The sequence below is a fragment of the Paracoccus nototheniae genome, assembly GCF_004335005.1.
In the GTDB taxonomy this organism is placed as follows: Bacteria; Pseudomonadota; Alphaproteobacteria; order Rhodobacterales; family Rhodobacteraceae; genus Paracoccus; species Paracoccus nototheniae.
Genome location: NZ_RQRT01000031.1, coordinates 1 through 47,177, shown reverse-complemented (window position 1 = coordinate 47,177; position 47,177 = coordinate 1). Strand labels below are relative to the sequence as shown.

Genomic DNA, 47,177 nt, shown 5'->3' with positions numbered 1-47,177 from the left:
GGTGCCAACGCCAGAGGCCGGGCCAACGCCAGAGGCCGGGGGTGTCCCGCCCTGCATTGCCATCAGCCGGGCGATGCGTTCCTCGGTCGGGGGATGGGTGGTGAACAGGCGGTCGGCGCGCAGGGCATGCAGCGGGTTGATGATGAACATCGCCGCCGCCGCCGGATTTTTTTCGGCGGGCAGATTGACGGTGCGGCCCGCCACCTCGGCGATCCGTTGCAGCGCCTCGGCCAGCGCGCGGGGCTGGCCGCTGATCGCGGCACCAGTGGCATCGGCCTCGTATTCGCGAGCCCGCGAAATCGCCATCTGCACCATCGCCGCCGCCAGAGGCGCCAGAATCATCGCCAGAATGCTGCCGATCATGCCGCCCCGCCCCTCGCGGTTGCCCGCAAACAGCATCATGTTGCCCATCATCGCGATGGCGCCCGCCATGGTTGCGGTGATGGTCATGGTCAGCGTGTCGCGATGCTTGATATGGGCCAGCTCATGCGCGATCACGCCCGCGATCTGATCCGCGTTCAGCGTCCGGACCAGCCCCTGGGTCACCGCCACGGCCGAGTTTTCAGGATTGCGGCCGGTGGCGAAGGCATTGGGTTGTTCGGTGGGCAGCAGATAGAGCCGCGGCATGGGCAGTTGCGCCCGTTCGGCCAGACGCGCGGTCATCGCATACAGATCGCCGCCCTGTTCGGGCGACAATTCGACCGCGCCCTGCTGGCGCAGCATCATCTTGTCGCTGTTCCAGTAGCTGAAGAAATTCATGCCCCCCGCGATCAGCAGCGCGATCATCGCGCCGCCCGCGCCACCCAGCATCCAGCCAAGCGCCATGACCAACGCGGTCATCGCGGCCATCAGCATGAAGACCTTGACGTTTCCTGCCATGTTCAGACCCCTTGCATCAGTCCTTGGGCGCCAGCAGACGCAGCGCCGCGCGGATCAACGCGGGCATGGGCGCGGACGGTTCCCGCGCCTGCGCCTCGGCCACCGCGCCTGCCGCCTCGGACGAACCATAGCCCAGATTGGTCAGGGCCGACAACGCATCGGCCATCGCCTGCCCCGACAGGGCGGCGGCGCTGGCCGGGCGGGCATCGGTGGCTTGCGCCGGGGCCGTGGAAGGACCGGAAGGTTCCTCTGCTCCTCCGCTCGCGGCAACGTCCCCCGCGCCGATCAGATCACCCGCATCGATGGTCAGCGCGCCGCCCAGCGCCATGACCGAGGGCGCCTTGTCCTTCAGCTCCAGCACGATGCGCTGCGCGAGCTTTGGCCCCACGCCATTGGCCTTGCGGACCGAGGCCCAGTCCGCCAGCGCGATCGCCCGCCCCAGCCCCTCGGGGCCGAGCGTGCTGAGAATCGCCAGCGAGACCTTGGCCCCCACCCCTTGCACGGATGTCAGCAGCCGGTGCCATTCCTTTTCCAGCATGGTAGGAAAGCCGAACAGCTGCAGCAGATCCTCGCGCACCAGAAGTTCGGTATAAAGCGCCGCCGCCTGCCCCACTGGCGGCAGGCCCGCTGCGGTGCGCTCGCTGACATGGACGATATAGCCCACGCCCCGCACGTCGATCAGCACCTGATCGCGCGCCCGGTGCAGGATCACGCCCGCAATGCGCCCGATCATGCGGCACCGCGCTTGGGCTGGGCCACCCGCAGGGTCCGGCTTTGCAGATGCCGGGCATGGCAGATGGCGATGGCCAGCGCATCCGCCGCATCGGGGCTGTCGAAGATGACGCCGGGCAGCTGGATGCGCACCATGTGCTGAACCTGTTCCTTGGCCGCATGGCCCACGCCGACGACGGTCTTCTTGACCGCGTTCGGGGCATATTCGCCGACCGTGATTCCCGCCTCGGCCGGGGCCAGCAGGGCCACGCCCCGCGCCTGACCCAGCTTCAGCGTGCCTGTGGCGTCCTTGTTCACGAAGGTCTGCTCCACCGCCGCCTCGTCCGGGGCATGGGTCGCGATGACGGCGCAAAGGCCGCGAAACAGGACCGACAGCCGCGCCCCCAGATCCTGCGCGCCATCCGAATGGATCACGCCGTTGGCAATATGACGGATGCGCGAGCCATCGACCTCGATCACCCCCCAGCCCATGTTCCGCAAACCCGGATCGATGCCCAAGACCTTCATGCTGCCCTCTTTTTTTTCGGTGTTAGCACGAAAGGCGAACATCTGGCTAGGGTGGATGAGGCCGAGCCGGGGGCGCTTCGCCCCCCGGACCCCCCGAGGGTATTTTCATGAAGAAGAAAGGCCCGGGGTTGGGGCTTCATTCCTCGATCACGTCGAGAACGCCCGGCACGGCGCGCAGGGCCTGACGGGCGGGGGTGGTCAGCGGGGCATCATTCGCAACCTCGATCTCGATCACATCGTCGCCGTCGCGCAGGCGCAGGCGGATCGGGCCGCGCGACCGGGCGGGAACGACGATATCGGTGCGGATGCGGGTCAGCACCTCGACCAGACGGGGGATGGTGTCGGCGCCCTGCATTTCCACCGCCAGACAGCCGGCGCCGGCATCGGCCACGGCATCTTCCAGCGCCATCACCGAATTGGCCAGCATCTTGACCTGATCGCCCGAAGGTTCGACCTTGACCTGCAACACCACGTTCTGGCCCGGTTCCAGCTTGTCGCGCGAGGCGTTCAGCAGGTCGGAAAACACCGTCACCTCGTAAAGGCCGGTGGGATCGGACAGGCTGACAAAGGCATATTGCGTGCCCTTGGCCGATTTGCGTTCCATCCGCGCCGCGACCGTGCCCGCGATCTGGGCGACCAGCGGGCCTTGCAGCGCGTCCTGACTGATCTGGGCCAGCGTCTGGACCTTTTTCCGGCGCAGCGCGGGCAGGTAGTCGTCCAGCGGATGGCCCGAGAGGTAGAAGCCCACGGCCTTGTGTTCCTCGCCCAGCTTTTCGGTGGGCAGCCAGATGCCCGCCAGCGCCGGGCGGGGGGGCGGCAGATCCTCGCCCCCGCCGAACAGAGAGGTCTGGCTGGAGGCGGCCTGATCCTGCACCGCTGCCGACCATGCGACCAGCCCGTCCAGCGATTTCATCACCCGGGCGCGATTGTCGTCCAAGCCGTCGAAGGCGCCCGCGCAGGCCAGCATTTCCAAGGGCCGCTTGCCGACGCGCTTCATGTCGACGCGGCGGGCGAAATCATGCATGTCGCGGAACGGGCGATCGCCGCCCTCGCCACCGCAGCGCGCATCATGGATCAGGCGCATCGCCTCGATCCCGACGCCTTTCAAGGCGCCAAGCGCATAATGGATGCGCCCCGGCCCCACGGTAAAGGTGGGGGCCGAGCGGTTCACGCAGGGCGGCACCGTCTCGATCCCCATCCGGTCGCATTCGCGTTTATAGATCGCCAGCTTGTCGGTCAGGTGGATGTCGCAATTCATCACCGCCGCCATGAATTCGACCGGGTGGTTCGCCTTGAGCCATGCGGTCTGATAGCTGACCACCGCATAGGCCGCCGCGTGGGATTTGTTGAACCCGTAATTGGCGAATTTTTCCAGAAGGTCGAAGACCTCGCCCGCCTTCTTGTCGGGCACGCCATTGGCGACGGCACCGGTCACGAATTTGGGCCGTTCCTTGGCCATTTCGGCGGCGATCTTCTTGCCCATGGCGCGGCGCAACAGGTCGGCGCCGCCGAGCGAATAGCCCGCCATGACCTGCGCGATCTGCATCACCTGTTCCTGATAGACGATGATGCCCTGGGTTTCGGCCAGAATGTCGTCGATGCTGGGATGGATGGATTCCAGATCGCGCAGGCCGTTCTTGACCTCGCAATAGGTCGGGATGTTCTCCATGGGGCCGGGACGATAGAGGGCCACCAGCGCCACGATATCCTCGATGCAGGTGGGCTTCATGCGGCGCAGCGCGTCCATCATACCGCTGGATTCCACCTGAAACACCGCGACTGTGCGGGCGCTGGCGAACAGATCATAGCTGGGCTTGTCCTCCAGCGGGATCAGGTTGATCTGGTTTTCCGTGCCGGGCGTGGGGTCATACAGCTGGCGGCCATCGGCGGCGATGTGCAGGGGGCGCCCTGCCCCGTTGATCAGATCGACGGCGTTCTGGATCACCGTCAGCGTCTTGAGGCCCAGAAAGTCGAATTTCACCAGACCGGCCTGTTCGACCCATTTCATGTTGAACTGGGTCGCGGGCATGTCCGAGGCAGGATCGCGATAGAGCGGCACCAGCTGATCCAGCGGCCGGTCGCCGATCACCACGCCCGCCGCATGGGTCGAGGCGTTGCGATAAAGCCCCTCCAACTGTTCGGCGTAATCCAGCAGGCGGGCCACGACCTCTTCGCGCGCCGCTTCGCGCAGGCGCGGCTCGTCGGCGCGGGCCTTGGCGATGCTGACGGGTTTCACACCCTCGACCGGGATCATCTTGGACAGCCGGTCCACCTGACCGAAGGGCAGTTGCAGCACCCGGCCCACGTCGCGCACGGCGGCCTTGGACAAAAGCGCGCCAAAGGTGATGATCTGGCCCACCTTGTCGGCGCCGTATTTCTTCTGAACGTATCGGATCACCTCTTCCCGGCGATCCATGCAGAAATCGATGTCGAAATCGGGCATCGACACCCGTTCGGGGTTCAGGAAGCGTTCGAACAGCAGGTTATAGCGCAGGGGGTCCAGATCGGTGATGGTCAGCGCATAGGCGACCAGCGACCCCGCCCCGGACCCGCGCCCCGGACCCACCGGAATGCCCTGTTCCTTGGCCCAATGGATGAAATCGGCCACGATGAGGAAATAGCCCGGGAAACCCATCTGTTCGATGATGCCCAGCTCGAAATCCAGCCTTGCGGTGTAATCCTCGACGCTGACGGCATGGGGGATGACCTTCAGCCGTTCGGTCAGACCGGCATGGGCCTGACGGCGCAGCTCGGCCACCTCGTCATCGGCGAATTTGGGCAGGATGGGGGCGTGGCGGGCGACCGCAAAGGCGCAGCGGCGGGCGATTTCCACGGTATTCTCGATCGCCTCGGGCAGGTCGGCGAACAGCACGGCCATTTCCTCGGCCGATTTGAAATAATGCGCGGGCGTCAGGCGGCGGCGGGGCTGGGACTGATCGACATAGGCCTTTTCGGCGATGCAGATCAGCGCGTCATGCGCCTCGTACATGGTGGTTTTCGGGAAATAGACATCATTGGTGGCCACCAGCGGCAGGTCGCGGTCATAGGCCAACGCGATCAGCCCGGCCTCGGACGCGGCCTCGGCGGTCATCAGCTGGCCGTTCGCGCCGGGATGGCGTTGCAATTCGACGTAGAGCCGGGTCGGGAAAGCCGCCGCCAGACGGTCGGCCAGCGCCTGCGCGCGTGGCATCTGGCCCTGCGCGATCAGCTGCCCCAACGGGCCGGTCGCGCCGCCGGTCAGGCAGATCAGCCCCTCAGCCCGGTCGCACAGCTCATCGACGGTGACATGGGGCAGCGCGCCACCCTCGCGCAGATAGAGGCAGGTCGACAGCGACATCAGGTTCAGCCAGCCCGCCTGATTCTGGGCCAGAAGGACAACCGGACCGGTCGCATCCGCCGCCAGCGTCACCTGACAGCCGACGATCGGCTGGACGCCCTTGTCGCGGGCCTTGATGCTGAATTCCAGCGCCGCAAACATGTTGTTGCTGTCGGTCAGGGCGACGGCGGGCATGCCCGCTTCTGCGGCAATACTTGCAAGTTTGCCTACGGGAATGGCACCTTCCAGCAAAGAATGCTCGGAATGTGTGCGAAGGTGGATGAATCGGGGGGATTTTGCGGCCATGATCGGGACAGTATCGCAGCCAGGATGCACAGCGCAATTGCCGTGCCCGCGAAATGCAGGCTAAGCAGGGAAAGTTCTGAACAAGGGGCCGGATTTGACCGACACGACCGTTTTTCGCGCCGAAGGGATCGGCAAGTCCTATCCCGGCGTGCGCGCCAATGACGACGTGTCGTTTTCGGTCCGCCAAGGCGAGATCCACGCCCTTCTGGGCGAGAACGGCGCGGGCAAATCCACGCTGGTCAAGATGATCTATGGCCTCGTGCGCCCCGATGACGGGCAGATGTGGCTGGGGGACGCGGTGCATGCGCCATCCGACCCGCGGGCGGCGCGCGCCTCGGGCGTGGCGATGGTGTTTCAGCATTTCTCGCTGTTCGACGCGCTGACGGTGGCGGAAAACATCGCCCTTGGGATGGAAAACCCGCCCCCCCGGCGGGAATTGTCGGCCCGCATCACCAGGGTCAGCCATGAGTTCGGCCTGCCCCTGAACCCGGCGCGGCGCATCGTCACCCTGTCGGCGGGCGAACGCCAGCGGGTCGAGATCATCCGCTGTCTGCTGCAGGATCCGCGCCTGCTGATCATGGACGAACCGACCAGCGTGCTGACCCCGCAAGAGGCCGAGGTGCTGTTCGCCACCCTGCGCAAGCTGGCGGCGGGCGGCACCGCGATCCTGTATATCAGCCACAAGCTGGACGAGATCCGCGCCCATTGCGACCGTGCCACGATCCTGCGCCATGGCAAGGTGGTGGACAGCTGCGATCCCCGCGCCCATTCGGCCCGCGATCTGGCGGCGATGATGGTCGGCGGGCAGATGCGGGTCATCGACCGCTCGGGCCGTCAGGCGGGCGAGGTTCTGTTGCAGGTGACAGACCTGTCCCAGCCCGCCCCCAATGCCGAAGGCACGGCGCTGAAGGAGATCAGCCTGACCCTGCGCGCGGGCGAGATTCTGGGCATCGGCGGTGTCGCGGGCAACGGGCAAGAGGAATTGCTGGCCGCCCTGTCGGGCGAAATTCGCAGCGCAGCGGGCAGCGTCACGCTGGACGGCGCCGATCTGTCCGCCCAAGGCCCCGAGCCGCGCCGCATCGCGGGCCTTTTGACCGCGCCCGAGGACCGGCTTGGCCATGCCGCCGTGCCCGATTTCAGCCTGACCGAAAACACCCTGCTGACGGCGGGCGCCCGCAAGGGGCTGGTCCGGCGCGGGCTGATCGACCATGCGGCGGCGCGCGATTATGCGCTGGCCGTCATCAAGGACTTCGACGTGCGCACCCCCGGCCCGCATGTCCCGGCCCGCGCCCTGTCGGGCGGCAATCTGCAGAAATTCGTCATCGGGCGCGAGGTGATGCAGAACCCCCGCGTTCTGGTCGTCAACCAGCCCACATGGGGCGTCGATGCGGGGGCTGCGGCGTCGGTCCGCCAGTCGCTGCTGGATCTGGCGCGCAAGGGCGCGGGCGTCATCGTCATCAGTCAGGACCTGGACGAGCTGCTGGAGCTGTCGGACCGCTTCTGCGCGCTGAACGAAGGGCGCCTGTCGCCCCCCGTCCCCACCGAAGGGCTGACGCTGGACCGCATCGGCCTGATGCTGGGCGGCGCGCATGGCATGGAAGAGGCCCGCATATGATCCTGCTTGTTCCCCGGCAATCGGCCTCGAACGGCTGGCAGATCGCGACGCCGGTCATGGCCGTGCTGGCCACGATGGTCACTGGCGGGCTGCTGTTCGCGATCATGGGGTATGACCCGATTGCGGCGATCCGCACGATCTTCTGGGATCCGCTGTTCGGGCCCGCCGCGTCCTATTCGCGCCCGCAATTGCTGATCAAGGCGGCGCCGCTGATCCTGATCGCCTCGGGGCTGGCCATCGGCTTTCGCGCGGGCATCTGGAACATCGGGGCCGAGGGGCAGTACATCATCGGCGGCATCACCGGCGCCGCCGTCGCGCTGGCCGCCTATCCGTCCGAGGGGATGTGGATCTTTCCGGCGATGGTCCTGGCCGGGTTGGCCGGGGGCTGGGCCTGGGGCATGATCCCGGCGCTGCTTCGGAACTGGTTCGGCGCGTCCGAGATCCTTGTGTCGCTGATGCTGGTCTATGTCGCGCAGCGGGTGGCGGCGTGGATGTCCTTCGGCCCGATGAGAAACCCCGAAGGCATGGGCTTTCCCGGATCGCGCAATCTGCAGCAATACCCCGCCGCCGCGAACCCGGAACTGATCCCCGGCACAGGCGCGCATTGGGGCGTCGTCGCGGCTGCCGTCGCGGTGCTGGCGACATGGTTTCTGATGAGCCGCCATATCCGCGGCTTTCACATCCGCGCCGCAGGCACCGCGCCCCGCGCCGCCCGGTTCGCGGGCGTCAGCCCGACCACGCTGGTGGCCTTTTGCCTTGGCCTGTCGGGCGCGCTGGCAGGCGCTGCGGGTCTGTTCGAGGTTGCGGGCCCCGCCGGCCAGATCACCGACAAGCTGGGCACCGGATACGGCTTTACCGCGATCATCGTGGCCTTTCTGGGCCGGTTGCACCCGGTGGGCATTCTGCTGGCGGGCCTGCTGCTGGCCCTGACCTATATCGGCGGGGAACTGGCGCAGCTGACCATGTCGCTGCCCGCCGCCACCGTGCAGGTGTTCCAGGGGATGCTGCTGTTCTTTCTGCTGGGCTTTGATCTGCTGACCCGGTTCCAGATCCGCCGGAGGGTCACCGCATGATGATCGATCCGCTGTCCGTCTTTCTGCTGCTGATCTCGGCCTCGACCCCGATCCTGTTCGCCGCCCTTGGCGAATTGGTGGCCGAGCGGGCGGGCGTGCTGAACCTTGGGGTCGAGGGGATGATGATCACCGGCGCCCTGGCCGGTTTCGCCGCCGCCTATGGCACCGGCAACCCGTTTCTGGGCTTTCTGGTGGCCGCCGTCGCCGGGGCCGTCATCTCGATGCTGTTCGCGTCGCTGACGCAGCTGTTTCTGGCCAATCAGGTCGCCTCCGGCCTGGCGCTGACCCTGTTCGGGCTGGGACTGGCGGCGATGTTCGGCAAACCGTTCGAAGGCGTCAAGGCGCCCCCCATGCCCGCAGGCCCGTTGCGCATCAACTGGATCGTCTGGCTGGGGCTGATCATGGTGCCGGTGATCTGGTGGTTCCTGAACCGGTCCCGCGCGGGGCTGATCCTGCGCGGGGTCGGCGAAAATCACGAGGCCGCGCATGCGCTTGGCTATAACGTGCGGCTGACGCGGACCGCCGCGATCGGTTTCGGCGGCGCCATGGCGGGGGTCGGCGGGGCCTTCATCTCGATCGCGACGGTGCTGCAATGGACCGAAGGCATGACGGCGGGCGCGGGCTGGATCGCGCTTGCTATCGTGGTCTTTTCCAAATGGACCGCGCCGGGCGTGCTGGCGGGGGCGTGGCTGTTCGGCGGCGTGACCGTGCTGCAGCTGCGCCTGCAGGCGGCGGGGGTCGCGGTGCCGGTCCAGCTGTTGTCGATGGCGCCCTATCTGGCGACGATCGTCGTTCTGGTCGTCATCTCGGCCCGGCAGAAATACAGCAAGCGCGCGGGCGGCGGGTCGCCCGGATCGCTTGGGACGAATTTCCACGCGCTGCGCTAAGCCGCAGCCGATTATTGAGAGAGGGATACGATGCAACGCAGAACACTTCTGGCCACCGCCTCGGCGCTGATCATGGCGCTGGCCGCCCCGGCCATGGCGCAGGACGAGCCGCTGAAGGTGGGCTTCATCTATGTCGGTCCGGTGGGCGATGGCGGCTGGACCTATCAGCACGATCTGGGCCGTCAGGCGATCGAGGCCGAGTACGGCGACCGCGTCGAAACCACCTTCATCGAAAGCGTCCCCGAAGGCGCGGATGCCGAACGCGCCCTGACCCAGCTGGCGCTGGCCGGAAATGACATTATCTTTGCGACCAGCTTCGGCTTCATGGATCCGGTGATGAATGTCGCGGCGAAATTTCCCGACATCAGGTTCGAACATGCCACCGGCTACAAGCGGGCCGACAACGTCGCCACCTATGACGCGCGGTTCTACGAAGGCCGCGCGGTGATCGGCACCATCGCGGGCCGGATGACGGAATCCGACATCATCGGCTATATCGGGTCTTTCCCGATCCCCGAGGTCATCCAGGGCATCAATTCCAGCTTCATCCATGCCCGCAAGGTCAATCCCGACGTGCAGATGCGGGTGGTCTGGGCCTATAGCTGGTTCGATCCCGCCAAAGAGGCCGAGGCCGCATCCGCCCTGCTGGCCGAAGGCGCCGACGTGATCCTGCAGCATACCGATTCGACCGCACCGCTGGCGCAGGCCCAGCAGGCCGGGGCCATCGGCTTTGGTCAGGCCAGCGACATGGCGGCGTTCAAGCCCAGCCCCCGCGTCGCCTCGATCATCGACGAATGGTCGCCCTATTACATCAAGCGGGTCGGCGCGATGCTGGACGGCACCTGGGAAAGCGGTGCCAGCTGGGCCGGGATCGGTGACGGAGAGGTCGTGATCGGAGAGATCACCGACGCCGTCCCGCCCGAGGTCAAGGCCGAGGCCGAGGCCCTGCGCGACGCCATCGGCGCGGGCGAATATCACCCCTTTACCGGCCCCCTGAACAAGGCCGACGGTTCGGTCTGGCTGGCCGAGGGCGAGGTTGCGGCCGATGAGGATCTGCAATCGATGAACTTCTATGTCGAAGGCATCACCGCCCAGATCCCGCAATAGTGCGATGACCATGGGGATGGGGGCACGGCCCCCGTCCCGACCAACCGGCATACCGGTTTCCAACGGGATACGGCGTGTCTTGACGAACCCAAAGGGGCCTGCGCAGGATGCGCGTGCTGCCGGTCCCGCCGCTGCCGCGTCCTTATCATCGGTTCCCGGCCCCATGAGCCTGTCCCCCTTTTCGTCGCTGGCCAAACGGGTCTATCGCCGCATACCCCGGGGTTGGAGCGCATGCCTCGACCTGTACCAGACGCGCCGCCATGGCGGTGCGCGTCTGCCCGCGCGGCTGGATGTGATGACCTCGGTCGGGGGCCATGATGCGGATGTCCTGCAGGTGATGCTGCTGTCTTTGTCGGACAGCCACCCAGAGGATCGGATCGAATTCTGGCTGTTTCACCTGCATCTTGACTCAAGGACGCTGGCGACGCTGTCGGCCTTCTGCGACGGGCTGAAAAACCTGACCCTGAACATCGTCCATATCACCGGAACGCAGGATTTCGCCCTGCTGAGCAAGCTGGGCGGCAGGCCCTTTGGCGCGCGATTCCTGTGGCTGGTGGCGCATGACTATCTGCCAGCCGAGGTGACGCGGATCATCTATCTGGACCCGCTGGACACGCTTGTCATGGGCGATCTGCTGCCGTTCCTGAACCAGCCCTTTCTGGGCGGCTCTCTGGTCGCCTGCCGCGAGTTTCCCGGTCTTCCGCCGATGATCCAAGGCCCCGCCCGCTTGGCCCGTGGACGTGCCGCGTCGCCGGACAGGATCCTGCGCATCTCTCGGGGGATCATCAACAGCGGGTCGATCGTCCTCAACCTGGACAGGCTGCGTCGCAAGGGGATCACGATCGCCGCCTATCTGGACGTCGCGCAATGGGCGCATGACCCGATGGGTCTGCCCTTCGGCGATCAGGGCCTGTTCTCGCTGACCCATGGCAGCGATTATGTGCAGGCCCATGACCGCTATAATTTCCGCTTTCATGATGTCAGCCGCCATGATCGTCGGATGCGGGCGGCGGTCATCCATTTCGCGGGTCGCATCCCCAAGCCCTATCACTGGCGACTGACGCCGGATCAGGAACAGCAGGTGCTGACCCATCTGGCCCGCAAGGGCATGACTGCGCTGCCTCTGAACCCGCATCAGTCGGTCACGGCCTATGATCTGGGCTTCTACCGGCTGTGGTGGGGCATCTGCGCCCGCACCCCGGTCTACGACCGCATCGCGCCCTTGGCGGCAGATTATACCGCCGGGGTTCTGGCTGAACAGCAGGTTGGTGCGTAACGGGGGGCCTCAGCCCATCCGCTCGCTGGCATAGCTGCCCGGCGACGGCGGAAAGACCACCGTCTTGGCCGCATTCAGGAAGACGCGCCCGTGGATATGGGCATGAACCGCACGGGCCAGCACCTGCGCCTCGACGTCGCGGCCAAGGCTGACGTAATCGCCGGGGCTTTGCGCATGGGTCACCCGGACGGTATCCTGTTCGATGATCGGGCCTTCGTCCAGATCGGCGGTCACATAATGGCTGGTCGCGCCGATCAGCTTGACGCCCCGTTCATAGGCCTGCTTGTAGGGGTTCGCGCCCTTGAAGCTGGGCAGGAAGGAATGGTGGATGTTGATGATCCGCCCCGACATCTGCTGGCACATCCGGTCCGACAGCACCTGCATGTAACGCGCCAGCACCACCAATTCAGCCCCGGTCTGGTCGATGATGTCCATCTGCCGGGCCTCGGCTTCGGCCTTGTTGTCGGGGGTGACGCGGATCATGTGGAACGGAATGTCGTGATTGACGACAACCTTCTGATATTCATGATGATTCGAGATGACGCCCACGATCTCGATCGGCAGGGCGCCGATGCGCCAGCGATACAGCAGATCGTTCAGGCAATGGCCAAAGCGGCTGACCATGATCAGCACCTTTTTCTTGACCGCATCGTCGGACAGTTCGGCCTCCATGCCGAAACGCTTGGCGATGGGGACAAAGCCCGCCCGCAGGTCGTCCAGCGTCGCCGCCCCTTCGGACCGGAAACTGACGCGCATGAAGAAACGCCCCGTTTCGGTATCGTCGAACTGCGCGCTGTCGGTGATGTTGCAATCCGCCTCGGCCAGATAGCCCGAGATCGCCGCGACGATTCCCCGGGTCGAGGCGCAGGTGACGCGCAGGGTAAAGGTTTTCATGGCTTGGCGGTCCCCTTATGTGTCGATGGCGCGAACGCCACCGACATTTCAACCCTTTGCGGGGCAAGGGCAATCATGTTTGCGACGGGGCGCAGGCCCGCTGCGACATCACACGCGGGCGACATCACACGCGGGCAATGTCAGGCGGGCGATGTCAGGCGGCGGGCAGCCGCGCCTCGACCATGCCCGCATACCAGCTGGAACCCGCCGGGATCGCCTCGTCGCTGAAATTATAGGCGGGGTGATGGACCATCGCCGTATCGCCATTGCCGACCCAGATATAGGCGCCGGGACGTTCGTTCAGCATATAGCTGAAATCCTCGCCGCCCATCATCGGCTGCATGTCCATGTTCACGTCGCCCGAAATGTCGCGCGCCACGTCGGCGGCCCAATCGGTTGCCCGTTCGTCGTTCATGGTGACCGGATAGCCGCGATGATAATCGACCGATGCCGTGGCCCCCATCGCGGCGGCGATGTTGGTGGACACGCGGGTGATCGCCTCTTCCAACTGGTCGCGGACCTCGGGGGCCAGACTGCGGGCGGTGCCCTTCAGCTGCACGACCTGCGGGATCACGTTATAGGCCGTCGAATCCGTCGACACGACGCAGACCGAGATGACGGCGTTCTTCAGCGGGTCGATATTGCGCGCCACCACCGATTGCAGGGCGACGACGATCTGCGCCGCCGTCAGCGTGGTGTCGATGCATTCATGCGGCTTGGCGGCATGGCCGCCCTTGCCGGTGACGGTGATGTCGAACTGATCCGCCGCCGCCATCATCGCGCCGGGCCGGATCGAAAAGCTGCCCACCGGCATGCCGGGCATATTGTGCATGCCATAGAACTCATCGATCTTCCAACGATCGACGAGACCGTCCTTGACCATCGCCTCGCCACCGGCGCCGCCCTCTTCGGCGGGCTGGAAGATGACCACCGCGGTGCCGTCGAAATTGCGGGTCTCGGCCAGATATTTGGCGGCGCCCAGCAGCATGGCGGTGTGACCGTCATGGCCGCAGGCATGCATCTTGCCGGGCGTCTTGGAGGCATATTCCACGCCCGTCTGCTCCACGATCGGCAGCGCGTCCATATCGGCGCGCAGACCCACCACGCGACCCTTGGTGTCGCTGCGCCCCTTGATGACGCCGACCACGCCGGTCTGGCCGACGCCCTCGGTCACCTCGTCACAGCCGAATTCGCGCAGCAGATCGGCGACGCGGCCTGCGGTGCGGTGGACATCGTACAAAAGCTCGGGGTGTTCGTGGAAATCGCGGCGCCAGGCGGTGATTTCGGGCAGCAGTTCGGCAAAGCGGTTCTTGACGGGCATGGGTGTCTCCTTCGGGCGCAGGGTGGCGATTTCCTGCACGATCTGCAAGAGGGCGCGCCGGGCTTTGCGGCCCGGCCCGCCCTGGGGACGGCAAAACCGTCCGCAAACTGGGCAACCCTGTTACGAGTGGGTCACCGGATCGACCAGCACCCGATGGCCCGGCGCGACCTCTCGATAGATCGAGGGTTTGGCCAGATAATCCACCGGATGGATGGGCGAGGGGATGGGCCGGAAACTCAGATCCTCGCTGATCTTCTTCTGGCGCGGATCGGCCACCGGCACGGCCAGCATCAGCTGGCGGGTATAGCTGTGCTGCGGGTTCTCGAACACCTGGGCGCGGGTGCCCATTTCGACGATGCGGCCCAGATACATGACTCCGACATGGTGGCTGACGCGTTCCACCACCGCCATGTCATGGCTGATGAACAGCATGGAAATGCCCAGATCCTGCTGCAGCTCCATCAGCAGGTTCAGCACCTGCGCCTGAACCGACACGTCCAGCGCCGACACGGCCTCGTCGGCGACGATCAGCTTGGGGTTCAGCGCCAGCGCGCGGGCGATGGCGATGCGCTGGCGCTGGCCGCCCGACATCTCGTGCGGATAGCGGCGCATATAGCTGCGCGGCAGTTCGACCCGGTCGAACAGCGCGGCGATGCGATCCTGACGTTCGGATTTGCTGCCGATGCCATAGTTCTCCATCGGCTCGGCGACCTGATCATACAGCTTCATATGCGGATCGAGGCTGGCAAAGGGGTCCTGAAAGATCATCTGCATGTCGCGCCGCGCCCGGCGCAGATCGCGCTGCGACAGACCGATGATATCGGTGCCGCCCAGATCGACCGTGCCCGATTCCGGTTCCACCAGCCGCAGCAGCGACCGCCCGCAGGTCGATTTCCCGCAACCCGATTCGCCGACCAGCGACAAGGTCTCGCCGGCATTGATGGTAAAGCTGACATCCTCGACCGCGTGGACGCGCGCCACGGTTCGGCGCAGAATGCCGCCTTTGACGGCAAAGCGCGTGGTCAGGTTCTTGACCGTCAACAGCGGCTTGGGATCCTTGACGATGATCGGCTCGGGCGCGCCGTGGCTGCCATCGCTCATCAGGCGCAGGCGTTCGGGGGCGGCTTTTCCGGTCATTTCCCCAAGGCGCGGCACGGCGGCCAGCAGCATCTTGGTGTAATCCTGCTGCGGGTTCTCAAAGATCTCGATGGCCGAGCCTTCCTCGACCTTGTCGCCGCGATACATGACCACGACACGATCTGCCATTTGCGCGACCACTGCCATGTCATGAGTGATGAAAAGAACGGCAATCTGCTTTTCCCGCTTGAGCCGGTCGATCAAAGCCAGAATTTCGGCCTGAATCGTCACGTCCAGCGCGGTGGTGGGTTCGTCGCAGATCAGCAGGCGCGGTTCGCAGGCCATGGCGATCGCGATCACGACGCGCTGGCGCATGCCGCCCGACAATTCATGCGGATACTGGTCCAGACGACGTTCGGGTTCGGGGATGCGGACCTGGCGCAGGATCTCCAGCGCGCGGGCGCGGGCCTCGTGTTTCTTCAGCCCGCGATGGGCGATCAGCCCCTCGACCAGTTGATCCCCCACGGTAAAGACCGGGTTCAGCGCGGTCATCGGTTCCTGAAAGATCATGCCGATCTGGTTGCCGCGGATGTCGCGCATCGCGGCGCTGGATTGGGTGGCCAGATCGACCACCTGCCCGTCGCCGCGTTCGAACATCAGCTTGCCGCCCGCGATCGTGCCGCCGCCGAATTCCACCAGCCGCATCAGCGACAGCGAACTGACCGACTTGCCCGACCCGGATTCGCCCACCACACAGACGCATTCGCCGGGTTTTATGGTGAAACTGACATCCCTGACCCCCACCACAACGCCGTCGTTGGTTTCGAATTCAACCCGAAGTTTCTCAATGGAAACAAGCGGTTTTTCGTCAAGCATGGTCTGGCCCCCGGAAATGTCCAAGCAGGCAGGCTAGCGGCTGCCCCCGGAAAGTCAAAGGTGAAACCGAACCGCCCGAACGGTGCGAGGGGTCTTGCTTTCCGCGCGGGCTTCGTTCGATGATGCGCGCATTCCGCAGGGATGATGACAACACGAACACCGACCCGGACCACCGGAAACCAAACAGAACAACCAGCCCCAGAATGGCTGAAGGTGGCGTGGATCCCCCCGCGGGCCGCAACACCCAACAGGAGAGAATGATGAAACTGAGAACCGTTCTGATGGGCGCCGCCGCGACGATGGCCATGGCCCCGGCGGCCTTTGCCGAACGCGGCAGCGACGGACAGCTGAGCATCATCATGTGGCAGGCCCCCACCGTGATGCATCCCTATCTGTCGGGCGGCACCAAAGAGGTGATCGCAGGCAGCATGGTGCTGGAGCCGCTGGCCGGATACGACGCCGACGGCAAGATCTATCCCCGCCTCGTCACGGAAATTCCCAGCCTCGAGAATGGCGGCATCGCCGAGGATCTGACCTCGGTCACCTGGACGCTGCGCGACGATATCACGTGGTCGGACGGCACGCCCTTTACCGCCGATGATGTGGTCTTCACCGGCGATTACTGCATGTCGCCCGAGGGTGGCTGCTCGCAGCTGGCCAAGTTCGAGGGCATCACCGCCATCGAGGCTATCGATCCGCAGACCGTCAAGATCACCTTCAACGCGCCCCGCGCCGATCCCTTCTCGGCCTTCGTCGGATCGCAGTCGCCGGTTCTGCAAAAGGCGCAGTTCGAAAACTGTCTGGGCGAGAATGCGCCGACCTGCACCGAGCAGAATTTCGGCCCCATCGGCACCGGCCCGTTCCGCGTGACGCAGTTCCTGACCAACGATACGATCAGCCTCGAGGCCAATCCCGAATATCGCGACCCCGCCAAGCCCGCCTTCGCGACCGTGCTGGTCAAGGGTGGCGGCGATGCCGCAGGGGCGGCCCGCTCGGTTCTGGAAACCGGCGAGTTCGATTACGCCTGGAACACCCAGCTGGCCCCCGACGTCATCGCCGGGATGGAGGCTGCGGGTCTGGGCAAAGTCTCGGCAGCCTTCGGCACGCTGGTCGAACGCATTCATGTCAACCTGACCGACCCATCGTCGTCCCTGCCCGAGGGAGAGCGTTCGACCCAGGCCCATCCGCATCCCTTCCTGTCGGACCCGGCGGTGCGCAAGGCGCTGTCCATGGCCATCGACCGCGAGCTGCTGGTCGAGATCGGCTATGGCACCTCGGGTCAGGCGACCTGCAACTATGTCCCCGCGCCCGAGGCATGGGTGGATGCCAGCAACACCGAATGCCTGACCCAGGACATCGCCGGAGCGAACGCGTTGCTGGACGAGGCCGGGTGGGTCATGGGTGGCAACGGCATCCGTGAAAGGGATGGCGTGCAGCTGAACATGGTCTTCCAGACCTCGGTCAATGCCGTGCGTCAGGACTTTCAGGCCCTGATCAAGCAGTGGTGGTCGGAAATCGGCATCAACACCGAATTGAAGACGGTCGATGCCTCGGTCTTCTTCGGATCGGATGCGGGCTCGCCCGACACGCTGCAAAAGTTCTATGCCGACGTGCAGATGTATGCCGACAATTTCGACGGCAACAACCCGGCCCCCTACCTGTCCAAGCACAGCTGCGACAAGGCCCCCTCGCCCGCCAACCAGTGGCAGGGCGAGAATATCAGCCGCGTCTGCGACCCGGAATACGACCGGATGGTGGACGAGATCGAGGGCATCGTCGATCCGGCCGCGCGCGCCGAGATGGGCAAGGCGATGAACCTGTTGCTGACCCGCGACACCAATTCGATCATCCCGCTGGTCTATCGCGGCACGGCCTCGGCCCATGCCAACACGCTTGGCAATGTCCAGCTGAATGGCTGGGACAGCGAGATCTGGAACATCGCGGACTGGACCCGCGTCGAACAGTGACACGCCCCGCCGCCCCGGCCCGCGCGGCCGGGGCGGCGCCCTTCCCGCCTGACATGGCAGGACGTCCGCGCCCTGCCGCCCCAAGGACCGCATCCCCATGCTGAACTTCACCCTGCGCCGGCTGCTGCTGGCCATCCCGACATTGCTGTTCATCTCGCTGGTGATCTTCCTGCTGCTGGAGGCCTCGCCCGGCGATCCGTTGGGCGACGTCCCCCTGACCGTCCCGCCCGAGGTGCGCGAACGCATGCGCGCCGCCCTGGGCCTGGGAGAGCCGTGGCCCGTGCGCTATCTTCTGTGGCTGAAGCAGTTCTTCTGGGTCGAGCCGCTGTACTGGACCGACCAGATCTTTGGCACCGATTTCAGTCAGGGGGCCCAACGCATCATCAGCTTTCAGTCGCGCAGCCCGGTGTTCGACGTGATCGCACAGCGCCTGCCCCAGACCCTGACGGTCGTGGGCATGTCCTATGTCGTGGGCATCCTGATCGCGATTCCGATCGGCATCCTGTCGGCCTACAAGCAATACAGCTGGTTCGACCAGATCGGCACCTTCATCTCGATGATCGGTTTTTCGATGCCGACCTTCTTCACCGGCGTCGTGCTGATCATCATCTTTGCCGTGAACCTGCAGTGGTTTCCCTCGGTCTACAACACCACGCTGGAGGTGAATGACTGGGCCAGCTTCAAGGAACAGGCCCGCCAGATGGTCATGCCGGTGACGGTGCTGGCACTGTATAATGCCGCGCAGATCAGCCGGTTCATGCGCTCGTCCATGCTGGACAATCTGGGGCAGGATTACGTCCGCACCGCCCGCGCCAAGGGCCTGTCCGAACGGGTCGTGGTGCTGAAACATGTGCTGAGAAACAGCCTGATCCCCGTCGTGACGGTCATCGCGCTTGGCCTGCCCGCCGTCTTCGGCGGCGCGATTATCACCGAACAGGTGTTCAAGGTGAACGGTCTGGGACAATTGCTGATCACCGCGATCCACGGAAACGACATCCCGATGGTGCTGACGCTGACCTTCATCTTTGCCATTCTGATCGTCGTTTTCACCCTGATTGCAGACATCCTCTATGGGGTGCTGGACCCGAGGATCCGCTATGACTGATATCAACACCCCCGCCTCCCGCCCCGATCCCGAGGCACGGCTGACCGACCTGCATGCCGCAGCCCCCGGCGCGGTCAGTGCGCCTGTCACAGCCGTGGCCGCTCAGCCCGCGACCGAGGCAAACCGCAGTCAGTGGTCCGATGTCTGGCGCCAGTTCCGCAGCCATCGCGGTGCGATGCTGGGGCTGGTGATCTTCGTGTCGATCATCCTCTTCGTGTCGGTGGGACCGCTGATCTGGACCATCGATCCGACCTATGTGGACATCCGCGCCCGCAATTCGGGCTTTTCGACGACCCATCCTCTGGGCACCGACCAGCTGGGCCGCGATCTGCTGGCGCGACTGATGGCCGGGGGGCAGGTCTCGATCGCGGTGGGGCTGACCGCGATGATCATCGCCATCACCATCGGCAGCCTGATCGGCGTCATGTCGGGATATTTCCGCAGGCTGGACGGCCCGCTGATGCGCCTGACCGAGCTGTTTCTGGCATTGCCGCTGCTGCCCCTGCTTTTGCTGATGGTCACCCTGTTCCGCGAAACCCTGTCGCAGACCTTCGGCCCGGCCCTGGGGATCTTTTTCCTGATCGTGACGGCGATCGGCGCGACCAGCTGGATGCAGGCTGCCCGCATCGTGCGCGGCGAGGTTCTGGGCCTGAAGGAACGCGAGTTCATCCTCGCCGCCCGCTCGATCGGTACGCCCGCGCATCGGATGATCACCCGCCATATCCTGCCCAACGTGCTGTCGCCCATCATGGTCGCAGCCACCCTGGGCATCGCCACGGCGATCATCACGGAATCCGCGCTCAGCTTCCTTGGCTTGGGCTTCCCGCCCGATTTCCCGACCTGGGGCCGGCTGCTGTTCGATGCGGTCGATCAGATGGTCCTGTACCCGTGGCGGGTGATCTTCCCGGGTCTGCTGATCTCGTTGACGGTGCTCTGTGTCAACTATATCGGCGACGGCCTGCGCGATGCCATGGATCCGCGGATCCGGGGCCGCTGAGGGGGGCCAGCCCCCCATCGCCTGACGGCGATCCCCCCCGGGATATTTCAACCAAGATGAAAGGAAACGACTTCATCTTGGTGCAAATATCCTCAGGGGGGTGAATTGGCCGAAGGACAAGAGGGGGGCAGAATGCCCCCTTTTTTTGCATTCAGTAGGCCGCACCGCCGCTGCCTGCGGGCAAGGCGCCATAGAGCAGCCAGATGGTCTTTTGCCGCGTGGCGTGACGCAGGAAGGTCTCTCCCTGTGCCTCAGACCCTGTCCAGTCGCGGGGGGGGATGGGCCAGACCGGCTTCAGATTGCCGCTGGCCGCCTGGTCGATCGCGGTCAGATCGGTCCCGGCGCCGGCATGCCAGAAAGCCGTGACCTCGTCATGTGCGGCCAGATGGAGGGACAGATCGGATTGCGGGCCGGTGACGATATTGACCACGCCGCCCGGCAGGTCAGAGGTATCGAAGACCTGCGCAAGATCAATCACCGGCAGCGGATCGCTCTCGGACGGGATCACGACGACCGTGTTGCCCATGGCGATGGCGGGCAGGACAAGCGACAGGAAGCCCGCAAGGGGCTGGGCGTCCGGGCAGGCGATCCCGATGATGCCCGAGGGTTCGGGGATTACCGTCACCAGATGACCGGGCTTTGCCTGCACCGTGGTCCCGTCGAACTTGTCGGCCCATGCGGCATAGTGGAAGGCGCGGTCGATGGCGGCCTCGACCTCGGCCTTGCTGGTGCGGGAGGCGAATTCGGTGGCGCGCGCCGCGAGGTTTTCAGCAATGAAATACAGCACCTGTGCGCGGCCATGACCGCCCATCGCGGCCCATTTCCCGGCTTTGGAGGCGGCCTCGACGGCGTTGCGGATGTCCTTGCGGCTGCCCAGAGGGGCCAGTCCGCCCCGCACCGGATACATCGCGCCGCCATCGGGCCGCTTCTGCGCGCCGCCGATATACAGCTTGGCGGTGCGGTCGATGGCCGTCGCGTCGGACGGGTTGGTCGTTGCCACCGCACCGGGTCTGTCGGGGGCGGGTGTCACGGCAGGACCGGCCAGATAATCCAGCATCCCCGCCGCCCCGCCTTCGCGGCCATAGCCGCTTTCGCGCATGCCGCCAAAGGGTGCGGCGGCGTCGAAGAGGTTCGCAGCATTGATCCAGATCACCCCGGCCTTGATCCGCGCCGCCAGATCGGTGGCGACCGTCGCGCTTTCAGACCAGACCGATCCCGCCAGCCCATAACGGGTGGCATTGGCCAGCTCGACCGCCTCATCCGCCGTGCGGAAGGTGGACAGGGTGGCGATGGGGCCAAAGATTTCCTCGGTCATGCCGGGATTGGCGGGGGCGATATTGCGCAGATAGCCGGGCGCGATGAAGCAGCCGTCCTGCGGCTGACCGCCGATCAGCTCGGCGCCGTGATCGACCGCCGCCTTGCAGATCGACAGGATGCGGGCCTTTTGCACCGGATCGACGATGGCGCCGATATCGGTGGATTTGTCCAAGGGCGCGCCCACGCGCAAGCGGTCCATGCGGGCGCGCAGCAGATCCTCGAACAGGGGCGCGACCGCCTCGGCCACCAGAATGCGCGACCCGGCGCAGCAGACCTGCCCCTGATTGAACCAGATGCTGTCCACGACGCCCTCAACCGCGGCGTCCAGATCGGCATCCTCCATCACGACAAAGGGCGATTTGCCGCCCAGCTCCAGCGTCAGGCGGCGCCCCGTTCCAGCCAGCGCCCGCGCGATGCCACGCCCGACCTCGGTCGAGCCGGTAAAGGCGATCTTGTCCACATCCGAGGCGACCAGCGCCGCCCCCGTGGTCCCGTCACCGGTCACGATATTGACGACGCCTGCGGGCAGGCCGATCTGCTGGCAGATCTGGGCAAAGGCCAGCGCGGTCAGGGGGGTGTATTCGGCGGGCTTCAGAACGACCGTATTGCCTGCGGCCAAGGCGGGCGCGATCTTCCAGGCCAGCATCAGCAGCGGGAAATTCCACGGGATGATCTGGCCGCAGACACCCAAGGGCGCGTGGCCGGGAAAGCGGCTGTCGCGCAGCTCGGCCCAGCCCGCATGGTGATAGAGGTGCCGGGCGACCAGCGGCACGTCGATGTCGCGCGATTCCCGGATCGGCTTGCCATTGTCCAGCGTTTCCAGCACCGACAGCAAGCGTTCGCGTTTCTGCACATGGCGGGCCAGCGCATACAGATATCGGGCGCGCGCGGTGCCGGACAGCGCCGCCCAGCCCGGTTGTGCGGCGCGCGCGGCAGCGACGGCGGCAGCGATGTCGCTGTCCGAGCCCTGCGAGACATGGGCCAGAACCTCGCTTGTGGCAGGATCGCGGGTCGGGAAGGTGTCGGCCGGCGCGGTAAAGGCGCCGTCGATGAAATGGCCAAAGCTGCCGTGACCGGCCAGCCAGTCCCGTGCGGCGGATGCATCCTCGGTCGAGGGGCCGTATTCCATCGTCTGCATGATCTCGCTCACTCTGGTCATCTGGCGGCTCATTGACGGTCCTCAGGCTGGGGCAAGGCGATGGGCGCTGGCATAGCGGCCCGTGACATGATGGCTGATCTGACGTTCGATATCGCCCAGAAGGCTGCTGGCGCCGATGCGGAACAGGTCGGGGGACAGCCAGTCGCGGCCCAGCTCCTCGGTCATCAGCACCTGCCAGGCGATCGCGTCCTTGGCGGTGCGCAGACCGCCTGCGGGCTTGAAGCCGACCTTGTGGCCGGTGCGGGCATGGTGATCGCGGATGGTGCGGACCATGACCAGACTGACGGCCAGGGTCGCATTCACGCCCTCTTTCCCGGTCGATGTCTTGATCCAATCGGCGCCCGCCTGCATGGCGACATGGCTGGCCTTGGCGACGTTTTCCAGCGATTTCAGATCGCCGGTGGCCAGAATGGCCTTCATCCGCGCCGCGCCGCAGGCCTCGCGCATGGCGCGCAGCTCATCATAGAGGGCGGTCCAGTTGGCCTGCAGGACATGGGCGCGGGTGATGACGATGTCGATCTCGTCCGCGCCCTGATCCACGGCATAGCGGATCTCGGCCAGCCGCAGATCAAGGGGCATCAGGCCCGCCGGAAAGCCGGTGGCGACGCTGGCCACGGGGATGCCGGAATGCCCGAGCGCGCGTTTGGCGGGGGCGACCATGGTCGGATAGACGCAGACCGCCCCGGTGGTCAGGCCGGTAACGCCCATCGCGTCCAGCAGGTCCGCTGCGATGGGCTGGCGGGCCTTGGCGCACAGCCGCGCAACGCGGTCGGGCGTGTCATCGCCCGCCAGCGTCGTCAGGTCGATGCAGCGCACGGCGTTCAGCAGCCAGGCGGCCTGATGGTCCTTTTTCAGACTGCGCCGTGTGGGCAGCGTCGCCGCCCGGCGTTCGACGGCGGGGGTGTTGATGCGGATCCCCTCGAACCAGTCGGGGCGCAGATCGGTGCCGGAATTGGTCATCGCCCGGCCCCGATCCGACCCACCCCGCGCCGCCGGAACTGCGCGGTCATGCGCCAGACCAGCCCCAGAAGCGCCAGCAGCACCACGCAGATGATCATCGCGGCCCAGTTCAGCGGCCGGTCGTCAGGCCCCGCGACCGTGTTGATCGAGATGGCATTGGGATAGGTCGACATCCACGGCAGCCGCCAGCCATAGCCGGTGACGCTGACCCAGATCGGGTCGCTGGCGGGCGATTGCAGGTTGTTCGCCTCGGCCTGCAGATTGGCGCTGTCATATTTGAAATAGGGCGGCCAGACCCAGCCCGTATCCTCGTTGCGATAGACGAAGACGCTGCCGCCCGGTCGCACCACGTCGATAAAGCGCACATCGCGCTGGCCTTGGGCATTTTCCACCGTGCCGGTGCTGTCCGATGCCCAGAAGACCGCCGCCGAAGGCGGAATCGCGGTCAGCCGGTTATAGGTGTTGCTGATCCGCACCGTGCTTTTCGACGGCAGAGTGTAATCCAGCAGGGCAAAGATCAGAACGCCGAACAGGACGCCGATGACGACGCGCGCATAATACATGAACAGGCAGCTCCTATTGCCAGTTGACCAGAATAACGATGACCAGAACGGCCAGCGTCGGCAGCACGAAGACGGCCAGCGCCAGACGCGCCCGCAGGCTGCGGTTGAACCCCGTCATCGCCTTGGCCACGAACGCACGCCGGGCGGCGCTGTTCCCGGCCTGATCGGGATGGCGGGCATCCCACCGGTTTTCCACCCGCTCGACCTGCTGCGAGCGCAGATAGACGCGCAGCAGCAGATAGAACACCGCCTGCAGCGCGAACAGGAACAGCCACAGCCGGATCAATGCCACCTTTGGTCCCGCCTCCCTGCGTGTCACGCGACGTTAGCATGGGCGCTGCGGGATGGGCCAGATGTTGCGTGGCGGAACATGGCGCGGAACATGACCTGCACAGAGGCGATGGGGCCTTGCGCCTTTGGCGCCACCCGATCATGGCTGGCGTTTGGGGCGACCGTTTGGGGCAACCGTTTGGGGCAACCGCGCGCGGGGGGGAGCCTTGCCATACCCGGCCTGCGCGAAACCCGGCCCGCCCCGCCGACGTTGCGCCCCCGAAAGGCTGTGCCCATGACCCAGATGACCGAACAGGGTGTTCTGAAACTGTCCATCGCGATGACTTTTGTCGTGGCGCTGACGGGCATCGGCTTTGGCGTGGCCTCGGGGTCGGCCTCGATCATCTTCGACGGGATCTATTCGCTGACCGATGCGACCATGACCTCGGTCGCGCTGCTGGTCTCGACCCTGATCACCGCCCGCCTGTCCGAGCGGCGTCAGGCCCGGCTGGTGCAACGCTTCACCATGGGCTTTTGGCATCTGGAGCCGATGGTGCTGGGCCTGACGGGTGTGCTGCTGTCGGGCGCCGCGATCTATGCGCTGGTCACCGCGGTGGGCAGCCTGCTGGCGGGGGGGCGGCATCTGGATTTCGGGCAGGCCACGGTCTATGCCGCCGTGGTGCTGGTGGTGGCGGTGGGCATGGCCATCCACAACGCTCGCGCCAATCGCAGGATCGGGTCGGGTTTCGTGGCGCTGGACGTCAAGGGCTGGACCATCTCGGCGGCGCTGACCGGCGCGCTGCTGGTGGCCTTTGTCTTTGGCAGCGCCATTCAGGGCACCGCGCTGCAGCCTTTGTCGCCCTATGTCGATCCGGCGGTGCTGGCGCTGGTCTGTCTGGTGGTCATCCCGCTGCCCATCCCGACGATCCGGCAGGCGCTGGCCGATATCCTGCTGATCACGCCGCCCGACATGCTGGCCGATATCGACCGCATCGCCATGGATACCTGCGACCGCTACGGCTTTCTGGGCCATCGCGCCTATGTGGCCCGCGTCGGCCGGGGCCGCCAGATCGAGCTGTATTTCATCGTCCCCACCGGCTGGCCCCCCATGCATCTTGAGGAGTGGGACGCCATCCGGGACGAGATCGGCGCCGCCATCGGCGGCGATCCCGACAATCGCTGGCTGACCATCGCCTTTACCACCGATCCCGAATGGGCCGATTGACGAACCGCCCCGCCACCCCCAGATCATTTTGTGACCCGACGCAAAGGACAAAGCCCATGAGCCTGCCGCTTGATCCCCGATCCGCCGTCATCGCCGAACTGGACCTGGTCGCCGCCCGCCAGCTTGCCAGCCGGGGCATCCTGATGCGCGGGGTCGAAGCCGTGGGCCGGCTGACCGAGGGCGCCACGACCACCCTGCTGGGTCTGTCGCCCGTGGCGCTGGAAAAGGTGCTGGAAAGCGCCTTTCGCCAGCTTTACGACCTGTCGGGGCGCAGCGACGGGATCAATGTCGTCCGTCAGGCTCCGCTGATCGCCAACCGCGCGGCGGCGGTTCTCAGCGGGGCGGCGGGGGGCTGGTTCGGGCTGGCGGGGATCGTGCCCGATCTGGTCGCCTCGACCACCGTCATCTTCAACTCCATTCAGAAAGTCGCGCGCCAGCACGGGTTTGATACGACCGATCCGATGGTGCGGCTGGAATGCCTTGCGGTCTTCCAGTCGGGCGAACCCGGAGAGGCGGGCGATGCCGCCGCCAAATCCTTTCTGGCCAACCGCCTGCTGACGAACGGGCAGACCGTTTCGTCGCTGATCTCTCGGTTCGCGGCGGAATTCGCGGCGCGGCTGACGACCAAGCTGGGCGCGCAGGCGGTGCCGGTGCTGGGCGCGGTGACCGGGGCGGCGATCAACTATGCCTTTGTCGATTATTACGAAGGCGTGGCGCAGATCCATTTCCGCCTGCTGCGCATGGCCCAGGATCATCCTGATCTGGACATCGACGCCGAATATGCCGCCGCCCTGACCCGCGTCCGGGCCGCCCCGAGGGGCCTGTCGGCGCGCCTGCGCCGCGCCCCTCAGAAGCCCGATCAGAAGGGAACGTCGTCGCCCCCGCCTGCGGGCTGAACATAGGCGGCCTTGATGTTCTTGAAGGCCGTCCCGAACTGCACCGTCAGCGTATCTTCGGAAATGCCGATCACCTCGCCATCCCCGAACTTGGCGTGGCTGACCTTGTCGCCCACCGCGAACCGCGATGCGGGCTTGGCGTCGATCGTCACGGGCGTCCGATGCGCGGGCCCGCGCCGTTCCGCCGCGCGGTCCTGCATCCGCTTCCAGCCGGGCGAGTTATAGACATCGGCCTTGGCCACGCGCTCGCTCATCTGGGTGCTGCCCGCATGGGCCATCGCCGCCCCGTATCCGCCGCCGTAAAGGCCCGGCGGGGTCAGCACCTCGACATGTTCCTCGGGCAACTCGTCGATGAAGCGGGATGGCAGCGCGCTTTGCCATTGCCCGTACAGACGCCGGTTGCCCGCGAATGTGATCGTCGCCAGACGCTCGGCCCGGGTGATGCCGACATAGGCCAGCCGCCGCTCCTCCTCCAGCCCGCGGGTGCCCTGTTCATCCATGGCGCGCTGGTTCGGGAACAACCCGTCTTCCCATCCCGGCAGAAAGACCACCGGAAATTCCAACCCCTTGGCGCCGTGCAGGGTCATGATGCTGACCTGTTCGCCATCGTCGCCATTGTCGCGGTCCATGACCAGCGAGACATGTTCCAGAAAGCCCTGCAGGTTCTCGAATTCCTCCAGCGCCTTGACCAGTTCCTTGAGGTTATCCAGCCGCCCCGGCGCGTCTGGCGCCTTGTCGTTCTGCCACATGGCGGTATAGCCCGAATTGTCCAGAACCCGTTCGGCCAGCTCGACATGGGACGCGCCATCGCGCACCGCCATGTGCGAACGCCCGATCAGCCCCACGAAATCGCGCAGATGGGCCAGACCCTTGCCGCCCAGCTGCTTGTCCTCGACCACGATCCGCGCGCCCTCCAACAGGTTGACGCCGTTCTGCCGCGCCGCATGCTGGATGGTCTGCAACGCCTTGTCGCCAAGGCCGCGCTTGGGGGTGTTCACGATCCGCTCGAAGGCCAGATCGTCGTCGGGGGACACGACCAGCCGGAAATAGGCCATCGCGTCGCGAATTTCCTGCCGTTCATAGAACCGCGGCCCGCCGATCACCCGATACGGCAGGCCGATGGTCATGAACCGGTCCTCGAAGGCGCGCATCTGGTGGCTGGCGCGGACCAGAATGGCGATGTCGTTCAACCCGACCCGACCCAAGGCGGCGCGATGCCCGCCCTGGAACGCCTCGATCTCTTCGCCGATCCAGCGGGCCTCGGCCTCGCTGTCCCAATGCCCGATCAGACGCACCGGCTCTCCGGGTTCGGCATCGGTCCATAGCGTCTTGCCCAAGCGTCCCTGATTGGCCGCGATCAAACCCGAGGCCGCCCCCAAAATCTGCGGGGTGGACCGGTAATTCTGCTCCAGCCGGATCACCTCGGCGCCCGGAAAATCCTTCTCGAAGCGCAGGATGTTGCCCACCTCGGCGCCGCGCCAGCCATAGATCGACTGATCGTCATCGCCCACGCAGCAGATGTTGCGATGCGCCTGCGCCAGCAGCCGCAGCCACATGTATTGCGCGACGTTCGTGTCCTGATACTCGTCCACCAGAATGTAACGGAACCGGTCCTGCCATTGCCGCAACACATCGGGATGCGCCTGAAACAGGATCACGCAATGCATCAGCAAATCGCCGAAATCGACCGCATTCAGGGTCAGCAGCCGGTCCTGATAGGCGGCATAGAGACGCCCCCCCTGCCCGTCAAAGGCCTCCCCCTCGCCCTGCGGCAGCTTGCCGGGGCTCAGACAGCGGTTCTTCCAGCCATCGATCAGATGCGCCAGCTGTCGCGCCGGCCAGCGTTTCTCGTCGATATTGGCGGCTTGGATCAGCTGCTTCAGCAGCCGGATCTGATCGTCCGTATCCAGAATGGTAAAGCTGGGCTTCAGATGCAGCCCCTCGCGCCCGATCAGCTCGGCATGGCGGCGCAGGATCTTGACGCTGATCGAATGGAACGTGCCCAGCCAAGGCATCCCCTCGACCGTCTCGCCCAGCAGCCGGGCGATCCGGTTCTTCATCTCGCGTGCCGCCTTGTTGGTAAAGGTCACCGCCAGCACCTGCCCCGGCCGCGCCCGGCCCAGCATCAGCAGATGCGCGATCCGCGTGGTCAGCGCACGCGTCTTGCCGGTCCCGGCGCCCGCCAGCATCAGCACCGGCCCGTCCAGCACCTCGACGGCGGCACGCTGCGCCGCATTCAGCCCCTCCAGATAGGGCGCGGGGCGGGCCGCAACAGCACGCTGCGACAGCGGCACAAAGGTCGGGCGATCAGGGTCGTCGGTCAGGTCCATGCGCGCATCCTACCCCCACCCGGCCCGCAGGGAAAGCCCACCGTTCTCTCTCCGTTCCCGCCCTCTGCGACGGTCCGGAAATATCCCGCCGGGCGGGTCCGGGAGGGGCGCGCAGCCCCTTCCGGCGGGGGGTGCGGGGGGCTGGCCCCCCGCGCGCGGGACGCAATCCGTTCTTCAGACCTTCAGACCCGCAAACGTCCCCGGATCCAGCGAGGCCTGCGCGAATGTCGCCCCTCCCGTCAGCAGGCTGACCGCATCATGGGAATGCAGCGATTCCTGATGGCTGGCCAGAACCCGGAAATCGCCCACGCGCGGATCGGCGATCAGCTCGGCGGCAAAGGCGCGCACCGCATCCTCGACAAAGATCGGATGCGCGGCATTCAGTTCGGCAAAGGCCTGCTCGTCCTCGCGCTTGACCATGACCTGCGTCTCGGTCGGCACGGCGCGGCGGCACAGCCCGATCGCATCCTCGAACCACAACCGGTCCGGCCCCTCCATCACCAGAGAGATCCGCGCGACCGATCGCTGCGAATGCGGCGTCGCCAGCCGCCCACGCGTCTGGCGGGCATGTTCGGACAGTTCCAGCGAACAGGGACAGGTCGAGGAATAGACGTAATCCAGATGCATGACCCGCAACCGCTGGCCCGCCGCCTCGATCACCTCCAGCGCGATGTCGTAATATTGCCAGCCCGTCAGGCCCGACCGCAGGCTGTCCACCCGCATCGGATAAGAGAACCGCATCTGGATGCGGGCATCCAGCGCGTCCAGATCGGCCTTGTAATCATCCAGCGCCGATTCAAGCACCGACAGGCTGAACTGCGTGTCGGAATGGACGTAAAAGGACCGCATGATCCGCGACATGTTGATGCCCTTGCGGTCGGCCTCCAGACTGACCGTGCCGGTGACGCTGGTTTCCAGCGTGATATCGCCCCCTTCGCGGGTCAGATAGCGGATCGGCAGCCGGAAATTCGAGATGCCGACATGCTGGATCGCCGCGCGGGCGCCCACGATCAGGCTGGCCGGACCGTTCTGCAGATCGGGCAGGCTGTCCTTATAGGCCGGATCGACCCTGAACGCGGCATCATAGTCGCGCGCCAGCGCGGGATAGGCGGGGGTCAGCGGGCGGATCTGGGTCATGGGGCCTCCGGGGCTCGGGCAGGGCTGATATAGGATGCGCGGTGGGCTTTGTCAGCCCACCGCGACAGTCCTTGCGACCCGTCGGGCCCTCAGCCCTGCAGCGCCGCCATCAGATCGGCGGTCAGATCGCGCACATCCTCCAGCCCCACGGACAGGCGCAACAGCCCCGGCGTGATGCCCAGATGCGCGCGATCCTCGTCCGTCAGGCGCGAATGGGTGGTGGTGGCGGGATGGACCGCGATGGATTTCGCATCACCCAGATTGTTCGAGATGGCGATGATCCGCAGGCGGTCCAGCACCGCAAAGGCCGCCTCCTTGCCGCCCGCCACGTCCAGCGCGATCATCGTCCCGCCCGAGCCCATCTGCGCCATCGCCAGCGCGTGCTGGGGATGATCAGACAGGCCGGGATAGATGACGCGGCTCAGGCCCGGATGGCCCTGCAGGGCCGCTGCGATCTGCGCCGCCGCCTCGGCCTGCGCGCGGACCCGCAGCTCCATCGTGGTCAGACCATTCAGCATGATCCAGGCGTGAAACGGGCTGATCGCGCCGCCGGTATGTTTCAGGTAAGGCTCGGCCACCTCGCGCACGAACTGCTTGGTGCCGCAGATGACGCCTGCCAAAGCGCGGCCGCCGCCATCGATATGCTTGGTCGCGGAATAGACGACGACATCGGCGCCCTGTTCCACCGCCTTGGAAAAGACCGGAGTGGCAAAGACATTGTCGACGACCACGGTGGCCCCCGCCGCATGGGCCAGATCCGCCACGGCGCGCAGGTCGATCACCTCCAGCGTCGGGTTCGACACGCTTTCAAAGAACACCGCCCGGGTGCCGGGCGTGATCGCCGCGGCCCATTGGTCAAGATCGGTCCCGTCGACATAGCTGACCCGGACGCCGAAACGCGCCAGCAGGTCCAGCACATAAAGGCACGATCCGAACAGCGCGCGGGCCGCCACGACATGATCGCCGGGCTTGCACATCGCGAACATCGCCCCATTGACGGCGGCCATGCCGCTGGCGGTGGCAAAGGCATCCTCGGTCCCTTCCAGCGCGGCGATGCGGTCTTCGAACATGCGGCTGGTCGGGTTGCCATAGCGGGCATAGATGAATTCGTCGGGGCCGGTGCCCTGAAACCGCGCCTCGGCCTGCGCGGCGCTGTCATAGACGAACCCTTGGGTCAGGAAAATCGCCTCGGCCATCTCGCCATACTGGCTGCGGCGGGTGCCGTGATGCACGGCCTGCGTGCGCGGGTGCAGGGTCTTGTCGGATGAAACGCTCATGCGGGCTGCCTTTCCGTGATCCCCCGGCGGTGATTTCGGGGAGCTCATCCGGGGGTACTGCCGGGCGCGTCGTTCCGCAAGTCCCCGCCCCCTATTCCGGCCCGATCGGTTCAACTGTCGGCTGCCCGACATATTGCACGAAATGCAGAAAAATCTAAGCCTTTCAACTGGATGAAAACCTGACCTATCCAAAAAAACAGTTGGCAACCAGAGGCTGTGGCGCTAAGTCCAAAGGATGGTCCCGGGCTTTGATCCGGACCTGATCCGCGCCGATCCTGTACCGTTTCACCCGTTCGCCGCATGTTGTGGATTTTATCAAAACTGACCTGAAATGGTCCTGCCTCAGAACTGCCCTTGTTCCGATACTGCCTTGTTCCGATTTTTTGTTTTCATAGCGCAGGACCAGACTTGACCGGGGGCGGCGCGCCAGCTGCCCCCGGTCTGCTTTTGTCCGATGCGTGGTCCCGGTCTTGCGACGCGCTACAGGTAATCGCCGCGCTGCAGCCCGTATTTCGCCATCTTTTCATTCAGTGTCCGGCGCGGCAGGCACAATTCGTCCATGACGCTGGCGATGCTGCCCCGGTGGCGGCGCATGGTGTTGTCGATCAGCATCTTCTCGAAGCTTTCGACATATTCCTTCAGCGGCTTGCCCTCGGTCGTCGTGGCCTGCTGGTTGTCCTCGCCATCCGCCATCAGCAGGGACGCGATAGAGCCCGAGCCGCGCCGGTTCTGCAACACCGCCCGTTCGGCCACGTTGATCAGCTGGCGGATATTGCCGGGCCAGGGCGCCTGCAGCAGCTGGGCTGCCTCTTGCGCGCTGACCTGAGGCGGCTCGCAGCCATATTCCTCGCTGTACTGTTCGGTCATGCGGGTGAACAGCGCCAGAATATCCTCGCCCCGGGCGCGCAGGGGCGGCAGGGTGATCTTCAGCGCCGACAGGCGATAGAACAGGTCGGGACGCAACGAATCCTCGACCCGGCGACCCTCGCCCCGCGCGTTGCTGATCGCGATGATCCGGGTTTCGGCAGGCGCGCCCTGTTCGCTGATAAAGGCCAGCAGGCGGGCCTGCAGCGCCTCGGACAGGGCCTCGACATCCTCGAGGCACAGGGTGCCGGCGCGCGCCTCCTCGACCGCCGGAAGCCCCTCTTCCAGCGGCCCGAACAGGCGGGCGGCCAAAGCCTCGTCATTATAGGCGGCGCAGGACACGGGCACGAATTTCTTCGAGGCGCGCGGCCCCACGGCATGCAGCGCATGGGCCACCAGCGTCTTGCCGGTGCCGGTCTCGCCGTCGATCAGCACATGGCCATCGGCCTGCCCCAGATCCAGAATATCCTCGCGCAGGCGGTCCATGACCGGACTGGCGCCGATCAGCTTGGACATGACCTGCTGACCCTCGGACAGATCGCGGCGCAGCGCGCGGTTGTCCAGCGTCATGCGCCGGGCCTGCGTGGCCTTCTTGGCCAGCTGCGTCATGCGGTCGGGGTTGAAGGGCTTTTCCATGAAATCCATCGCGCCAAGGCGCATCGCCTCGACCGCCATGGGCACGTCGCCATGGCCGGTGATCATGATCACCGGCAGGTTGCTGTCCAGACCCATCAGGCGTTTCAGGAACGCCATCCCGTCCATGCCGGGCATGCGGATATCGCTGACCACCACCCCGGGCCAGTCCGCCCCGATCACCTTCAGCGCGTCTTCTGCGCTGGCGAAGGTTTCCGTTTCAAAGCCCGACAGGACCAGCCACTGGCTGATCGATTCGCGCATGTCCGGTTCGTCATCCACGATGGCGATCTTCAGCTTGCGGGACATTCCCTGTTCCTCTCGTTTCGCATCATTCGGCGGCCAACGCCTGTCGGGGCTGGCCGTGCCGGTGCAGCGGCAGCTCGACCGTAAAGACGGCGCCGCCTTCGGTTTCGTTATGGGCGGTCAGGCGACCTCCGAAATCCGCCATGATCGAGGACGAGATCGCCAGCCCCAGCCCCGTGCCCTCTCCGGGCTTCTTGGTGGTCCAGAAGGGTTCAAACAGCTTTTCCAGGTCCGAGACACCCGGTCCGTTATCGCGCACCAACACATAGGCGTGAGCCCCGGCCTCGACGCTGATCTCGATCACCCCCTCGCGGCGGTCGCGCACGGCATCGACGGCATTGCGCAACAGGTTGATCAGCACCTGTTCCAGCCGGATGCGGTCGGCCATGACCATGACCCGCTCGCGCGGCACCTGACGGACGATGCGGATGGGCCGGGTGCGCAATTGCGGTTCCATCATGGTCAGGGCGCTGCTGACGGCGGCGCGCAGATCGACGGGTTCCACCGCCTCACCGCCCTTTCGGGCATAGGATTTCAGCTGCCGGGTGATCGCACCCATCCGGTCGATCAGATCGTCAATGCGCTGGAAACTGGACAGCGCCTCTTCGGGGCGGCTGCGCTGCAACAAGAGACGCGCGCCCGCCAGATAGGTCTTCATGGCGGCCAGAGGCTGGTTCAGCTCGTGACTGACGCCTGCCGACATCTCGCCCAAGGCCGCCAGTTTGGACGACTGCTGCATGGTCTGTTCGGCCACGCGCAGTTCCTTTTGCACCCGTTCGCGTTCGGCGATCTCGCGCGTCAGCCGCGCGTTCAGCGCCCGCAGGTCGGCCGATTCGCGCATGAAGGCCTGACTTTGGATGCGCGCGCGCCGCGACAGCATCCAGAACGCCCCGGCCAGAAGGATGGCAAACCCCATGATCTGCAGTGCCAGAATGGCATTCACCCGCTCGCGCACGCTGGAATAGGCGGTAAAGCTGATCATCCGCCAGCCCCGGAACGGCACCCGCGCCTCGGATTGCATGACCGCGCGGCCCTGCACATAGGCGTCCGCGGGGGTCGAGGTCCAGTCGGCGGTCACCTGAAACGCCCGCCGGATGGCCGAGGGCGCATCGCGCACCGCCAGCGCCTCGGGCAGGGTCAGGCCCCGCCAGCGCGGCTCGGTCGACAGGATGATCACACCCTCGCTGTCGGTCACGGCGACCGCATCCGAGATCCCGGCCCAGGATCGCTCCATCCGGGTCAGATCGGCGCCAACCACGATGACCCCAAGGGTCCGTCCCTCGGACACGACGGCGCGGGAATAGGCGAATTCATGAATGCCCGAGGCCAGTTCGGACACGGTAAAGACCGTATCGCGCGACCGCAGCGCCTCGACATATTGCGGGGCCGCGACGCTGTTGGTGCCGATCTGCGTGCGGTCGGTCGCCCCCACGACCCGCCCCGACGCATCCAGCAGCCGGATCGAGGCGGCGCCGATCTCCTTCTGCGCCGCCATCAGCCGCGCCGAAGTGGTCGAGAAATCATTGCCGTTCAGCGCCCCGATAAGCGCCGGGTCGCGCGCCAGCAGCAGAGGCACGACCGAGTTGCGCTGCAGTTCCGACATCAGGTTGCCGGTATAAAGAGCCAGCCGCAATTCGGACCTGACGCGGGTGTTTTCGGAAAACCGGTCGGTCAGCCAGGCATTGGTGACCCAGATGGTCCCAAGCGCCGCCAGAAAGATCGACAGGACGGTCGCACGCAGCCACCAGGGATTGACCAGTCGCGGCCCCCTGCGGCGCCGGCGCTCGGCGCTGTCCTCGATATGATCCTCAGTCGGCAATCACGGATCCGTCCCAAAAAACCCAGATCAGGCAATCTAGGGCGAACCGCGTCCCGGCTCAAGTCAGGCATGCGCCAGAGCGTCGACCAGCCCCCGGAACATCGCCGCCCCGTCCGTGCCACCGGTGGCCGGATCGACGGCCCGTTCGGGATGGGGCATCATTCCCAGCACCCTGCGGTTGTCCGACAACACCCCGGCGATATCCCCGACCGACCCGTTGATCCCCGGCCCATAGGTGAACGCAATCCGGTCGCCGTCCCGCAGCCGGGCCAGATCATCCGGCGTGATCTGGTAATTGCCGTCATGATGGGCGACCGGCACGCTGATCCGCTGGCCCACCGCATAGCCCGCCGTAAAGGCGCTGTCGGCCGTTTCCACGCGCAGGGCCGCAGGCTTGCACAAGAAGGTCAGCCCCGAATTGCGCATCAAGGCACCGGGCAGCAGCCCCAATTCGGTCAGAACCTGAAATCCGTTGCAGATGCCCAGCAGATACCCACCCCGCGCCGCATGATCGCGCAGCGCGCCCGCGATCGGCGATTGCGCCGCAATCGCACCGCAGCGCAGATAATCCCCGAACGAGAATCCGCCCGGAACGCCGACCAGGTCGACCCCGGCGGGCAGGGCATCATCCTTGTGCCAGACACGGGTGACCTCTGCCCCCGCCTGCTCCAGCGCGACAGTCAGATCACGATCGCAATTCGATCCGGGAAAGGTGACGACGGCGGCTTTCATCGCGGGCTCCTGCTCTGGGGATGCCCTGCCCTTAGCGCAGCTTGGCCCGCAAAGAAAGGGGGGCCAGCCCCCCATCGCCTGTCGGCGATTCCCCCCGGGATATTTCAGCCAAGATGAAAGGGCGAGGGTTTCATCTTGGCTGAAATATCCCCGCCGGAGGCATCCAAGGCCGGGAACACGCCCGGCCCTGGGTCAGAATCGATTGCTCAGGCCAGCGCCTTGTTCAGATACTGGTCGACTTTTTCCAGATAGCCCATCGTGGTCAGCCATTTCTGATCAGGGCCCACCAGCAGCGCCAGATCCTTGGTCATGTGGCCATCCTCGACCGCTTGCACGGTGACTTTTTCCAGCGTCTGCGCAAAGGACATCAGCGCGGCATTGTCGTCCAGCTTGGCCCGGTGTTTCAGACCGCCCGTCCAGGCAAAGATCGACGCGATCGAATTGGTCGAGGTCGCATTGCCTTTCTGGTGTTCGCGGTAATGGCGGGTCACGGTGCCGTGGGCTGCCTCGGATTCCACGATCTTGCCATCCGGGGTCATCAGCACCGAGGTCATCAGACCCAGCGACCCGAACCCCTGCGCCACGGTGTCCGACTGCACATCGCCGTCATAGTTCTTGCAGGCCCAGACATAGCCTCCCGACCATTTCATCGCGCTTGCGACCATGTCGTCGATCAGGCGATGTTCATAGGTGATGCCGGCCTTTTTGAACTGGTCCGCGAATTCGGCCTCGTACACCTCGGCGAACAGATCCTTGAAGCGCCCGTCATAGGCCTTCAGAATCGTGTTCTTGGTCGACAGATAGACCGGATAGCCCCGCGACAACCCGTAATTCAGCGACGCCCGGGCGAAATCGCGGATCGAATCGTCCAGATTGTACATCGCCATGGCGACACCTGCGGACGGCGCATCGAACACCTCGTGCTCGATCGTCTCGCCATCTTCGCCCACGAACCTGATCGTCAGCTTGCCCTTGCCCGGAAAGCGGAAATCGGTGGCCTTGTACTGATCGCCAAAGGCGTGGCGACCGACGATGATCGGCTGAGTCCAGCCCGGCACCAGCCGCGGCACGTTCCGGCAGATGATCGGCTCGCGGAAGATAACGCCCCCCAGGATGTTGCGGATCGTGCCATTGGGGCTGCGCCACATCTTCTTGAGGCCGAATTCCTCGACCCGCTGCTCGTCGGGGGTGATGGTCGCGCATTTGACGCCGACCCCGTATTGCTTGATGGCTTCCGCCGCGTCGATGGTGATCCGGTCTTCGGTGCGGTCGCGCTCCTCGATGCCCAGATCGTAATATTTCAGGTCGATATCCAGATAGGGCAGGATCAGCTTTTGCTTGATGAAATCCCAGATGATCCGCGTCATCTCGTCTCCATCCAGCTCGACGACGGGATTGGCGACCTTGATCTTCGACATGGAAAGCCCCTTTGGCGATGATGTGCTGGCCCCTGTCATAGCCCGGACGGGGCCTCAAGAAAAGACGGTATGCGATTGTATGCTAAACCGGCAGGCAGTTCAGGGGGCGCCGAAATGTCCGCGCAACCCGCGATGCAGCCAGTCCCACAGGGGCGCAGATCCCGCCGCGACCCATGGCCCAACCCGCGCCTCGATCTGGCTCAGGGTCACGTCATAGCGAACCCAACCCGCGCCACCGCCGACAAGGTTCTGAATCGCGGGCTGGCAACGGTCCAGCGCCTTGGCAAAGACGGCATCGGGGGTGGCGACGGCTTCGAACTCCTGCCACAGGGCCAGCATGTCCGCGCCCTGGGCTTCGGGCAGCAAGCCGAACAACCGCCGTGCGGCAGCCGCTTCGGCCCGTTGCACGTCGGGCGATCCATGGGCCTGCCCGCCCGCCGAATGCAGCGGCACGTCGCCCACGTCGATCTCGACCAGATCATGGATCAGCAGCATGCGGATCACCCGCCCGATATCGACGCCCGGCGCGGCAAGCCCGCCCAGCACCAACGCATAGAGCGCCAGATGCCAGCTGTGCTCGGCGCTGTTTTCCTGCCGCGACCCGTCGATCAGCGTGTTCGCCCGCAGCACCGACTTCAGCCCGTCCGCTTCGGCCAGAAAGGCCAGCCGCCCCGGCAGATCACCCTCCGCCAGATCACGCCCCTCCAGCAGATCGTTGGCCGCCTGCCAGCCCTCGCGCCATTCCTGTGCCAGACGTGCCGCCCGGCCGCGCTGCAGATTGTCCGCCACGATCGCCACATGATCCGCCAGCGGCGCCGCTGCCTGCAACACCTGAAAGATCGGCTGCACATGATCCATGCGCTTGGCCATCATCGCATCGGCATCGGCCCGCGCCTCGAAGTCGCGCCACAGTGCCGCCAGCCCCGCCCCATCGGGCAACAGGCCGAACAGCCGCGCCGCCGCCCCGGCCTCGGCCAGGGCCAGGGCGCCCGCGTCATGATCCAGATGAATGGGCTGATCGCCTGTGTCGATCTCGACCAGATCATGAACCAGCAGCATCACGATGGCCCGGTCGCTGGCCCCGAACACCATTGCATACAAGGCGACATGCCAGCTGTGCTCGGCACTGTTCTCGGGCCGCGACAGATCCATCAGCACATTCGCGCGACCGACGGATTTCAGCCGGTCCGCCTCGCACAGAAAGGCAATCGCCCGATCAGGCATGGCCCGGCCCTTTCATCTTGGCTGAAATATCCCGGGGTCCGGGGCAGCGCCCCGGTTCCCTCCCCGCCCGTTCAGCGAGAGCTTTCCGTCAGACGCCGCCGGACATAGCTCTGCACCAGATCGATCATCGGCTTCATGTGCGTCTCGTCATCGCGGAAGAAATGGTCGGCCCCCTCGATTTCCTCATGGGTCACCGTGATGCCCTTTTGCTCGCGCAGCTTGCCGACCAGAGTATGGGTATCCTTGGGCGGCGCCACGCGGTCGGCGGTGCCGTTCACGACCAGTCCCGATGACGGGCAGGGCGCCAGAAAGCTGAAATCGTACATGTTCGCAGGGGGTGCCACGCTGATGAATCCGGTGATCTCGGGGCGGCGCATCAGCAGCTGCATTCCGATCCAGGCCCCAAAGCTGAAGCCCGCGACCCAGCAATGCTTGCTGTTGGGGTTCATCGCCTGCAGGTAATCCAGCGCCGAGGCGGCGTCCGACAGCTCTCCGATGCCCTGATCGAACTCGCCCTGGCTGCGGCCCACGCCGCGAAAGTTGAACCGCATCACGGTGAACCCCATGCGATGAAACGCATAGTGCAGGTTGTACACCACACGGTTGTTCATCGTGCCGCCGAACTGCGGATGGGGATGCAGCACGATGGCGATGGGGGCGTCGGGCTTGCCGGGCTGGGGGTGGTATCGGCCTTCAAGACGGCCCTCGGGACCGGGAAAAATCAGCTCGGGCATGGTCGTCCTTCACAGGGCTTGCGCGCGGGCACAGGGCTTTGGCGCGGAATGTGCGGGTTTCTTGACGCTTGGGCGTGCGGCTTCTAAGGGGTATATGGGCAGCGGGCGCAGGTCTGGCAAGAAACGTATCGGGCCGGGCATAGCGCGCGACGACGCCGCCCGTCAATGCAGGCCGCATCGATGCGGCCATCCAAGGGGGGATCAGGTCCATGAAATTGTCCACAAAGGGCCGCTATGCCATCATCGCACTGGTCGATCTGGCCATCGCCAAGGGCACGGAACTGACCACCCTGGCCGAGATTTCGGCCCGGCAGGACATTTCTCTGCCCTATCTGGAACAGCTGTTCGTGCGGTTGCGCCGGGCGGGACTGGTCGCATCGGTGCGCGGACCGGGGGGCGGCTATCGTCTGGCCCGCACGCCCGAAACGATCCGCGTGGCCGAAATCCTCGAAGCTGTGGATGAAACCGTCAGCGCCATGCATATCGGCGCGGGCGCCTCGGGCGGGATCTCGGGGTCGCGGGCACAGACCCTGTCGAACCGGCTGTGGGAAAGCCTGTCGGCGCATGTCTATGTGTTCCTGCACAACCACACGCTGGCCGATGTGGCGAAAAACCAGCTGCTGCCCTGCCCCGCCTTGCCCAAGATCCTGAACGTGGTCGACGACTGATCGGATAGGGTCGACTTTCTTTGCATCCACTTGGCGCGATCCCGCGTCACCCGGTCAGGAGGCCTGAAAAAGGCCCCTGTCCAACGGATGAGGAGAACGACATGACCCGCAACGCCCGCCCGCTGTCACGCACAGCCATGGTCTCTGGCGCAGCCTTTGCCGCCCTTTTGTCCACCACCGCTCTGGCCCGCGCCGACGCGACCGCGCCGTGCAACGTGGGCGCCGGCATCAATTCGACCGAATGCGGCGTGAACACCACCGCCGATGGCGATTTCTCGGTCGCCGTTGGTGATGGAGCGACCACCGACGCGACCGCCATCGACGGCGTGGCCATCGGGTCCGAAGCCATCGTGACAGGCCCCTCGACCACCGCCATCGGCGGCGAGACGGTCGCCACCGGCCCCGGCGCCAGCGCCATCGGTTGGCAGGCACAAGCCACCGCTGAACGCGCGCAGGCCATCGGCCATCTGGCCACGGCACAGGGCGAACGGTCCTTGGCCGTGGGCGAGAATGCGGATGCGCAAAGCGAATTCTCGACCGCCATCGGCAATGAATCGATCGCCAACGGCGTCGATGCGCTGGCCATCGGCGATACCGCTGCGGCCAACGGCCCCTCGACCACCGCCGTGGGCGGCGAATCGATTGCGACCGGCCCCGGCGCCAGCGCCATCGGCTGGCAGGCGCAGGCGACCGCCGAACGCGCGCAGGCCTTTGGTCATCTGGCCACCGCGCAGGGCATCCGCTCGATGGCCATCGGCGAGAATGCCGATGCGCAAAGCGATCTGTCGACCGCCATCGGCAATGAAAGCATCGCCAACGGCACCGATGCGCTGGCCCTTGGCGATACCTCGGTCGCGGACGGAACCTCGACCACCGCATTGGGCGGCGAGGCGGTCGCGATGGGCGCAGGCGCCAGCGCGATCGGCTGGCAATCCATGGCAACCGCCGAACGTGCACAGGCGATCGGCCATCTGGCCACCGCACAGGGTGTCCGCTCGCTGGCCGTCGGCGAGAATGCCGATGCGCAAAGCGATTTCTCGACCGCTATCGGCAATGAGAGCATCGCGAACGGCACCGATGCGCTGGCGCTTGGTGACACGGCGATTGCCGACGGCACCTCGACCACCGCGCTTGGCGGCGAAAGCATCGCCCAAGGTGCGGGCGCCACGGCCATCGGCTGGCAGTCGCGCGCCACGGCAGAACGGGCGCAGGCCTTCGGTCATCTGGCCGCAGCGACCGGCGTGCGTTCGACCGCCCTGGGCGAGGCCGCGATGGCCATGGGGTCCGGCGCCATCGCCATCGGCAACGAGGCTGTGGCTTCTGCCGACAACTCGGTTGCCATCGGTGACGGGGCAACGGCGACGCGCACGAATGAGTTCGTGCTGGGCAACGGTGCGAACACCTATCGCGCCGCGGGCATCGCATCGGATGCCAGCCGCGACGCGCAAGGGACGCCCATCGGCGTCGTGACCTCGGATGCGGCGGGCAATCTGGCGGTGGACCGGTCCATCGGCGCGACCATGTCGTCGCTGGACGGGCGCGTCCGGTCGCTTGGGTCGCAGGTCGAGGACAACAAAGAGGGCATCGCCATGGCCATGGCGCTGAACACCCCCTATGTCCCAGAGGACAAGACCTATGCGGTCTCGACCAGCCTTGGCAGCTTTGACGGGGCGACCGCGCTGGCGGCCTCGATGGGGTATCGCTTTGACGCCAACACCCAGTTCGATGCAGGCGTCACCTATGGTTTCGACCGCGATCAGGTCGGTGGCCGGATCGGCGTGACCTACGCGTGGTGATCTGCGCCAAACCCTTGTCCGGCATGGGGCCCCGCGCCCTGTGCCGGGCCTTCACTCTGGCGCTGGTCCTGACCGGGACCGGCGCACAGGCGCAGGATGCCCCTGCGCCCCCATCCGAGACCGCACCGCTGATCGAACCCAGCTATGCCACCGCGCTGATCCGCGACGTGCTGGCGGCGGTCAATCACGGCAACTGGACCGGCAATTACACCGTCCTGCGCGACCATGCCGCGCCCGATTTCGCGGCCGCCAACGACCCCACCCGGCTGGCCGGATTGTTCACCACGTTGCGCACCGAACGGCTGGATCTGCTGCAGGCGATGGTCGTCGATCCGGTGATCCTGCAAAGCGACCTGAGCGAGACAGGACAGGAACTGCGCCTGACCGGCTATGTCCCCCTGCAGCCGCGCCATGTCAGCTTCGATCTGATCTTTGCACGCGAGGGGCGGCGCTGGCTGTTGCTGGGCATTTCAGTCGGCGCCTTTGATCCGATCGACCCACCGCCCGAACCGTAAGGCTTGGCCTAGGGCAGCAGGTCGTGAACCCGCTCCTTGGGGCGGCACAGCACCGCGCCCGCAGGGGCAAAGACCACAGGCCGCTCGATCAGCAACGGATGGGCGGCCATCGCGGCGATCAGATCGTCTTCGGACAAAGCCGGATCGCCCAGTCCCAGATCGTCAAAGGGCGTGCCCTTGCGCCGCAGCAATCCCCGCGCCGTCAGGCCCAGATCGGCCAGCGCCGCCCGCAATTCGGCGGCGCTCGGCGGATCGGCCACATAATCGCGCACCACCGGATCGACCCCCGCATCCCGCAGCGCCGCCAGCACAAAGCGCGAGGTCGAACAGGTCGGTTTGTGCCAGATCACATATCCGCCCATCTCAGCGCCCCGCCTCGGGGATGGGCAGGGCGCTGGTAGCCTTGATCTCCTCCATCGACAGCAGGGCGGTGACGTTGTGGATCTTTACCTCGGCGATCAGGGATTGGTAGAAACGGTCATAGGCGCGGGCATTTTTGACCTGAACTTTCAGGATATAATCGATATCGCCCGCCAGCCGATGCGCCTCGACCACCTCGGGGCGGTCGCGCAACGCCTTGAGGAACCGCGCGGCCCAGTCCTTGTCATGTTCGCTGGTGCGGATCAGGACAAAAAAACAGGCCTCCAGCCCCAGGGCCTCGGGGTCCAGAATCGCCACCTGACGGCGGATCACCCCGGCCTCGCGCAGCTTGCGGATGCGGTTCCAGACCGGGGTCTTGGACGCCCCCACGCGGTCGGCGATCTGGTCCAGCGACAGGCTGGCATCCTGCTGCAGCAGGGACAGGATCTTGCGGTCCACCTCGTCCAGACGGACAGGCGTTTGGCCCTGCGCGCCATCGGGGGAAATCGGTTCCTGCATCTGTTGCTCCTTGGCTTAACCATCCTTTTTTCGCCCGACCACTGTCGCGAATCCAGAAGGAAATTCTATATAGAGGTCAGACATCACAAGGTTCCAGTCATGAGCAAAGCCTTCACCCCCACGGCGGCCCGCCCCGGCGTCATCACCGGCAACGATCTGCGCGAAGGCTTCAATGTCTGGATGTGCGACGACGGCTGGACCCCCGACCCCCTGCAGGCCACCCTGTTCGAGGACGAGGCGATCGCCGAACTGGCCCTGCTGCAGGCGATCGGGCAGGCCGACCGCGTCGTCGGCCCCTATCTGGTCGAGGCCAAACGCGGCCCCGACGGTCCCCTTCCCGTCCATTTCCGCGAGGAATTCCGCCAGCGCGGGCCGTCCAACTATTTCCATGGAATCCAGGCCGACCGGCAATCCGGGGCCCAGAAAACGGAAAGCCCTCATGTTTGATATCCGCCCCGTCGAGACCGATTACGTCCGCCACCGCGCCGCAGAATTCCGCGCGCAGGTCGCCCGCCGTCTGGACGGCAGCCTGACCGAGGATGAGTTCAAGCCGCTGCGCCTGATGAACGGCGTCTATCTGCAGCTGCATGCCTATATGCTGCGGGTGGCCGTGCCTTACGGCACGATCAGCCCCGATCAGATGCGCACGCTGGCCCTGCTGGCCCAGAAATGGGACAAGGGTTACGGCCATTGGACCACGCGCCAGAACATCCAGTTCAACTGGCCCAAGCTCGTGGACATTCCCGACATGCTGGATGCGCTGGCCGCCGTCGGCATGCACGCCATCCAGACCAGCGGCAACACCATCCGCAACGTCACCACCGACGCCTTTGCCGGCGCCGCCTTTGACGAAACCGCGGACCCCCGCCCCTATGCGGAACTGCTGCGCAGCTGGTCGACCGATCACGCCGAATTCCAGTTCCTGCCGCGCAAGTTCAAGATCGCCATTTCCGGCGGCAAGAAGGACCGCGCCGTCATCGCAGCCCATGACATCGGCCTGCGCCTGACCGAACGGGACGGCAAGACCGGGTTCGAGGTCTGGATCGGCGGCGGTCTGGGCCGCACCCCCCTGCTGGGCAAGATCGTCCGCGACTTCCTGCCCGAGGAAGACCTGCTGCCCTATGTCGAGGCGATCATCGCGACCTATAACCTGTCGGGCCGCCGCGACAACAAATACAAGGCCCGCATCAAGATCACCGTGATGGAACGCGGTCTGGACGTCATGCGCGCCGAGATCGAGGAAGAGTTCCAGGCCCGCCGCCGCGATTTCAACGGCGCCGACCGCGAGGCGCTGGCGATCTTTCAGGACCGCTTCCGCGCGCCCGCCTTCCGCAACGGCCCGGTCGATGGGTTTGATGCCGAACGTCAGGCGAACCCCGCCTTTCGCAGCTGGACGGACACCAATCTGCACGCCCACAAGGTGAACGGCTATGCCAGCGTCGTGGTGACCTTCAAGGCGCCGGGCCAGACGCCGGGCGACGCATCCGCCGAACAGATGCGCCTGCTGGCCGATCTGGCCGAACGCTTTGGCCATCACGATCTGCGCATCATGCATGACCAGAACGTGGCCCTGCCGCATGTCCACAAATCCGACCTGCCGGCGCTGTATGCGGCGCTGCGCGCGGCGGATCTGGCCACTGCGAATGCGGGCCTGACCAGCGACATCATCGCCTGCCCCGGCATGGATTACTGCGCGCTGGCCACTGCCCGGTCGATCCCCATCGCCGAGGAAATCGCCGATCATTTCCGCGCCCTCGGGCTGGAAGAGGAGATCGGCAATCTGAACATCCGCATCTCGGGCTGCATCAATGCCTGCGGGCATCACCATCTGGGCCATATCGGCATTCTGGGTCTGGACCGGGCCGGGGTCGAAAACTATCAGATCACGCTTGGCGGCGATGCCTATGACATTCCGGCCATCGGCGAACGCGCCGGTGCGGGTTTCCCCGCCGAAGAGGTCGTGCCCGCCATCGATCGCCTGCTGCGCGCCTATCTTGAGGTGCGCGAGGACGCATCCGAACGGTTCATCGACGCCTATCGCCGCTTGGGTCAGGCGCCGTTCAAGGCCGCGCTCTATCCGGCTGCGGCCCATGCTTGATGGCAATCTGGACACACGCGCGGGGCGGTTGAACGACCGCTATCGCCACCATGCCGCCATCGAGGTGCTGCGCCGCGCCGTCACCGATCCCGATCTGGGACGGGTGGCGCTGGTGTCGTCCTTTGGGGCGGAGTCGGTGGTGCTGCTGCATATGGTCAGCGTCGTGGCGCCGGGCCTGCCGGTCCTGTTCATCGACACGCAGATGCTGTTCCCCGAGACGCTGGCCTATCAGCAGGATGTCTCGGCCAGACTGGGCCTGACCAATGTCCAGACGATCAGCGCCAGCGCGGCGGAAATCGCCGCGCGTGATCCGGATGGCACGCTGAACCAGATCAACCCCGATGCCTGCTGCGATTTTCGCAAGACGGTGCCGCTGGAACGGGTGCTGTCGGGCTATGACGCGTGGATCACCGGGCGCAAGCGGTTCCAGAACGGTCAGCGCGCCGCGCTGGAATTCTTTGAACCCGAACCACCCGCCCGGCTGCGCGTGAACCCTCTGGCGCATTGGCGCCCCGAGGATGTGCAGGATTACATGATCGAAAACCGCCTGCCCCGGCATCCGCTGGTGGCGAAAGGCTATCCTTCGATCGGCTGCGCGCCCTGCACATCGCCCGTCGCACCGGGCGAGGATCCCCGGTCCGGGCGCTGGCGCGGTCAGGCGAAATCCGAATGCGGCATCCATTTCATCGGCGGGCGCATGGTCCGCAGAAAGGTCTCGGCATGAGCACCGACCCACAGATCCCGACCCAATCCGTGCTGGCCCGCGATGACGGCTTTCACCCGGTGACCGAGGCGGCGGCGATCACGCTGGCCCCCGACACCGCGCCTGCCAGCCTGTCCGACCATCTGGACCTGCCGCTGATCGCGATCGATTTTCCGTCCTTTAGCGATGGGCGCGGGTTCACGCTGGCCCGCCTGCTGCGCGAGGGCGGCTATACCGGCCGCCTGCGCGCGACCGGTCGCCTGATCGCCGATCAATATGCCATGGCCCGCCGCGTGGGCTTTGACGAGGTCGAGGTCGCCCCCGACATCGCCGCCCGCCAGCCAGAGGATCAGTGGCGCGCCCGCGCCGACTGGAAGGCCTGGGACCACCGCGCGCATCTGGCGGGCTGAGGGCTTTCGCCCGCCCGCCCCCTGCCCTAGAAGACCAAAGGATTTCACAATGACGCTGGACCTGCCCGTGACCCAGACCACGACCGAGGCGCCCAAGATTGCCGTCCCCGACGCCCAGACCGTGACCTCGGTCACCAAATGGACCGACAGCCTGTTTTCGTTCCGGGTGACCCGGCCTGCCAGCCTGCGGTTCCGGTCGGGTGAATTCGTGATGATCGGTCTGCCGGGCGACAACGGCAAGCCGCTGCTGCGCGCCTATTCCATCGCCTCGCCCAATTGGGATGACGAGCTGGAATTCTATTCCATCATCGTGCCGGACGGCCCGCTGACCTCGCGTCTGCAGCATATCAAGCCCGGCGATCAGATCATCCTGCGCCCCAAGCCCGTGGGCACGCTGGTTCTGGACGCGCTGCTGCCCGGCAAGCGGCTGTGGTTTCTGGCCACCGGCACCGGCATCGCGCCCTTTGCGTCGCTGATGCGCGACCCGGAAACCTATGAACGTTATGAACAGGTGATCATGATGCACACCTGCCGCACCGGCGAAGAGCTGGTCTATGGCGCCGAACTGGTCAACAACCTGCGCCACGACCCGCTTCTGGGCGAGCTTTATGGCGAGGATTTTGCCAGCCGCCTGAAATATTACCCGACCACGACGCGCGAACCCTCGCCCTTCATGGGGCGGATCACCGATAACCTGACCTCGGGCAAGGTGCTGGCCGATCTGGGCCTGCCGCCGATCTCGGTCGAGACGGACCGCGCGATGATCTGCGGCAGCCTTGCCTTCAACGTGGACGTGAAAGCCGTGCTGGAGGGTTTTGGCCTGCACGAGGGCGCCAATTCCGAGCCGCGCGAATTCGTCGTGGAAAAGGCCTTCGTCGGCGAAGGCGTCTGATCCTTCACCCGACCGCCTGCCCAAGGCCGCGTCCCCACCGGGGCGCGGCCTTTGTCGTGGCGTCCCCCTATCACGCAATGGTCACGGCAAATTTGGGAACCCTTGGCCCAAGGGCCTGTTAAGGAACGAAAGACGGATACTGATCTTCTGGAGGAGATATCATGCGCCGCATCATTCACAATACGACCGCGATCGCGGCCTGCCTGTCCCTGCTGGCCCCGCATATGGCCATGGCACAGCCACGCCTGCCCGACGCTGCCCCCAAAGGCGCCGCCAATCTGGTGCTGGCCCAGGCCGAGACTGCGCCCGAAGGCCAGGTTCCGCCCCCTGAAGGCGCAGCCGAAGACGCCCCGGCAGCCGAGGCTGCACCCGAGGAGGCCCCGGCAGAGCCCGCAGCCGAGGCAGAACCAGCCCCCG

At 65.7% G+C, this 47,177-nt stretch carries 39 protein-coding genes and 2 pseudogenes; 19 read left to right on the top strand and 22 right to left on the bottom strand.

Translation table 11 applies throughout. From position 1 onward, the window contains the following. The 4 genes from EG885_RS12490 to dnaE form a co-directional block, all read right to left on the bottom strand. Positions 1-879: M48 family metalloprotease (locus EG885_RS12490; protein WP_131575002.1), on the bottom strand; the 879-nt coding region annotated here is incomplete at its 3' end. Between the two features lie 16 nt (positions 880-895). Beyond that, positions 896-1,612 (bottom strand): Holliday junction branch migration protein RuvA, encoded by a 717-nt coding sequence (gene ruvA, locus EG885_RS12485; protein WP_131574999.1) that lies wholly within the window; start codon positions 1,610-1,612, stop codon positions 896-898. After that, a complete protein-coding gene (gene ruvC, locus EG885_RS12480) occupies positions 1,609-2,118 on the bottom strand; it encodes a crossover junction endodeoxyribonuclease RuvC (RefSeq protein ID WP_131574998.1) in 510 nt (169 codons plus the stop codon). The genes ruvA and ruvC overlap by 4 nt, the downstream gene beginning before the upstream one ends. Positions 2,119-2,254: 136 nt before the next feature. Beyond that, positions 2,255-5,740 (bottom strand): DNA polymerase III subunit alpha, encoded by a 3,486-nt coding sequence (dnaE, locus tag EG885_RS12475; protein WP_131574995.1) that lies wholly within the window; start codon positions 5,738-5,740, stop codon positions 2,255-2,257. A 94-nt stretch (positions 5,741-5,834) separates the two neighbouring features. Here dnaE and EG885_RS12470 point away from each other — a divergent pair, with 94 nt between their 5' ends. From EG885_RS12470 to EG885_RS12450, 5 genes are all read left to right on the top strand, one after another. After that, on the top strand, positions 5,835-7,355 hold the full coding sequence (locus EG885_RS12470; protein WP_131574993.1) for an ABC transporter ATP-binding protein: 1,521 nt from the start codon (positions 5,835-5,837) through the stop codon (positions 7,353-7,355). Next, on the top strand, positions 7,352-8,428 hold the full coding sequence (locus EG885_RS12465) for an ABC transporter permease (RefSeq protein WP_131574991.1): 1,077 nt from the start codon (positions 7,352-7,354) through the stop codon (positions 8,426-8,428). The genes EG885_RS12470 and EG885_RS12465 overlap by 4 nt, the downstream gene beginning before the upstream one ends. Beyond that, positions 8,425-9,315 carry an ABC transporter permease gene (locus EG885_RS12460; protein WP_131574989.1) on the top strand — a complete coding sequence of 297 codons (891 nt, stop codon included), beginning with the start codon at positions 8,425-8,427 and terminating at the stop codon, positions 9,313-9,315. The genes EG885_RS12465 and EG885_RS12460 overlap by 4 nt, the downstream gene beginning before the upstream one ends. 30 nt (positions 9,316-9,345) lie before the next feature. Beyond that, positions 9,346-10,422 (top strand): BMP family ABC transporter substrate-binding protein, encoded by a 1,077-nt coding sequence (locus EG885_RS12455; protein WP_131574987.1) that lies wholly within the window; start codon positions 9,346-9,348, stop codon positions 10,420-10,422. 163 nt (positions 10,423-10,585) lie between these two features. After that, positions 10,586-11,698, top strand: coding sequence for a glycosyltransferase family 8 protein (locus tag EG885_RS12450; protein WP_165571127.1), 1,113 nt, complete (start codon positions 10,586-10,588; stop codon positions 11,696-11,698). 9 nt (positions 11,699-11,707) lie between these two features. Here EG885_RS12450 and purU read toward each other — a convergent pair whose 3' ends face one another. The 3 genes from purU to EG885_RS12435 form a co-directional block, all read right to left on the bottom strand. Further along, complete coding sequence (purU, locus tag EG885_RS12445) at positions 11,708-12,592, bottom strand: formyltetrahydrofolate deformylase (RefSeq protein WP_131574983.1); 885 nt, start codon at positions 12,590-12,592, stop codon at positions 11,708-11,710. Positions 12,593-12,746: 154 nt separating this feature from the next. Continuing rightward, positions 12,747-13,913 (bottom strand): M20 aminoacylase family protein, encoded by a 1,167-nt coding sequence (locus tag EG885_RS12440; RefSeq protein WP_131574981.1) that lies wholly within the window; start codon positions 13,911-13,913, stop codon positions 12,747-12,749. Positions 13,914-14,033: 120 nt separating this feature from the next. After that, on the bottom strand, positions 14,034-15,866 hold the full coding sequence (locus EG885_RS12435) for an ABC transporter ATP-binding protein (protein ID WP_131574978.1): 1,833 nt from the start codon (positions 15,864-15,866) through the stop codon (positions 14,034-14,036). Between the two features lie 260 nt (positions 15,867-16,126). On the opposite strand from EG885_RS12435, the gene EG885_RS12430 reads away from it, so the two are divergent. The 3 genes from EG885_RS12430 to EG885_RS12420 all read left to right on the top strand — a co-directional run bounded on the left by EG885_RS12430 (position 16,127) and on the right by EG885_RS12420 (position 19,935). Then, positions 16,127-17,833: a peptide ABC transporter substrate-binding protein gene (locus EG885_RS12430; RefSeq protein ID WP_131575008.1), complete on the top strand. Its 1,707-nt coding sequence runs from the start codon at positions 16,127-16,129 to the stop codon at positions 17,831-17,833. Positions 17,834-17,930: 97 nt separating this feature from the next. Continuing rightward, positions 17,931-18,938 (top strand): ABC transporter permease, encoded by a 1,008-nt coding sequence (locus tag EG885_RS12425; protein WP_131574976.1) that lies wholly within the window; start codon positions 17,931-17,933, stop codon positions 18,936-18,938. Continuing rightward, positions 18,931-19,935 carry an ABC transporter permease gene (locus EG885_RS12420; RefSeq protein WP_131574973.1) on the top strand — a complete coding sequence of 335 codons (1,005 nt, stop codon included), beginning with the start codon at positions 18,931-18,933 and terminating at the stop codon, positions 19,933-19,935. The genes EG885_RS12425 and EG885_RS12420 overlap by 8 nt, the downstream gene beginning before the upstream one ends. Before the next feature lie 151 nt (positions 19,936-20,086). On the opposite strand, the gene EG885_RS12415 is transcribed toward EG885_RS12420, so the two are convergent. Genes EG885_RS12415 through EG885_RS12400 form a run of 4 tightly spaced genes read right to left on the bottom strand, consistent with a single transcriptional unit; the run spans position 20,087 to position 24,226 of the window. Next, a complete protein-coding gene (locus EG885_RS12415; protein WP_131574971.1) occupies positions 20,087-22,411 on the bottom strand; it encodes an aldehyde dehydrogenase family protein in 2,325 nt (774 codons plus the stop codon). Between the two features lie 21 nt (positions 22,412-22,432). Beyond that, complete coding sequence (gene deoC, locus EG885_RS12410; RefSeq protein ID WP_131574969.1) at positions 22,433-23,371, bottom strand: deoxyribose-phosphate aldolase; 939 nt, start codon at positions 23,369-23,371, stop codon at positions 22,433-22,435. Continuing rightward, positions 23,368-23,934: a DUF1523 family protein gene (locus tag EG885_RS12405; RefSeq protein ID WP_131574967.1), complete on the bottom strand. Its 567-nt coding sequence runs from the start codon at positions 23,932-23,934 to the stop codon at positions 23,368-23,370. The genes deoC and EG885_RS12405 overlap by 4 nt, the downstream gene beginning before the upstream one ends. 13 nt (positions 23,935-23,947) lie before the next feature. Further along, positions 23,948-24,226 (bottom strand): hypothetical protein, encoded by a 279-nt coding sequence (locus EG885_RS12400; RefSeq protein ID WP_131574965.1) that lies wholly within the window; start codon positions 24,224-24,226, stop codon positions 23,948-23,950. Between the two features lie 273 nt (positions 24,227-24,499). Between EG885_RS12400 and EG885_RS12395 the strand changes: the two genes are divergently transcribed. Next, positions 24,500-25,429 (top strand): cation diffusion facilitator family transporter, encoded by a 930-nt coding sequence (locus EG885_RS12395; protein WP_207392270.1) that lies wholly within the window; start codon positions 24,500-24,502, stop codon positions 25,427-25,429. A 56-nt stretch (positions 25,430-25,485) separates the two neighbouring features. Continuing rightward, entirely contained in the window at positions 25,486-26,325 is an 840-nt protein-coding gene (locus EG885_RS12390) for an EcsC family protein (protein ID WP_165571126.1), read from the top strand. Here the strand turns inward: EG885_RS12390 and EG885_RS12385 are convergent. The 9 genes and pseudogenes from EG885_RS12385 to EG885_RS12345 all read right to left on the bottom strand — a co-directional run bounded on the left by EG885_RS12385 (position 26,289) and on the right by EG885_RS12345 (position 38,799). Next, on the bottom strand, positions 26,289-28,655 hold the full coding sequence (locus EG885_RS12385) for an ATP-dependent helicase (protein ID WP_131574960.1): 2,367 nt from the start codon (positions 28,653-28,655) through the stop codon (positions 26,289-26,291). The two genes, EG885_RS12390 and EG885_RS12385, sit on opposite strands and share 37 nt — an antisense overlap. A 174-nt stretch (positions 28,656-28,829) precedes the next feature. Further along, positions 28,830-29,807, bottom strand: a pseudogene (gene folE2 / locus EG885_RS12380) (GTP cyclohydrolase FolE2); the annotation flags it as partial. Between the two features lie 74 nt (positions 29,808-29,881). Beyond that, positions 29,882-31,069, bottom strand: a complete 1,188-nt coding sequence (gene metZ, locus EG885_RS12375) for an O-succinylhomoserine sulfhydrylase (RefSeq protein ID WP_131574956.1) — start codon at positions 31,067-31,069, stop codon at positions 29,882-29,884. Positions 31,070-31,549: 480 nt separating this feature from the next. Beyond that, on the bottom strand, positions 31,550-32,875 hold the full coding sequence (locus tag EG885_RS12370; RefSeq protein ID WP_131574954.1) for a sigma-54-dependent transcriptional regulator: 1,326 nt from the start codon (positions 32,873-32,875) through the stop codon (positions 31,550-31,552). A 22-nt stretch (positions 32,876-32,897) separates the two neighbouring features. Beyond that, complete coding sequence (locus EG885_RS12365; protein ID WP_131575004.1) at positions 32,898-34,613, bottom strand: sensor histidine kinase; 1,716 nt, start codon at positions 34,611-34,613, stop codon at positions 32,898-32,900. 141 nt (positions 34,614-34,754) lie between these two features. Further along, positions 34,755-35,423: a phosphoribosylformylglycinamidine synthase subunit PurQ gene (gene purQ / locus EG885_RS12360; RefSeq protein ID WP_131574952.1), complete on the bottom strand. Its 669-nt coding sequence runs from the start codon at positions 35,421-35,423 to the stop codon at positions 34,755-34,757. Between the two features lie 206 nt (positions 35,424-35,629). Further along, positions 35,630-36,841 carry an NADP-dependent isocitrate dehydrogenase gene (locus EG885_RS12355; RefSeq protein WP_131574950.1) on the bottom strand — a complete coding sequence of 404 codons (1,212 nt, stop codon included), beginning with the start codon at positions 36,839-36,841 and terminating at the stop codon, positions 35,630-35,632. Between the two features lie 99 nt (positions 36,842-36,940). After that, positions 36,941-38,065, bottom strand: a complete 1,125-nt coding sequence (locus EG885_RS12350) for an HD domain-containing protein (protein ID WP_131574948.1) — start codon at positions 38,063-38,065, stop codon at positions 36,941-36,943. 71 nt (positions 38,066-38,136) lie between these two features. Next, on the bottom strand, positions 38,137-38,799 hold the full coding sequence (locus tag EG885_RS12345) for an alpha/beta hydrolase (RefSeq protein ID WP_131574946.1): 663 nt from the start codon (positions 38,797-38,799) through the stop codon (positions 38,137-38,139). 209 nt (positions 38,800-39,008) lie between these two features. Between EG885_RS12345 and iscR the strand changes: the two genes are divergently transcribed. The 3 genes from iscR (at position 39,009) to EG885_RS12330 (ending at position 41,778) form a co-directional block, all read left to right on the top strand. After that, positions 39,009-39,467, top strand: a complete 459-nt coding sequence (gene iscR / locus EG885_RS12340) for a Fe-S cluster assembly transcriptional regulator IscR (protein ID WP_131574944.1) — start codon at positions 39,009-39,011, stop codon at positions 39,465-39,467. Positions 39,468-39,568: 101 nt separating this feature from the next. After that, positions 39,569-41,263, top strand: coding sequence for a YadA-like family protein (locus EG885_RS12335; protein ID WP_131574942.1), 1,695 nt, complete (start codon positions 39,569-39,571; stop codon positions 41,261-41,263). Continuing rightward, positions 41,257-41,778, top strand: coding sequence for a hypothetical protein (locus EG885_RS12330; RefSeq protein WP_131574940.1), 522 nt, complete (start codon positions 41,257-41,259; stop codon positions 41,776-41,778). The genes EG885_RS12335 and EG885_RS12330 overlap by 7 nt, the downstream gene beginning before the upstream one ends. A gap of 8 nt (positions 41,779-41,786) precedes the next feature. On the opposite strand, the gene arsC is transcribed toward EG885_RS12330, so the two are convergent. Next, complete coding sequence (gene arsC, locus EG885_RS12325; protein WP_131574938.1) at positions 41,787-42,140, bottom strand: arsenate reductase (glutaredoxin); 354 nt, start codon at positions 42,138-42,140, stop codon at positions 41,787-41,789. 1 nt (position 42,141) lies between these two features. Next, positions 42,142-42,657, bottom strand: a complete 516-nt coding sequence (locus EG885_RS12320; RefSeq protein WP_131574936.1) for an Lrp/AsnC family transcriptional regulator — start codon at positions 42,655-42,657, stop codon at positions 42,142-42,144. Between the two features lie 99 nt (positions 42,658-42,756). Between EG885_RS12320 and EG885_RS12315 the strand changes: the two genes are divergently transcribed. From EG885_RS12315 to EG885_RS22735, 6 genes and pseudogenes are all read left to right on the top strand, one after another. After that, a complete protein-coding gene (locus EG885_RS12315) occupies positions 42,757-43,104 on the top strand; it encodes a DUF2849 domain-containing protein (protein ID WP_131574934.1) in 348 nt (115 codons plus the stop codon). Beyond that, the gene (locus EG885_RS12310) at positions 43,097-44,755 is read left to right on the top strand and encodes a nitrite/sulfite reductase (protein ID WP_131574932.1); all 1,659 of its coding nucleotides are present in this window, start codon (positions 43,097-43,099) and stop codon (positions 44,753-44,755) included. The genes EG885_RS12315 and EG885_RS12310 overlap by 8 nt, the downstream gene beginning before the upstream one ends. Beyond that, positions 44,748-45,479: a phosphoadenylyl-sulfate reductase gene (locus EG885_RS12305; protein WP_131574930.1), complete on the top strand. Its 732-nt coding sequence runs from the start codon at positions 44,748-44,750 to the stop codon at positions 45,477-45,479. Before EG885_RS12310 ends, EG885_RS12305 begins: the two co-directional genes overlap by 8 nt. Then, positions 45,476-45,868 carry a DUF934 domain-containing protein gene (locus tag EG885_RS12300; protein WP_131574928.1) on the top strand — a complete coding sequence of 131 codons (393 nt, stop codon included), beginning with the start codon at positions 45,476-45,478 and terminating at the stop codon, positions 45,866-45,868. The genes EG885_RS12305 and EG885_RS12300 overlap by 4 nt, the downstream gene beginning before the upstream one ends. A 49-nt stretch (positions 45,869-45,917) precedes the next feature. Then, complete coding sequence (locus tag EG885_RS12295) at positions 45,918-46,760, top strand: ferredoxin--NADP reductase (RefSeq protein ID WP_131574926.1); 843 nt, start codon at positions 45,918-45,920, stop codon at positions 46,758-46,760. Between the two features lie 161 nt (positions 46,761-46,921). Then, a pseudogene (locus tag EG885_RS22735) lies at positions 46,922-47,177 on the top strand (hypothetical protein); the annotation flags it as partial.

Excerpts from the sequence above, each read along its gene's own strand:
- ruvA (WP_131574999.1), bottom strand. The coding sequence starts at position 1,612 with ATGATCGGGCGCATTGCGGGCGTGATCCTGCACCGGGCGCGCGATCAG.
- ruvC (WP_131574998.1), bottom strand. The coding sequence starts at position 2,118 with ATGAAGGTCTTGGGCATCGATCCGGGTTTGCGGAACATGGGCTGGGGG.
- dnaE (WP_131574995.1), bottom strand. The coding sequence starts at position 5,740 with ATGGCCGCAAAATCCCCCCGATTCATCCACCTTCGCACACATTCCGAG.
- EG885_RS12465 (WP_131574991.1), top strand. The coding sequence starts at position 7,352 with ATGATCCTGCTTGTTCCCCGGCAATCGGCCTCGAACGGCTGGCAGATC.
- EG885_RS12460 (WP_131574989.1), top strand. The coding sequence starts at position 8,425 with ATGATGATCGATCCGCTGTCCGTCTTTCTGCTGCTGATCTCGGCCTCG.
- EG885_RS12455 (WP_131574987.1), top strand. The coding sequence starts at position 9,346 with ATGCAACGCAGAACACTTCTGGCCACCGCCTCGGCGCTGATCATGGCG.
- EG885_RS12450 (WP_165571127.1), top strand. The coding sequence starts at position 10,586 with ATGAGCCTGTCCCCCTTTTCGTCGCTGGCCAAACGGGTCTATCGCCGC.
- purU (WP_131574983.1), bottom strand. The coding sequence starts at position 12,592 with ATGAAAACCTTTACCCTGCGCGTCACCTGCGCCTCGACCCGGGGAATC.
- EG885_RS12440 (WP_131574981.1), bottom strand. The coding sequence starts at position 13,913 with ATGCCCGTCAAGAACCGCTTTGCCGAACTGCTGCCCGAAATCACCGCC.
- EG885_RS12435 (WP_131574978.1), bottom strand. The coding sequence starts at position 15,866 with ATGCTTGACGAAAAACCGCTTGTTTCCATTGAGAAACTTCGGGTTGAA.
- EG885_RS12430 (WP_131575008.1), top strand. The coding sequence starts at position 16,127 with ATGAAACTGAGAACCGTTCTGATGGGCGCCGCCGCGACGATGGCCATG.
- EG885_RS12425 (WP_131574976.1), top strand. The coding sequence starts at position 17,931 with ATGCTGAACTTCACCCTGCGCCGGCTGCTGCTGGCCATCCCGACATTG.
- EG885_RS12420 (WP_131574973.1), top strand. The coding sequence starts at position 18,931 with ATGACTGATATCAACACCCCCGCCTCCCGCCCCGATCCCGAGGCACGG.
- EG885_RS12415 (WP_131574971.1), bottom strand. The coding sequence starts at position 22,411 with ATGACCAGAGTGAGCGAGATCATGCAGACGATGGAATACGGCCCCTCG.
- deoC (WP_131574969.1), bottom strand. The coding sequence starts at position 23,371 with ATGACCAATTCCGGCACCGATCTGCGCCCCGACTGGTTCGAGGGGATC.
- EG885_RS12405 (WP_131574967.1), bottom strand. The coding sequence starts at position 23,934 with ATGTATTATGCGCGCGTCGTCATCGGCGTCCTGTTCGGCGTTCTGATC.
- EG885_RS12395 (WP_207392270.1), top strand. The coding sequence starts at position 24,500 with ATGACCCAGATGACCGAACAGGGTGTTCTGAAACTGTCCATCGCGATG.
- EG885_RS12390 (WP_165571126.1), top strand. The coding sequence starts at position 25,486 with ATGAGCCTGCCGCTTGATCCCCGATCCGCCGTCATCGCCGAACTGGAC.
- EG885_RS12385 (WP_131574960.1), bottom strand. The coding sequence starts at position 28,655 with ATGGACCTGACCGACGACCCTGATCGCCCGACCTTTGTGCCGCTGTCG.
- metZ (WP_131574956.1), bottom strand. The coding sequence starts at position 31,069 with ATGAGCGTTTCATCCGACAAGACCCTGCACCCGCGCACGCAGGCCGTG.
- EG885_RS12370 (WP_131574954.1), bottom strand. The coding sequence starts at position 32,875 with ATGTCCCGCAAGCTGAAGATCGCCATCGTGGATGACGAACCGGACATG.
- purQ (WP_131574952.1), bottom strand. The coding sequence starts at position 35,423 with ATGAAAGCCGCCGTCGTCACCTTTCCCGGATCGAATTGCGATCGTGAT.
- EG885_RS12355 (WP_131574950.1), bottom strand. The coding sequence starts at position 36,841 with ATGTCGAAGATCAAGGTCGCCAATCCCGTCGTCGAGCTGGATGGAGAC.
- EG885_RS12350 (WP_131574948.1), bottom strand. The coding sequence starts at position 38,065 with ATGCCTGATCGGGCGATTGCCTTTCTGTGCGAGGCGGACCGGCTGAAA.
- EG885_RS12345 (WP_131574946.1), bottom strand. The coding sequence starts at position 38,799 with ATGCCCGAGCTGATTTTTCCCGGTCCCGAGGGCCGTCTTGAAGGCCGA.
- iscR (WP_131574944.1), top strand. The coding sequence starts at position 39,009 with ATGAAATTGTCCACAAAGGGCCGCTATGCCATCATCGCACTGGTCGAT.
- EG885_RS12335 (WP_131574942.1), top strand. The coding sequence starts at position 39,569 with ATGACCCGCAACGCCCGCCCGCTGTCACGCACAGCCATGGTCTCTGGC.
- arsC (WP_131574938.1), bottom strand. The coding sequence starts at position 42,140 with ATGGGCGGATATGTGATCTGGCACAAACCGACCTGTTCGACCTCGCGC.
- EG885_RS12320 (WP_131574936.1), bottom strand. The coding sequence starts at position 42,657 with ATGCAGGAACCGATTTCCCCCGATGGCGCGCAGGGCCAAACGCCTGTC.
- EG885_RS12315 (WP_131574934.1), top strand. The coding sequence starts at position 42,757 with ATGAGCAAAGCCTTCACCCCCACGGCGGCCCGCCCCGGCGTCATCACC.
- EG885_RS12310 (WP_131574932.1), top strand. The coding sequence starts at position 43,097 with ATGTTTGATATCCGCCCCGTCGAGACCGATTACGTCCGCCACCGCGCC.
- EG885_RS12305 (WP_131574930.1), top strand. The coding sequence starts at position 44,748 with ATGCTTGATGGCAATCTGGACACACGCGCGGGGCGGTTGAACGACCGC.
- EG885_RS12300 (WP_131574928.1), top strand. The coding sequence starts at position 45,476 with ATGAGCACCGACCCACAGATCCCGACCCAATCCGTGCTGGCCCGCGAT.
- EG885_RS12295 (WP_131574926.1), top strand. The coding sequence starts at position 45,918 with ATGACGCTGGACCTGCCCGTGACCCAGACCACGACCGAGGCGCCCAAG.